The following is a 56,969-nucleotide window of genomic DNA, read 5'->3' on the forward strand; positions in this document are numbered from 1 at the left end:
GCCACCGACCACTCCCTCCTGCCCAAAAACCCGGCAAACCCCAATCTCCGAAAACCACCCAACCAGCTTGACAAAGAACATAGGGACACCCCCCCTACGCCACCGATCCTACTGGGCCGCGCCCCCGGCGCCGGTGAGTGACTGAATCGGTGCCGGGCGTCCGCAGGCAGAACGGTTCGAGGAAGTAGTTGTTGTGGCAGGAAAATTGGGCATCCGGTAAAAGACTCACTGACATCGAGGACGGGTCAATGGAGGTCTCTGGTTACAGGTGATTAGGCATATGAGAGATATGCAGAGTTCGTCGTCGCTTATTCGCTTTGTGCGTGGGACCTGGACTCTCCTAGCCATGGCACCGGCATTTGCGATAGGAATTTTGGTGGCGCCGCCGGTGCTGTTGGGGGCGGTGCGGCCCTCGCGGCTAAAGCATTGACTGCCTCGGCGCCGGTCGGCAGGGTGGCGGCTGCTTTTGGTGCCACTAGGGTCGGTACCGCAGTATCGAGCGTCGGTTCGCGTGTCGGGTCTGCCGTGACTTCGGGGATCTCCCGCGTCTGTGCGGGGGCCGGGAGCTATGTGTCGGGGTTGCCGGCTCTTCGTGGTTGGTGGGGAATTGAGTTCGTGTCGTTGAAGACAAAGGGGCCCGTGGCCCTGTTGGGATGAGTGTGTCTAAGCATTCAACCTGGAACAGGACCACGAGCCTTGAACGAGCCTACCGGGGTGGCAGCCGACGCTGCCACCATCCTCTTCAACCTGCCCGACTACCGAGTCATTTCCACCACCATGGCCGCTGGCCGGCGGCAGGTCGTTGTCGAGACTGACGAGCTGCCTGGCTGTCCGAGCTGCGGGGTCATCGCGTTGCGGCGGAAGGAACGCCGCTACCAGCGGCTCCGCGACATCCCGGTTGCCGGGCCGGTGGACGTGCTCTGGTCCAAGTACCGCTGGTATTGCGACGAGCCGGCGTGCGAGAGGTTGTCGTTCTTCGAATCCACGGCCCAGGTTCCGCGCCGTGCCCGCTCCACGAGCAGGCTCCGGGATCAGCTCGTGGACGCCGTCATCCGCTCGGGCAGGGCCGTCTCTGAGACAGCTGCCGGTTTCGCTGTGTCTTGGTGGATGGTCCGGGCCTCCGTGACGGAGGCCTGCCTGCTGCGGCTGCCGGACGTGGACGAGCTCAGGCCCCGGATGCTCGGCATCGATGAGCACCGGTTCCGGTCCGTGCGCTACTTCCAGGACCCGTCAACGAAGTCCTGGACACGGTTCGAGCCGTGGATGACCACGATCGTGGATCTGGACACCGGACAGGTCTTGGGCGTCGTGGACGGCCGGGACCACAAGGGCGTCGGGGACTGGCTCTTCGCCCGCCCGCTCGACTGGCGCCTCGGCGTGCAGGTCGTCGCGATCGATCCGTCCGCGGCGTTCCGCAAGGCGTTGCGGATGTGGCTTCCCCGTACCGCTGTCGCGGTCGATCACTTCCACCTGATCTCGTTGGCGAACCAGGCCATGACGGAGACCCGGCAGAACCTCTCCCAGCAGGTCAAGGGCAGACGCGGCCGGGCCGTGGACAAGGCCTGGGCCCACCGCATGCTGCTTCTGCGCGCCGGCGACACGCTCAGCTGCAGGGCCGCCCACCGACTCGAGGAAGTCTTCGCTGTTGATGATCCGACCGGCACCCTCCAGACGGTCTGGAAGGTCAAGGAACAGCTCAGGGCCCTGCTTCGCACCGGCTCGCTGCAGGACGCCGAGGCGGCGAAGGAGGTACTCGAGGACCTGGTCAAGGCGGCCGGACGGCCGGAGACCAACAGGCTCTACCGCACCGTCTGCCGGTGGTGGAAAGAGATCGAGGTGTTGATCATTACCGGCGCGACAACGGGAAAGGTCGAGGCCAACAACACTTCGATCAAGAACATCAAACGCGCCGCCCGCGGGTACCGCAACGCCGCTAACTACAAATCGGTTATTCTCTTGAGAAGTGCCGTCCGGACGGCGGCATGACACTCATCTCAGGGAACTATTTCCCCACGAACCGTGAAGAGCCGGGTTGCCGGGGCAACAGATGGTCAGGGCTGCAGTCACCAACGGAATATCCGGCAGTGCGGGGAACACTGGAATGTACTTTGTGACGAATCCTCAAAAAGACTGGTCGTTGCGGGGCATCGGCGGGGCTAATGCAAATGGTTTCGTCAGCGGCGTGGTGGGATCCCAATCTGGACACCTAGCCGGGACTGGCTATTTCTCGAAGGCGATTCAGTACACAGTAGGCGCAGGAGGCTCGGTGGCTGGAGGGTCAGGGGACAATCTCATAAGTGGGGAAGAATACGGCGTTCCCGAGATGATCTTCGATGGTGCCGGCGGCGCTGCTCTTACCCGTTTTTCAGGGAAGACCGCCGTGAAGTCTATACGTGCTCTCTGCGCGGTCGGATTCGTGGTCTGTGTCGGAATTGCCATATTTGTGTTTATGAATGTTCCTTGGGGCACTCGGATGCCGTATGACGGAAAGTACAACCGGAGCGGGAACAGAATTCCTATGCAGATCGCAATGCTCTCCTGTCTGGTAGTCCTCTTCGGATTCTGGCGTGGAGGAAAAAAGTCTGATGCGCATCAGATGCGAAAGGGGTCGCGCGTTGGGTTGTATATCCTCGGAACCGGAATTGTTTTGGCTGCTGTCGTTGGCCAGTGGATCATGGGGCAATCAATTCTGGTTTCTGGCGGGTATCCTGCCGGCTAGTTCTTACCAAAGAAAGCTGAGCACCCGGTAAGGGATGCCTTCATTCTTAGTGGCGTGTTATTGGGCCCTTCGCGGATGAGCGTGGTTAGGGCGGTCTGATAGTGCCGCCGCGGCGTCGGCCGTTTTCGGTGCGGCGTGATGCAGGGGAAAGAGGTCAGGGCCTCTTTGAATTGGTAGCGACCAAGCAACCAATACCCAGAAGAGACCCTGACATGAATAACTCTCTGTCTTGTTCCGGTAGCCGCTGGTGCACACGCGCCGATACTCTGCTCGGTGTCGAGGGCATCGACATCAGCTCCGTCACGGCAACCGAGAACGGCCGGTTTCTACGCGTCGAAACCGGCGAAACCCTCAGCGGCTGCCCGGAGTGGGGCGTCATCGCGATCGGCCACGGCCGCCGTCAATATGAACCGGATCTGGAAAGATGCAGCTATTGGTGCTGTCGGTGGTGGGCTTGGTGGCACCGCGGGGGGATTTCTGGCGCGGGGGGCGAACGCTGCCCGCGTGGCGACTTCGGCGGGTTCAACCTCACGCGTGGTGACCACGAGCAACGCTGTATTGCTTAGCTCCGTGGTCCGGTCCTCCCTGGCCGCAGGCACGGGCGGTTCAGGCAGCAATGTGGTGTCTTACGCTTTGGACGATAATGAAGTCCAGACGATCAATGGGTATTTCGCCACGGCCGGCACCGGTTTCGTGACCGCAGCTGGCGGCTCTGCTGTGTTCAGTAAGCTTGGAACATCATTCGGAAACAATGTTGCCAACCGCCTTCCGGGGTGGACGGGTCCAGTCTCAAGCGGTCAGCCCGCTGGGGCACCCTATAACTGGGGATCAATTTTGACGGAGGACCTAACGAATCGGTTAGGTGGGTCTGTCGTTGGTGCGGTCAATACGGGACTGCAGCCAAGTGATGCTAGGCGCGAGGATTTGTTAAACGGCGCGGTCCAGGGGTTTGCCAACGGTTCCGCTGGGCCCGGGAGTGGATGTCGTGCGAGTGGCTGGTGATCGGAATGGGAGATGGAATGGTTAAGACGGACGACGATTCGGGGCGTATACCCAAGCGGCCGACGTTGAAGTGGTATTGGAACGTGCTGGGAGTCTTAGTTCTCGGGTTCGGTGCTTTTGTTTTGCTGCTTTCCGTATGGGATTCGATCGGTGTCGAGACTATCCGTTGCGAAATACTCACCGCGAAACCGGAAACGAGTTCTGGCGGATCTAGGGGTTCGGCATCGACGGCGGGGGTTTTCGTTGAGACGGCGAACTGCGGAAGTATCTATGTGTCTCCGAGGGTGACTTTTGACAATCAAGACGAGGTTGCTGCGTCTTTCAAGCCTGGCAGTGAATACGATTTTGATATTGGCTGGTTCTCGCGAGTAGTGACTAAGGGAATCCGGAGTGAAACCCCATCTGTGCAGGATTATCGGATGGTGAAATGAGAGCCGTTTTTTAGCGACTGACGGTCGAGAAGCGAGTGCCCATGATGTCATGTCGGGCATTTGAATGACGCGGGGGAGCGTACCCGGCGGGGCCGGTCTGAGTGTGTTGTCCGGGCTGGCGGGTGTGTTGCTGGCCGGGATCACCCTGACCGGCAACGGCGGCCTTGACGTCGTGGGTCTGGAAAGCTCGGGGCGCGGGCGTTTGACCCAGTACGACGGCTCCTTCCGGGGAGCGTTCGCTGCGGCCGGTCACTGAATGGACCAGCAGGCATATCTCGTCGTCGGGGTAACCGGCACGACTCTTGATTTCAGGAATTCCCGGATGTATCGTTGACTATCGTTATATATCGTTCACGATGTCCCGAGGAGAGCATGATGCGCAATTCATACCCGGCAGGCGGATTCCGCGGCAACAATGTCGACAGCATGTGGCAGGCCGTCGAAGAGCTGCGTTCAAGGTTCGAGAAGCGGACAGGTTCCCGGGCGGGGCGGGGCGAGGTGCGCTCGGCCGTGCTGGCGCTGCTTGCGGAACGGCCGATGCACGGCTACCAGATCATTCGTGAAATCGAGGAGCGCAGCGGCGGAAGCTGGAAGCCCAGCGCCGGGTCCGTCTATCCCACGTTGCAGCTTCTGGCCGACGAGGGGTTCATCCGTGCCGAGGAATCCAACGGCCGCAAGATCTATTCCTTGACCGACGCCGGCCGCGAAGAGGTGGCCGGCGCCGGTACCTCGGCGCCGTGGGAGGCATCGGGTCCGGCGTCCGGCAGCGGGTTCGCGGCCCTGCCCAAGGCGGGCGTCGAGCTCGCGCAGGCCGCGTCGCAGGTGGGCCGCACCGGCACTCCCGAGCAGGTGCAGGAGGCCGTGGCGGTGCTCGACGACGCCCGCCGCCGGCTGTACGCAATTCTCGCCCAGGGCTGACGGGGGTGACGTCGGTTCGCCGGGACCGCGTAGATCCGGTCTCCGGCGCTGGGGACACCCGTGCCCGTTACCGCCGTATCCTGCGCTTCGCCGCCTGGAATCTGGCGGTGACCTGGTGGTTCGAGCTGTTCCTCCCGCGCCTTGGAATGGGCTGGATTGCCGAGCGGACGAGGGCCAAGAGGATGCTGCGGTTCGCTCAGCGTTTTCACGTACTTGCGGTGGAGCTGGGCGGCCTCATGATCAAGGTGGGTCAGTTCCTGTCCTCCAGGCTCGACGTGCTGCCGCCCGAGATCACCAAGGAACTGGAGGGACTGCAGGACGAAGTCCCGCCGGTGGCGTTCTCCGCCATCCGCAAGCTCGCCGAGGCGGAGCTGGGCGCCCCACTGGAACAGCTGTTCGCCTCGGTCGAAGAGATCCCCATCGCAGCAGCGTCCCTGGGGCAGGCGCACCGGGCACGGCTCCTTCCCCGCGATGCGGCCGACACCGGACTTGAAGGTGTTGTGCTGAAAGTGCAGCGCCCGGGCATCGACGCCATCGTCGACGTCGACCTGGCCGCCCTGCGCAAAGTCGGCGGCTGGCTCAGCCACGTCCGCCTGATCTCCAATCGGGCCGACATGCCCGCGCTGGTGGAGGAGTTTGCACAGACCAGCCTGGAGGAGATCGACTACCTGCACGAGGGGGCAAACTCCGAGCGGTTCGCCGTCGAGTTTGCCGATGACCGCCGGGTGGACGTACCCGCAGTCGTATGGGAGCGCAGCACCCGCCGAGTGCTGACCCTCGAAGATGTCACGGCGATCAAGATTACGGACGCGGAGGCGTTGCTGGCAGCCGGCATTGATCCGGCGCAGGTCGCTCCGGTATTCGCCTCGGTCATGTTCGACCAGATGTTTACAACCGGCTTCTTCCACGCCGATCCACACCCGGGCAACATCTTTGTCACTCCGGTAGCCGATCCCGCCGCGCCGCACCCCTGGAAGCTGACCTTCATCGACTTCGGCATGATGGGCGAGGTTCCCACAAACACGCGCAGTGGCTTGCGGAAGCTGCTCCTGGCGGCCGCCTCGCGTGACGGAAAGGGGTTGGTGGCCGCGATCCGGAACGTGGGTGTCCTGCTGCCCTCGGCGGACACGGTCGAGCTCGAGCGGGCGATGACGCACCTCTTCGCCCGGTTCGGTGGCATGGGCTTCGCTGAGCTCCGCGAAGTGGACCCCCGGGAGTTCCGGGACTTTGCGGTGGAGTTCGGCGACGTCGTCCGCTCGCTGCCGTTCCAGTTGCCGGAAAACTTCCTGCTCATCATCAGGGCGATGTCATTGACCTCGGGGGTGTGCAGTTCCCTGGACGCAAGGTTCAACCTGTGGGACTCGGTCGAACCCTACGCGGCGCAACTGCTGCGCGACGAACGCGGAAACATCGTGCAGGACGTGGCCCAGCAGGCACTCGACGCCGCCGGACTGGCTCTGGGCCTGCCCAAACGGCTGGACGGGCTGCTGACCCGGGCGGAGGACGGGTCGCTGGCCGTGGCCAATCCGCGCCTCGAGCAACAGGTGAAACGGCTTGACCGCACGGCCCGGCGAACGGCATCGGTACTGGTTTTTGGCGCGCTTCTCATCGCAGGTTCCGTGGTCCGCGCGGACGACACGGCATTCGGCAACGCCCTGATGATCGTGTCCGTGCTTCCCCTGCTGCACGGACTGTGGGCGGGACGCAGCGGCCTCTGAGCCCGCAGGCCCGTCTTTCGCCGCCCCCACCGCAGACGGTCCCCAACTGAACGGGCCGCGAATCAAAAGAAATATGCGGTGGCGTGGCGTCCGTCGTCCCGTTCCTGTGCCAAGGTGGACTCGGCGCCCGCCTGGGCATGTCTTGGAACGGGCCAGATGTCCCGGATACGGAGGAACTTTGCGGAGCAACCATCCCCTCGATACCGCCCGGGTGCGCCTGCGTCGAGGTGCCGCATCTGTTGCTGTGACCGCCGCGGCCTTGACCGGTTTGCTGGCCGTCTCGGGCTGCGCCGGCCCGGCGCCTTTCGCCGCTGACCGGGCCGTCGAGGCCGCGCCGGCTGCGACCGGGTGGTTGCACACCGACGGTGGGGTCATCAGGGATTCCAACAACAACCCGTACACCATCAAGGCCACGTCCTGGTTCGGGCTCGAGACCCCGGACTGTGTCCCGCACGGTCTCTGGGGGACACTCACCATCGACGAGGCCCTGGCCAACATCAAGTCGATGGGCTTCAACACTGTCCGCCTGCCTTTCTCCAATGAGTGCCTGGCAGCGACTTCGATCAAGGGCAGCGTCAACTACTGGGCGAACCGCGCCTACAACCTTGAGGGCAAACGACCGCTGGACGTTATGGACACGGTCATCGCCCGCGCCAAGGCCAACGGGTTAAAGATCATCCTGGACCGCCACCGCCCCAGCTCCGCTGACCAGTCGCCGCTGTGGTACACGTCCGCCGTTCCGGAGACCAAGTGGATTGCCGACTGGAAAATGCTCGCCACCCGCTACAAGGCCGACCCCACCGTTATCGGGGCCGACCTGCACAACGAACCCGCCGGCGCGGCAACCTGGGGCCGTGGCACTGCCGCCACCGATTGGCAGGCAGCCGCCACCCGGGGAGGCAACGCCGTGCTGGCCTCCAACCCCAACCTTTTGATCATCGTCGAAGGAATCGAGAACCAAGGCAACGGAACTGCCACCTGGTGGGGCGGCGGCCTCGCCGACGTCGGCGCCAAGCCCGTCGTGCTCAACACGCCCCACCGCGTGGTTTACTCCCCGCATGACTACCCGGCATCGCTGTACGCGCAGAAATGGTTCAGTGACCCGGCCTACCCGGCCAACCTGCCGTCCGTCTGGGACAAAAACTGGGGCTACATCCAGAAGCAGGGCATCGCCCCCGTGCTGCTGGGTGAATTTGGCTCAGCGCTGGCCACTGAATCGGACAAGCAGTGGATGGCGTCGATCGTCTCCTACCTCGCCACCAACAAGATGAGCTACGCCTACTGGTCCTTCAACCCCAATTCCGGCGTCACCGGCGGGCTCGTGAAGGCCGACTGGCGGACGCAGGAAACCGCGAAGCTCGCCGCCCTGGCACCGATCCTCACCCCGGGGCCGGCCGGCACCGTTCCGGTACCGTTACCTTCCCCGACCGCTAGCGTGACCGCCGCGCCGTCGCCTACCGCTCCCGCCAGTCCCAAACCCACGGCCACAACAAGTCCCAAACCCACGTCCACGCCGTCGCCCACGGCTGCGTCCGGCGGGGCGTCCATCAGCGCGACCTGGAAGGCCACCAGCTCATGGAAGGGCGGGTACGTTGCCACTATCGAGGCCACCGGCCGGCGGATAGCGGCCAGCTGGTCCGTTTCCTGGCGAGATCCCAACGTCACCAAAGTCGTCAACTCCTGGGGCGTGAACTGCACCATCGTTCCGAGGGTTTCCGTGACCTGCACGGGCTCCGACTGGGCGGCCACCATCCTTCCGGGGCTCAAACGGACCGCCGGCGTGCAGCTGGAGTCGCTGAAGGCACCGGTCAACCCGGTCCTCACGGCCAAGTAGTTCGGCAGAACACCGCGACGGGCCGGGACGGGCCCGCCCGGTATTCTGTCCAGTGACACGAGGAGAATCATGACCACCCTGAAAGAACGCCTGCACGCTGACGTCGTCGGGCATATGAAGGACCGCAACAAGGTCGCACTCACCACGGTGCGCAACGTCCTGGGCGAAATCGAGACCCGCGAGAAGTCCGGCAAGACCCCGATCGTGCTGGACGATGCCCAGGTGACGTCGCTTCTTCAGAAGGAAGCCGCCAAGCGCCGCGACACGGCTCGGATCTACACCGAGGCAGGGGAGTCCAGCCGGGCGGCCGCGGAAATCGCCGAGGCGGAAATCATCGAGGCCTACCTGCCGAAGGCACTCACGGCAGCCGAAGTGGAGGCGATCGTGGACGAGGTCGTGGGCTCCCTCACCGCCGATGGCACCGCACTGACCATGCGCCAGTTGGGCGCCGTCATGAAGCCGGTGACCGCCGAGGTCGCCGGACGCTTTGACGGGAAAGCCGTCAGCGAAATCGTCCGGAGCCGCATGGCCCCGTGACCGGGTCTGCCGGCGCCGGCCCTGCCTGCGGGGTTCTGGGGCGGGCGCCGTGTGGAGGGTTTGGGCGGAGCGCTGCGGGCAGAGGCTGCCCTGTATCCTGAGAGGTACAGTCTCCGATCCGCCCCCGGACGCTGGGATGGGAACACTTATCGCAACCGCCCTGCCAGGCCGCCCTCAATCATCCCCGACGCCGGCCTGCGTGCCGCTGCCGGCGCCAGCAGTGAATGACCCCGCTTTCGTGAGCTGGACCGACGCCGGCCAGGTCCGGACGGCGCGCTGGCGTTCAGCCAATGGCAGGCCTGCGCCCGCACGCGTTGAGGTGGTGACCGACTCCCTGACGGCTGACCAGGCGAACCGGATGGCGTCCCAGGGCACCGCCATGCTGTGGCACGGAGACTTCCACAACGCGCGGCAAATCCTCAACGCCTTGGACCGGCGGCTGGCTTCCGGGAAAAAGAAGTCCGCCGACACTCCGGCCGACGAGTTCTACCGCCACCGCCAGTCCCGCTCGCACCGGGCACGCATCCTGGGGCTGCTGTTGATTCCGCTTCACCCGGGCCCGGTGGTGCCGCTTCGGCGCTCTCCGGACATCCGGGCCGCTGCCGAAGAAGCCTACGGGGGCATCAGCGAACCCTCGGTGGTCTCGCTCCATGAGCTCGTCGGGGCGATCGGTGCCCACGAGTGGCGCCGGAACGGGGTCTACGTTGATGCCCTGCAGGGCCGCATCCATCCGCACTACGGCACGTTTTTCCCGACCCGCAGCGAGTATGTGGATCTGGTAGGCACCGCACCGCTTCCCTCCGACGCGTTGGCGTTCGACGTCGGAACCGGCACCGGGGTGCTGGCAGCCGTGCTCGCCCGCCGCGGCGTCCGCCGCGTACTGGCGACGGACAATGAACCCCGCGCGATTGCCTGCGCCGCGGAGAACTTCCGGAACCTCGGCGTGGAGGCCCGTGCCGAGGCGGTCCTGGGCGATATGTTCCCGCCCGGCCGTGCGCCGCTGATCGTGTGCAACCCGCCGTGGATTCCGGCCACACCGCACTCCTCCCTGGACAATGCCGTCTACGACCCCGGCAGCCGCATGCTGTTGCGTTTCCTGAAAGAACTTCCCCGCCATTTGGAGCCGGGCGGGGAGGGCTGGCTCGTCCTGTCGGACCTGGCCGAACACCTGGGCCTGCGGTCCCGGAGCGCGTTGCTGGACGCCATCGAGGCGGCCGGGCTGCAGGTGGTAGAGCGTCTGGACACCCGGCCCACCCACGCCAAGGCGTCCGATCCCACCGACCGCTTGTTCGCCGCCCGCTCGGCCGAGGTCACCTCGTTGTGGCGGCTCGCCGTCCGTTAGCAGCCGTCCCGCCGCGCCATCAGCCGTTTACGAACCCTTCCCCGAAAGAGAACTACCCATGAGCCTGATCCGGCTGCAAGATGTCAGCGTGCGCTTCGACAATACCCAGATTCTGCGGGAAGCGTTCTTCCGCCTCGAGGCCGGAGACCGGGTGGGTCTGATCGGCAAGAACGGCTCCGGCAAGACGACCATCCTCAAACTGGTCCTCGACCAGGTACAGCCGGATACCGGCGTGGTCACAGTGGAGCTGGGCACCAAGGTGGGCTATTTCTCGCAGTTCTCCGAACTTAACGGGGACGCCACAATCCTCGAGGTGCTCGATGCCCTGTTCTCCGGGATCAAGGCGGTGGAAGCCGAACTGGCCGCCATCGACGTATCCATTGCAGCCGGTCCCGCCGACGCCGAACTCGACCGCCTCATCAGCCGGCAGGCCGAGTTGTTCGAGGACATGGAACGGCTCGACGGCTGGGATTACCCGCGCCGCATCGACACCGTCCTCACCACCCTGGGCTTCGACGAAGCACACCGCCGGTGCGCGATTGATGAGTTGTCCGGCGGTTGGCGCAACCGTGCCGCCCTGGCCAAGATCCTGCTCGAAGGCCTCGACGTGCTTCTCCTCGACGAGCCCACCAACTTCCTGGACGTCGCCGGCGTCGAATGGCTGGAAAGCTGGTTCCGGGACTTCAAAGGCGCAGCCATCATCGTCTCGCACGACCGGAAATTCCTCGACGCCGTCGTCACGCGGATCCTCGAGGTGGAGAACTTCCACCTGCACGAATACCCGGGCAACTTCGGCGAATACGTCGTCCAGAAACAATTCCGCCTCAAGACCCTTGAGCAGCAGTTCGTGCATGAGTCCGAACTGCTCGCCTTTGAAGCCGAAGGAATCGCCGACCGCCGGGAGGCGGCGAAAGCGGCCAGCCGCGGGCTCGGTAGCCAGCTCGCCAAGATCAAAAAGTCCCGCACACCGCGGCCGGTGGATCAGATTGTCACCGAGATCTACGGCGGGCTGCACGTCAAGGACATCCTCTGCCGGGTGGACGGGCTGGGGAAGTCCTACGGGGATAAGACACTGTTCGATGACCTGAGCTTTGAGATCCGCAAGGGAAACCGGATCGTGGTCCTTGGGTCCAACGGCAGCGGCAAGTCCACCCTGCTGCGGGTCCTGACCGGCGAAGAGCAACCCGACGCCGGGCAGGTGACCTGGGCCAAGGGGCCGGGCTTCGTCTCCTACAACCAGATGCTTGATGACCTCGACGACGCCGATACCGTCTCCCACGCGGTCAACGCGCTGCCTGAGAGCCTGGCCTTCAGCGCCACGAAGAAATCGGTCAACCGGTTCCTGGCGATGTTCCAGTTCTCCGAGGCCGACCTCAAACAGAAAATCGGAAACCTCTCCGGCGGCCAGAAAGCCCGCGTCGCCATGGCACAGTGCCTCCTGTCCGGCGCCTCGGTGCTGCTGCTGGACGAACCGACCAACCACCTGGACATGTCAAGTACCCAGGTCATGGAACGGGCACTCGTGCATTTCCCCGGAGCGGTCGTGGTGGTCAGCCACGACCGTTTCTTCAGCGAAAAAATCGCCAACCGCCTCCTGGTGTTCGGTGCCGACGGTGCCGTCCCCGGCCAAATCGACGTCCGCGTCGCCTAAGGGCGATCAGGCCTGTGCGGGATAATGGACCAATGGCCGCACAGGAGCACGACCACGACCCCTGGGATGAGTTCGACCGGCTCAAACCGGCAGGACAGGACCGGGTGGAGGGCTACCCCGGTGGTGAGCCCGTGGGCTTCGGGTTCCGGACGGGAGTCCGCAGCGCAAAAGTCGCCCTCGGCTTTGCCGTCTATGCCCTGTGTCTGGGGACCGTCCTGGTGGTGGTCGGAGCCGTCGTCTTCATCGGCCAACGCCAGTGGCTGCTGCTCGGACTCATGGTGCTGATCGAGGCCATATTCATCCTCGCGTTCAGCCGGCTCGTCGCGCTGGCGCGGCACCGCCGCTGAGAGTTCAGGTCCAGTTCCGCCGGGCCGGGCCGCCGGTCAGAGCCAGCCCTTCTTCTTGAAGATGCCGTACATCAGGGTTGCGGTGGCCACCATCAGCCCGATCGCCATGGGGTAGCCAAACGTCCAATGCAGTTCGGGCATCTGGTCAAAGTTCATCCCGTAGATTCCGGCAACAATGGACGGGGCGAAGAAGATGGCCGCCCAGGACGAGATTTTCTTGACCTGCTCGTTCTGCTCTGCGCTCGCCTCGTTCATCCGGTTGGCCGTCAGAGTGCCGTCAAGGGTGAGGGCATTTTGCAGAAGGTCCCGGAAGGAATCAGCCCGGGAGACCAGCCGCTCCACGTGGTCTTCGACGTCGCGGAGGTTGTGCTGGAGTTCGGTTTTGACATCATACTTTTCGAACCCGCGCCGCAACAGCTGCATCATGGCAGGCAGGGGATGGATGGCCCGCTGGAACTGGATGACCTCCCGGGCCAGCTCGTAGATCCGCCGGGAGACGGCGGAGTCGCCGGCAAACAGCTGGTCCTCGATCTCGTCGATGTCGTTCTCCAGCCCCGCCACCACGGGCACATAGTCATCCACCACCTGGTCCATCAAGGCGTAAAGCACCGCCTCCGGGCCGTGGGCCAGCAGCTCCGGGCGTTGCTCCAGTTTTCGCCGCACCTCCGCCACTCCGCCGGTTTCGGCATGTCGGACGGTGACCACGAAGTTCCTGCCGGTGAACACGTGCAGCTCGCCGAACTCGACAGTCTCTGTCGCGTCCAGGTACCGCGCCGGCCGCAACACGGTGAAGAGGTTGTCGTCGTAGCGTTCCAGCTTGGGACGCTGATGGGCCGAAATCGCATCCTCAACGGCCAGCCGGTGCAGCCCAAACTCAGCCGCGACGGCGGCCATTTCCTCGGCAGTGGGCCGGTATAGGCCGATCCACGCCATCCCGCCGTGGCGGCTCAGGTTGTCGAAAGTCTGCTCGAGGCTCTGCGGCTCGGCGCTGCGGACACCGTCCACATAGACGGCGTTATCGATAATAGTCACGGCGTAATTATGCCGTCTTTTGCGCCCGCGGAGCTGCGGGCGCCAGCGAGCTGCCCTGCGCCAGCCGGCTGATCAGCGGCTCGGTGCGGTACTGGATGTGGGTATGCAGGGCAAGGACCGTTTCGGTCCGGATGACTCCCTTGATCCGGAGGATGGAGCGCAGGGCTACCTGCAGGTTGTGGGTGTCGGTGGCCACCACCCGGCACCAGACATCGCCGCGGCCGGAAATCTCGTGGACTTCCAGGACCTGCGCGATCAGGCGCAACGCACCCACCACGCCGTCCAGCTCCCGGTGCGTGACCTCGATGGTGACGAAGGCGACGACGTCGTAACCCACCGCCTCCAGATCGATCTCGCGGCCGCCCTCGTGCAGCAGGCCGGACCGCTGCATGCGGCGCACACGGGACTGAGCCGTGTTGCGTGCGATGCCGAGGGTCTCGCTCAGGTCGCCGATCTGGATCCGGGGATCCCGGATCAATTCCAGCAGGATCTTCAGGTCAGTGGGGTCCAGGCTGTTCAAATCATCACTCCGGTTCATGCTGGCGTTGATCGCTTGACTGTTTTGATCAATTTTGGCATGAAAACAGTCGGGACAATCAGCCATGACGCATTCTTGAGGTGCACATCATTTCGGGCTGGCGGTGCCTTGTTCCATGGAACCCGCCGGCCGCTTCTTTCCAAGGTCAGGGCTATGACGGTTTTCAACGAGCTTCGAATGCGCCCCGCTGCAGCATCACGCTGGGGTTGGGATGCCTCCACCACGGCACGGCTGGTGATGGCCGGCGTCGTTATTTTTACGCTGCTGGTCGGTGCGAACCTGGCCACCCCGATCTATCCGTTGCTGCAGGCCAAGCTCGGCATCACCGCGGTCGATGTCACGGTTGCCTTTTCCGCCTACGTCCTGGCGCTGGTAGCCACCCTGATCCTGGCCGGCCACTGGTCCGACCATATCGGCCGCCGGGCAGCCCTGGTGCTCGCGGTGCTCGTGGGTCTCGCCGGCGGTGCGGTTTTTGCCACGGCGGACAGCCTGTTCGCGCTCTGCGCCGGGCGGGCCCTGCAGGGGGTGGCCGTGGCGCTCGCCACCGGAGCCAGTTCGGCCGCCCTGCGGGAGTTGCTGCCGAGCCGTCCCGAGTGGGCGTCAAGGTTCACGCTGCTGGCGTCGGCAGGCGGTGTTGCGGCGGGGCCGGCAATCGGGGGAGTGCTCTCGCTGCTGCCCGGTCCCACCTCAACGCCCTACTACCTTCATTCGCTGGTTCTGGCGGCGCTGTTAATCCCGCTGTACCTGCTTAAGGCCCGTCCGGCCATCACCTCGGTCGCGGGTCCGCAGCCGCTGCGCGTGCTCGCACCCCGCAGGCCTTCGGTATCCAGCGAGGCGCGCGGCGCCTTCTGGCTGGCGTCCTCGGTGGGTTTCCTCAGTTTTGCCGTCTTTGGTTTCTGCCTGTCCCTCGCGCCTGGCTACTTCGCCCAGATCGTCCACGCCGACTCGCGGCCCCTCATCGGCCTGCTGGCGGGACTCACTCTTGGATCGTCCGCACTGAGCCAGCTTCTCGCCGTGCGGGGACGCTTTGTGGTGCCGGCGGGACTGGGCATGCTTGCCGTATCTGTGCTGCTGATTGCTGCGGCCGCTGCCTGGAGCAGCCCCTGGCTGCTGATCCTCGCAAGTATCACGGCCGGGGTGGGGCAGGGCGTGTCCTTCCGGACGGTCTTTAACGATGTTGCCGGGAAGGTTGAGGCTTCACGCCATGCGCAGATCATCAGCACCGTCTACGTCATCACTTACCTCGGCAGTGCGTTCCCCGTCATCGGGCTGGGCCTGGCAGCCGGCGTCGTGGGGCTGCAGGCAGCGGTGGCTGGCTTCGTTGTGCTGTGTTCGATCGCGGCAGTCACTCTCGCAGGAGTCACCCTGCGCGGGGCCCTTCGCCGCGGCTAATCCGGCAACGGGCCCAGGTTGCCCTGAATGTGGTCGAACACGAGCGTGGTTTCGGTGTGGCCCACCACGGGGTCGGTGGCCAGGTTGTCCAGCACCCAGTCCCGGAGGTCCTCGGTGGTGGCAACGGCAATGTGCAGCAGGTAGTCCACCGAACCCGAGGTGTGGAAGGTTGAAAGTACGGCCGGGAGCTTCGGGACCCGGGCCGTGAAGCGGTCGATCTGTTCGCGGTCATGGGCGCGCAGACGGACAGCGATCAGGGCCTGCACCGAACGGCCGATTGCGGAGAGGCTCAGCTTCGCCTCGAATCCCTCGATGATTCCCCGCTCGGAGAGCGCCCTGGTGCGCATCAGGGCAGTGGACGGCGCAATGCCAACCAGCTCGGCCAGCTGCTTGTTGGAAATCCGGGCATCGGCGACGAGGGCAGCCAGCAGGCGCTCGTCGATGGCGTCCAGCGGTTCGCCGCCTACGACCGGCCGAAGATTCTTCGCACTGCTACCCATGGGTCCTCCTAGACTTGTTGTCTGTTCATCCTAAACGGGCCATTTCGGCAAATGCATTCGCCGGCCCTTCGAAACTCCGAATTATTGCCAAATACTTGCGGTATTCAACGGTGAATATTCATAAGGAGTAACGGTGCTTTCACAGGATTCGTTGGCAGTCCATGCTGGCCGGACCGGCCTCACAGATCTGGGCGTCCATGCGGTGCCCATCGATCTCTCCACCACGGCCCCGCTTCCCTCCGTGCAGGACGGCGGCCTCGCCTACGAACACCTTGCCACCGGCGGGTCCCGCGAGGAGGGCCAGAGCACCGTCTACCAGCGGCTCTGGAACCCGACCGTTGCCCGCTTCGAGGAGGGCGTCGCCGTCCTCGAGGACACCCCCGAGGCGGTGGCGTTTGCCACGGGTATGGCCGCGCTCAGCGCGGTGCTGCTCGCCGTCGTTTCCACCGGAAAGAAGCATGTCGTGGCGGTGCGGCCGCTCTACGGCGGAAGTGACCATCTGCTGGCCGCGGGGTTGCTCGGCAACGAGGTCACGTTCACCACGCCGGCGGGCGTCCATGCTGCGCTCCGGCCCGACACCGGACTGGTGATTCTTGAGACACCGGCCAATCCGAGCCTGGAACTGGTCGACATCGCCGGCGTTGTTGCGGCGGCGGACGGCGTGCCGCTCCTGGTGGACAACACCTTCGCCAGCCCAATCCTTCAGCAGCCGTTCCGGCACGGCGCCGCCATGGTGCTGCATAGTGCCACCAAGTTCCTCGGCGGACACGGGGACGCCATGGGCGGGGTGGTGGCTGCAGCCCCCGAGTGGACCACACGGCTGCGCCAGATCCGGGCTGTCACCGGCGGCATCCTTACCCCCTGGCCGGCCTACCTGCTCCACCGCGGCTTGGCCACTCTGCCGGTCCGGGCGCGCGCCCAGCAAGCCAGTGCCCAAAAGGTGGCTTTCGCCCTGGCCGGGCACGGGCTGGTGCGGCGCGTCTTCTACCCGGGACTGCCGGAATGCGATCCGCACGGGCTGGTCGGAACCCAGATGGCCGGTCCCGGCTCCCTCATCGCCTTCGAACTGGGCAGCGCAGAGCATGCCGAGCGGGCTCCCGGGGCCGTCGGCATGATCACGCATGCGGTCTCCCTCGGTGGCATCGACACCCTGATCCAGCACCCGGCGGGGCTGACCCACCGGCCGGTGGCTGCCGGCGCCAAACCGCACGCCGGCCTGCTGCGGGTGTCGGTGGGCCTGGAAGACCCGGCTGACATCGTGGCCGACCTCGTCCAAGCCATCGAGGCTACCCGCTAACGGGGCCTTGCGCCCCCGGCAGCCGCGATAGCCATCGTCCGGGGCGGATGAACGACGGCGGTGATCACCGCCGTCGTTCCCGCAAGCCCGATCACGGTCAGGGCCAGAGCCGTCCAGCCCAGTGACTGGAACACCAGTCCGCCAGCCCAGCCAATGACGCTGGAACCGAGGTAGTACGCGAGATTGTAGAGCGAGGCCGCCTGCGCCCGGCCGGACGTTGCGATTCCGCCGGTCCAGCCGGCGCCGATGCTGTGCGCCGCGAAAAAACCGCCGGTGAACAGCAGCAGGCCCAGCAGGATGAGCACCAGCAAGTGGGTCAGCGTCAGCGCCAGTCCGGCCACCATCAGCAGTGTTCCTGCAATCGACACCGTCCGCCGCCCGAACCGTGCCGTCAGGCCGCCGGCCCAGCGCGAGGTGACCGTTCCGGAGAGATATGCCAGGAAAATCAGGCTAATCGCGGTGGCCGGCAGGTTGAAGGGTTCCCCAGCGAGCCGGAAGCCCAGATAGTTGTACACCGCCACGAAGCCGCCCATCAGCAGGAACGCCTGGATATAGAGGGCCAGCAACCGGGGGTTCCGGCTGTGGCCCGCCAGCGTCCGGAGCGCGCCGCGGAATCCGCTGGCCACCGCCGCCGTGAAACCCCTGGCCGGAGGAACCAGGAGCAGGAACAGGACGGCTGCTGCCGCGGCCAGAACCGAGACGGCCAGGGTCGCGGCCCGCCACCCCCAGAGTTCGCCCACGAAGCCGGCCACCAGCCGCCCAGCGAGTCCGCCCAGGGTGGTGCCGGCGACGTAGGTTCCGGCCGCCAGCGCGGCGTGGGCCTTGTTGACCTCCTCGTTGAGGTACGCGATGGCAATGGCCGGAATGCCGCCCAGGGCCATGCCCTCAAGCATCCGCAGGCCCAGCAGCATTGGGAAGCTCGCGGCGAGCGGCACCAGCAAGCCCAGGACCGTCGCGGCCGAGATGCCCCACATCATGGCCCGGACACGGCCGATGCGGTCAGCCAGGAAGGACCACGGAAGCACAGTCGCGGCAAGGCCCACGGTGGCCAGCGAAATGGTCAGCGCCGCCTCCGCCGCGCTCACCTGCAGTTCAACCGCCATCATCGGCAGGACAGCCTGGGTGGAATACAACTGGGCGAAGGTGGCGACGCCGGCAAACGCCAGGCCGGCGAGAATCTTCCGGTAGGCAGCAGAGCCCTTGGTGTGCCCGGGCCAGACAGCCGCTTCCCGGGCCGTGCCGGGCACGGCGGCAGGATCTGCGCCGGTCCGGGCGGGGGCGCGGAGCTGGCGTTGCGGGAGACGGGTCATTCCCCCAGAGTAGGCTTCCATCAGACATGCTTCCAATGCATGATTCTCATAGGATTAATGGCAAATATGGAACGATACGGAGGGCGGGGCCATGGAGGCGGAACATAAGCAGCTCGTCCAGTTGCTGCCGCTGCTGCCCCTCCTGGCCGAGCTGGGACGCACCCCGCACATCACCGAAACTGCCGCGGTGCTGGGGCTGCCCCAATCGACGGTCAGCCGGGGAATCGCCAGGGCCAGCAGCATCCTCGGAACGGAACTGCTTCTTCGCGACGGCCGCGGCGTACGCCTGACGCCCGCGGCCAAGACGCTCTTGCCGCACATCGAAGCCGCCCTGGCGGAATTCCAGTACGGGCTGGACCTGGTCCGGCACGAATCCGAGGTGGTGCGGGGCCGGATCTCCGTGTCCTTTCAGCACACGTTCGGTGAGGCTATGCTGCCGCTGCTGATCAGCGCGTTCCGCCGCCGGCATCCGCAGCCGGCCTTCCACCTCAGCCAGGGTGCCCGGGACGGCTGCCTCGCAGAACTCGCCGCCGGGGACGCGGACCTGGCCCTGACAGCACCCGTGGCGGCGTCAAGCCGGTTGATCTGCGCAGCGGCCCTGTACCGGGAGCCGCTGCGGCTGGTGGTCCACCACCGGCATCCGCTTGCCAAGCACCGCCGGGCCAGCCTTACGCAGATCCGGCACGAGCCGTTCGTGGCCATGGGCTCCGGCTACGGCATGCGCTCGCTGACCGACGCCTTGTTCCGGGAAGCAGGCTTCCGGCCCCGCATTGCGTTCGAAAGCCAGGATTCGCACACGGCCCGGGGACTCGTCTCGGCAGGACTCGGCGTGAGCATCCTTCCGCCCGGCGGTTCGGCTCCCGGCCGCCACACGCCGGGGGACTCCGGGGACCTTGGGTGGGTGGAACTCGCCCTGGATTCAGCCCTGGCGTTCCGGGAGATCGGCCTGGCCTGGCGGGAACGGCGTGGGGGAGTCGACGCCGAACCGCCCCCCGTGCGGCTGTTTCGGGAGCTGGTGCTCAGCGAGGGCCCAGACCTGCTTGCCGGGTTTGTCCGCGGCCGTTCAGGCATTTGAAACCGCGTATCGGTCCGTCAGTCCAGCAGTTCCGCCAGGACTTCCGCGACGGATCCGGCCCGCGCCCGCTGCCAGCCCGTTCCGGCCCAGAGGTTCAGCCGCTCCGCATCCCCGGCAGCGGCCGCGGCGGCGCGCAGCGGGGCGGTGAGGTGGTGCACGGCGGGGTACGACTCCGGCGCGTCGGGGTGGTCCCGGACAAACTCGTTAACCAGTGCACGGGCCTGGCGCCCGGTGAAGGCAGGGGTCAGGGCCGTCCGGGTGAAGCGTGGACTGGCGAGGGCATCCTTGTGCAGCTGCCGGGCCCCACTCTCGGAAGTACGCAGGAACGCGGTGCCCAGCTGGGCTGCCTGGGCGCCTGCGGCCAGCACCTCTTCCACCCCGGCCCGGTCCATCACTCCACCGGCGGCCACCAGCGGGAGCCCGACGGCGGATCGCACCGCCGCGACCAGCTCCGCCGTCGAGAGCGGCCGGCTGCCCTCGTGGCCCGGACCGTGGCCGGACCCGGAACTGCTGCCGTGCCCCGTTGTCGCCGGCAGGAAGGCCGCGCTGTGGCCGCCGGCGCTGTCATGCTGGACCACCAGCGCATCCACTCCCTGCCCGGCAGCCGCCAGCGCCTCGGCTACCGTCGTCACAGTGGCCAGCACTACCGAACCAGCCCGCTGCAGCGCACGCACGCCATCGGCGCCTGGCAGCCCGAAGGTAAAACTGACCAGTTCCACCGGGTCAGCCAGCAGTGCCGTCATCTTGCCCGACCACTGGTCGTCGTCGTCGAGGCGCAGCGGCGGCACGTCTACCTGCAGTCGCAGGGCATCCCGGCTCAGCTGCCTCCGGTAGGTCTCCAGCCGCGCCACCGTGGCGGCAGGCGGCGGCAGTTGGGCGGGATCGGGAACGAAGACATTCACGCCAAAACGCGCCCCGGAAGCGCGGACGCCCCGGATTTCCGCCGCCATGGCCTCCACGCTCTTGTAGCCGGCGGCCAGGAAGCCCAGGCCGCGGGCGTCCGACACGGCCCGGACGAAGGCCGGAGTGGACGTGCCGCCGGCCATGGGCGCGGCGATGATGCGGGTGCCGAAGAGATCATGCGACATGGCTCGCTCCTGGTGGTAATTCAGTAGGCTGGTCCGGTGACTCATTCTGACATTCCGGCGGCGGACCCCGTTTCCCCGCCCGCACCCCCCGCCGGGCCGGTCATCGGCCTCGACATCGGCGGAACCAAGACGCGTGGCGTCCGCTTCGAAGACGGCCACGCCGTGGCCGACGAAACCGTCGGCAGCTCCAACGTCCAGAACGTCAGCCGCGAGGACGCGGCCCGGAACCTCGCAGAGCTCTTCGCCCGGATCGGCGGCGGAGAGATCTCGCGGGTCTACGCGGGCGCCGGAGGCATCGATACAGCCGAGGACGCCGCAGCACTGGCCGCGCTGATCGCGCCGCACGTTCCAGGCGCCCGGATCACCGTGGTCCACGACTCGCGGCTCCTGCTGGCTGCCGGTGGCGCCAGCACCGGCGTCGCTGTCATCGGCGGAACGGGATCGGCGGCGTGGGGCAGGAACAGCCTGGGCGGGGAGGCCCGTGCCGGCGGCTGGGGTTACCTGCTGGGCGATGAAGGCAGCGGGTACTGGCTGGGCCGCGAAGCTGTCCGCCACAGCCTGCGCCGGATGAACCAGGGGTTGGAACCGGACGAACTCACCTCGGCGTTGCTGGCTTCCTGCGGTGTCGATGACCCCAACAAGCTGATCGCGTTGTTCCATTCCCCGAAGACCGGGCGGCGGTACTGGGCTGAGCGGGCGCGGCTCGTGGTCGACGCGGCCTCCGCCGGCCACGGCGCCAGCCAGGAGCTCGTGGACCAGGCCGGTCGGGACCTGGCAGCCCTGGCGGAGCAGACGGTCCGGCAGCTCGGCATCGACGGGCCGGTGATTCTGGGTAGCGGCCTGGGCATGAACGTTCCCCGCCTGCAGGAATCCTTCCGCGCCGCACTGGCGGCCGCGGGAATCACCGACGTCCGCGTCCTGGAGCAGGACCCGGTCTTCGGGGTTCTCCAACTCGTGGCCGAGCAGGACTGACCCGGGCAGGCGGCCCCCCAAACCGGCGGCCACTAAGCCGGTCCGCGGCCAGTACGCTGGAGCCATGAGCCTGAACTTCGACACCCGCCCCGCTGCCTACGCGGTCATCATCCGCGACGGCGCCATCCTCCTGGCGTACTGGAAGCAGGGCGCGAAGGAAGGCTGGACCCTGCCGGGCGGCGGGCTTGACCTCGCCGAGCACCCGGTGGACGGCTGCATCCGGGAGGTCTATGAGGAGACCGGGTATACGGCGGAGGTCGGCGCGATGCTGGGGATCGACGTCGGGCACTGGCCGGCGGAAATCCGGATCGACGGTGGTGAACGGGATTTCCAGTCCCTCCGTCTGGTCTACGAGGGGACCATCACGGGCGGGGAGTTGCGGCATGAAGTGGACGGCAGCACCACCCACGCGGCCTGGATCCCGCTGGCCGACGTGGCCGGGCTGAACAAGGTCTCGCTCGTCGACGCCGCGCTAAGGCTGCACCGGGAGCGGCCACGTAACGGCAAACTTTCCTGACGGTTTCCTAGGCAGGCCGGGGGAGTCCGGGTATTCTGGGACCGGCAACACAACCGAAGGTACGGCCGGTAACGAAAAACGGGGAGGTGGAAACGATGACTGCAACAGTCCTGTGCGCCTTGCGCGCCGCCACTAAAGCGTCCATTATTCCTGCCCCGGCCAGCAGCACCCACTAGTCCGTCCCGCTGCGAGGTTCCAGAGAACCCGCAGCCCGGCACGTGTACCGGGGCCCATCAAAGGGTTTTCGTTGATTCCTTCATCTGCATATCCGGGCGCCGAGGGTGCCCCCCACCCCTCCACTCAAAACGTTCCCGCGGGTCCCACGGCCTACGGCTATTCCCCCGCCGTGGCCGCACGGTTCGCGGCGCATCCTGATCCGGCCGGCACCGGCGCGGGCCGGGTGGTCCGTGTGGACCGCAACCTGGTCCTCGTTGCCGGTCACGACGCCACCCTCCATGTGTCCTACCCCGCCTCCGGGGAGGTGCCCGCCACCGGAGACTGGGTCTGGCTGGGCTCCAACGCCGCAGGGGAGCCAGCCGTGACGGGGATTCTGCCGCGGCATTCGGAGCTGAGCCGCAAACGTGCGTTCGAGGCTTCATCGGAGGCCCAGGTACTCGGCGCCAACATCGACGTCGTCGGCGTTGTGGTACCCGTGGACCGTCCGCTGACCCACAACCGCCTCGAACGCACACTCGTTGCGGCATGGGAGTCGGGAGCCACGCCGCTGGTCATCATCACGAAAGCGGACCTGGCCGGCGCCGCGGACGACGTCGTCGGCAAGGTCATCCTGCAGGCCGCGGGCGTCCGGGTGGTCACCACCTCCGCGGAGCAGCGCGACGGCCTCGACGAGCTGCTGGGGCACGTCCCGTCCGCTGGCACCCTGGTGCTGCTGGGCCCCTCGGGGGCCGGCAAATCCACCCTCATCAACGCCCTCGCCGGCGTGGAGGTCCAGGAAACCGGAGCAGTCCGGTCCGGCGACGGCAAGGGCAAGCACACCACCACCTCACGCGAACTGGTGGCCCTGCCCGGCGGAGCCGTCCTGATGGACACCCCGGGGGTGCGCGGCTTCGGGCTCTTCGACGCCGACGGCGGGATGGCGGAGATGTTTGGTGATCTGGAGGATCTCTTCGGGCGGTGCCGGTTCTCGAACTGCGCCCATGGCAGCGAACCCGGTTGCGCCGTGCAGGCCGCCCTCTCGGCTGGATCCCTCGATGACCGGCGATGGTCCAGCTACCTTAAGCTCCAGCGTGAGCTCGCCGCCGTGGCCCGCCGGCACGACGCTGCCGCCAGCCGCGCCCATGCCCGGCAGTGGCAGCAACAAATTTCGGCCGCCGGAAAGAGCCAGCGGGCGGCAGAAAGGGACAGCCATGAGAAGGCTGAACGGAAAGGAGCGAAGGGCGGCGGCACACGCCGGACCCGCTGACCCGTGCGGAGTCCCAACGCGGCGGCATTTGCGGCGCGCCCCTCCCGATGGAAGGGGTGCAATATGACCCGGCGGTGCATGCTGGGCATCGCCGCAAGGGTTGGATGGGTGCTGAAAGGAAAAATTCCCGTGCCGCACCCATCCAAAACCGTCCTTCCTACGAATGACTAAGTCAGCCGCGGCGCCGATGACTATGTCACTGACTTTGTCGTCGGCGCTGGCTACGCTGGGTGCTACCCGCTTTACAGCCAAAAATCAGGATGCATATGATCAGTTGGCTGGACCGTCCGATGTTGCCGCCAACAGAATAGGTAAGCCCGGAAATGGCTGAAGCCATGATCGAGTTCCAGAACGTCACCAAGCAGTACCAGGGCGGCCAGGCCGCCGTCGACGACCTCACCATGTCCATCGACAAGGGGGCCATCACGGTTTTCGTCGGCCCCTCCGGGTGTGGCAAGACCACCTCCCTGCGGATGATCAACCGCATGGTCGAGCCGACGTCCGGGGCCATCACCGTGGACGGCCAGGACGTCACCTCGGTGCCCGCCGCGAAATTGCGGCGTTCCATGGGCTATGTGATGCAGTCCTCCGGACTGATGCCGCACCGCTCCGTTCTGGACAACATTGCCACGGTGCCGCGGCTCAACGGGGTGTCCAAAGCCGATGCGCGGAAGCGGGCGCAGGAACTGCTCGACGTCGTCGGACTGGCCTCCGCGCTGGGGAAACGGTATCCCTCGCAGCTGTCCGGTGGCCAACAGCAGCGGGTCGGGGTGGCCCGGGCGCTCGCCGCGGATCCGCCTGTGCTGCTCATGGACGAACCCTTCAGTGCCGTGGATCCCGTGGTCCGTGATGAACTGCAACAGGAACTCCTCCGGCTCCAGCGGGACCTCGCCAAGACCATCGTCTTTGTCACCCATGACATCGATGAGGCCACGGTGCTCGGGGACAAGGTGGCAGTGTTCGGCGTCGGCGGCCGGCTGGCGCAGTACGCCGCCCCCGAAGAAATCCTGCGGGCCCCGGCCAGCGACTTCGTGGCATCCTTCGTGGGCCGGGACCGCGGTTTCCGGCACCTCGCGTTCAGCCCGTCCGACGGCGTCACGGTGCACCCGGCCCGGACCACCACCCCCGGTGAACTCCAGCAGGGCGGCAATGTCTCCGGCGAATGGCAGCTTGTGGTCGATGACGCCATGCGTCCGCTCGGCTGGTCCGGTCCGGGTGATGGCTCCGGGACGGTTCCCGGCGGATCCCTGTTCCGTAAGGGCGACACGCTCCGCCGGGCCCTCGATGCGGCCCTGTCGTCGCCATCGGGCCTGGGCGTGGCCGTGGACGCCGACGGCCAGGTGGCGGGTGTTATCACCGCCGAGGAAGTCCTCGCTGTCATCGCATCGGACCGCCACGTCCGCCAGGGCGTTTAGATGGAATGGTTTCTGGCCAACAGCGCGCGGGTCTTCAGCCTCGCCGGCCAACACCTCGTCCTGGCCATCCTGCCGATGGTGTTCGGGGTGCTGATCGCCGTACCCCTGGCCCAGTTCGCCCGGCAGAACCGCGGCCTCCGCTCGGTAGTCCTGACAGCGTCCTCGCTGCTCTACACCATCCCGTCCCTTGCGCTCTTCATCATCCTGCCGACCGTCCTGGGAACCCGGATCCTCGACCCGGCTAATGTGGTGGTTGCCCTGACTATCTACGCCGTTGCCCTCCTGGTGCGGGCAACCCTCGATGCCTTTGATTCTGTGGATGAAGACCTCCGCCAGGCCGCCGTTGCCATGGGATTTAAGCCTTTCGCCCGCTTCCTGCAGATTGATCTTCCGCTCTCACTGCCGGTGCTTTTCGCCGGGCTGCGGGTGGTGTCCGTCAGCAACATCTCGTTGGTCAGTGTCGCGGCCCTGCTCGGCATCGGCAACCTGGGGATGCTGTTCACCTCGGGCCTGCAGCGCGACTTCGTCACCGAAGTGATGGTGGGCATCATTGCCATCCTCATCCTCGCTCTCCTGATGGACGCCGTACTGGTGCTCCTGGAGCGGGTGCTGACACCCTGGACCCGCGCCACGGCCGCCCGCGGCACAGGACCGGTCACAGCCAGTGATGCCGGCGCAGGCGCCGGCGCTGATACCGATGGCCACGGCACGCAGGGAACAGCTGCCGCCGCGGTGAGGCTTGCGCCGCCCAAGACCGGAGGGGGCAACGCATGAGCAACGTCGTCACCGACACCTTCGCCTGGCTGGGGGATCCGGAGCACTGGTCCGGCAGCGCCGGAATCCCCGAGCGGATCGCCGAGCACCTGCTTTACACCGGCCTCGTCATGCTGATCGCCACCGCCATTGCCGTTCCCATCGGCCTGTTCGTGGGACACACCGGCCGCGGCCGGGTGGCCGTCGTGGCCCTTGCGGGCGCCCTCCGGGCACTGCCGACCCTTGGCCTGCTGACGCTCTTCGTCCTCCTGGCCGGCATTGGTCTCATGCCGCCGATCTGGGCCCTGGTGATCCTGACCGTCCCGCCGCTGCTGGCCGGCACCTACGCCGGCATTTCCAGCGTGGACCGGAACGTCGTCGACGCCGCCCGGGCCATGGGCATGACCGAACTCCAGGTGCTCTTCCGCGCCGAGTTCCCCAACGCGTTGCCCGTCATGTACGGCGGTTTCCGGACCGGCGTGCTCCAGGCGATCGCCACGGTCTCCGTGGTGGCATACATCAATCTAGGCGGCCTCGGCAGGTACCTGTTCGACGGGCTCGTGCTGTCTGACTTCCCCCAGATGCTGGGCGGGTCCCTGCTCATCGCCGCACTGGCGATCGCAGTTGACTTAGCCCTGGTCCTCATCCAGAGGCTCTTCCGTTCCCGGGGGGCCTCTTCCCAGCCAAACCGGAGCCACCAGGCTGCGGTCGATCTCACAGACCCCATTCCCGCGGGGACTGTTGTTCAAGGAGGTACATCATGAAGGAATCCCGCCCTCAAGCACTCGGCAGGCGCGCATTCGGCGGCCTGGCAGCCGGTGTGGGCCTGGCCATGGCATTGTCCGCCTGCGGCGGCTCGTCCGACCCGCTCTCAACGGCCCCGGCCTCGGGCGGTTCCACGTCCGGTTCCGGCTCAGCCCTCGTCATCGGATCCGCAGACTTCCCCGAGAGCCAGATCATCGCGGAAGTCTATGCCGGTGCCCTGAACGGGGCCGGTGTCACGGCGAGCACCAAGCCGAACATTGGTTCCCGCGAGGTCTACTTCAAGGCAGTCCAGGACGGCTCCGTTGACATCATTCCCGACTACAGCGGCAACTTGCTGCTGCACGTCAGCAAGGACGCCACGGAGGTCTCGGCGGAGGACATCTCCAAGGCCCTGCCGGGCAAGCTGCCCGAGGGGCTTGCTGTGCTGGATGCCGCCAAGGCCGAGGACAAAGATGCCATGGTGGTCACTAAAGCCACAGCGGAGAAGTACCAGCTGAAGTCGCTCGAGGACCTCGCCAAAGTCTGCAGCGAGATCGTGGTGGGCGCCCCGGCGACCTTCGCGGAGCGCGCCTACGGCCTGCCCGGCCTGGAAAAGAACTACAACTGTGTACCCAAGAAGCTGGAACCGTTCAGCGACGGTGGCGGCGCTGTCACGCTGAAAGCGCTCCTCTCGGACCAGGTCCAGGTGGCCGACATTTACACCACCACCCCGTCCATCGCGGACAACGACCTCGTCGTGCTGGAGGACCCGAAGAACAACTTCATCGCCCAGCAGGTCCTCCCGCTGTACAACAAGGCCAAGATGACGGACAAGGCGAAGGAAGCCCTGAACGCCGTCTCCAAGATCCTCACCACCGAGGACCTGATCAACCTCAACCGGGCAGTCAGCGGCAGCCAGAAACAGAACCCCAAGGACGCTGCGGCGGCCTGGCTGAAGGACAAGGGAATCGTCAAGTAACAGCACCCACCGGTTCGTTGTGACCAACGACGGCGGCGGCCGGCTCCTGGCATTCCACCGGAGTCCGGCAGCCGCCGTCGTTCGTTGTGCCGCCTGTGACACCGGAAACACCCCTGTGAGTCGGGTTTCGCCGGCAGAACATAATCCATATGGCATATTTGATGAATGGCAGAATTCAAGCAGTCCACCAAGCTTCATAATGTCCTCTACGACATCCGTGGACCGATTCTTCAGGCCGCCCAGCAGATGGAGGCAGAGGGTCACCGCATCCTCAAACTGAACATCGGGAACCCGGCCCCTTTCGGGTTTGAAGCGCCGGACGCGATTCTGGTGGACATGATCCGCCATCTGCCGCACGCACAGGGGTACAGCGACTCCCGCGGCATCTTCTCGGCCCGGACGGCCGTCTCGCAGTACTACCAGACCCGTGGAATCCAGAACATCCACGTCGATGACATCTATCTGGGTAACGGCGTCAGCGAGCTGATCACCATGTCGCTGATGGCGTTGCTGGACGATGGCGACGAGGTCCTGATTCCCACGCCCGATTACCCGCTGTGGACGGCCTCCGTTGCCTTGGCAAGCGGGCGCCCCGTGCACTACTTGTGCGACGAAGAATCCGGTTGGCAACCGGACCTTGAGGACCTGGAAGCCAAGATCACGCCGCGCACCAAGGGCATCGTGGTGATCAACCCGAACAACCCCACCGGCGCGGTGTACCCGGAAGAGACCCTCAAGAAGATCGTGGCTTTGGCCGAAAAGCACGGACTGGTTCTGTTCGCCGACGAAATTTACGAGAAGATCCTCTACGAGGACGCGGTGCACGTGAACATGGCGAGCCTGACGGGCGACGACGTCCTGTGCCTGACATTCAGCGGGCTGTCCAAGGCCTACCGTGTCTGCGGCTACCGGGCCGGGTGGATGGCTATATCCGGGCCGAAGAAGGACGCCGCGGACTATCTCGAGGGCATCAGCCTGCTGGCGAACATGCGCCTGTGCGCGAATGTTCCGGCGCAGCACGCCATCCAGACGGCGCTCGGCGGGTACCAAAGCATTAACGACCTGATCCTCCCCGGGGGACGCCTGCTCGAGCAGCGGAACAAGGCCTACGACATGCTCAACGCCATTCCCGGGGTCAGCACCCAGCAGGCAAGGGGCGCGATGTACCTCTTCCCCAAACTGGACCCCGAGGTGTACCGCATCCGCGACGACGAAAAGTTTGTCCTGGATCTGCTGCGCGAACAGAAAATCCTGGTTTCCCATGGACGGGCGTTCAACTGGGTCCGCCCGGACCACTTCCGGATGGTCACCCTGCCTTTGGTGAAGGACCTCGAAGAAGCGATCAACCGCATGGCGGACTTCCTGAGCCGGTACAAGGGGAACTAGCCTGAGCTCAGCAGCGCGGCGCGGGCACCCGTCCGGTGGACCGCACGGAGGCTGCCCGAACCGGAAAGAGGCCTGCAATGGCAGACGTCGTGAGATTCAAGAAGCACCCCGCCGAAATCCTGAAGGTGGGAAAGGGCTTTGACTTGTTGGCCGTGGACCCGGATTCCACCCCGGGTTACCCGGGGGACAAGAACGACGGCGAGGTTCTCCTCGCCGATCTGGATGACAACCTCGCCGAGCTGCAGGAACAGCTTTTCGCCGAATCCCGTTTCGGCGGCACCAAACGCATTCTGCTGATTCTGCAGGCCATGGACACCGCCGGCAAAGGCGGGATTGTCACGCACGTCATGGGCGCGATGAACCCGCACGGCGTCCAGATGAAATCGTTCAAGGCACCCACCCAGGAAGAGAAGTCCTATGACTTCCTCTGGCGAATCGAGAAGGAAGTGCCGGCTGCCGGCATGGTCGGCGTCTTCGACCGGTCCCATTACGAGGACGTCCTGATTCACCGTGTCCACCGCTGGGCCGACCCGAAAGAACTTGAACGCCGGTACACGGCAATCAACGAATTTGAGGCCAGGCAAACGGCCGCCGGCACCAAAATCGTCAAAGTCATGCTCCACATCAGCCGGGACGAGCAGAAAGAACGACTGCTCGCGCGGCTGGACGAGCCGGCAAAATTGTGGAAATACAGCAGCAACGATCTCAAGGAACGCGCATTCTGGGGCGACTACATGGCTGCCTACCAGAAGGCCTTCGAGAAGACCGGCACCGACGTCGCGCCATGGCACGTGGTCCCGGCCAACAAGAAGTGGTACGCCCGGATCGCGGTCCAGCAGCTCCTTCTCGATGCGCTGGAAGGGCTCAAGCTGGAGTGGCCGGTTCCGGACCTCGACGTGGCGATGGAGCGGGAACTGGTCGAGCGTTCCTGACGGCCGTGGAGCGTTCCTGCCGGGCCGGCGCCGATCACCCCTCCGGTGTGGCTTGCCCCCGCGCCGCGGATAGGCGCTTGCGGGCTCCCTCCAGCCACTCTTCGCAGCGCTTGGCCAGCTCCTCCCCGCGTTCCCACAGTGCCAGCGACTCTTCGAGGCTAGCCCCGCCGGCCTCGAGTTTGCTGACGACGCCGACGAGCTGTTCGCGGGCGTCCTCGTAGTTGAGTTCCTCAATGTCGGCGTTGGGCGTGGTTTCTGCTGCCATGGCGTGGTGCTCCTTGCTGTGTCCCCGGCGGGAAGACCGGTCGGGTGGAATTCTCTATTAGTTGTCGGTGGGTTCCAGGCCACCGGTCGATTCGGCGTTGAACCGGCCGCCGGCAACGCGGACCGCCAGGGGAGTGCCCGGCGGGGCCTGGTCCGGGCGCCGCACCACGTCCCGGCGGGTGCCGGGAGCCGCGGCGCCGTCGGCCAGCTGGACCACCGCGTACCCCCGGTCAAGGGTCTTCTGCGGCGAAAGTGCACGGACCTGGGCCTTCAAGTGCGCCAATTGGTCGGTCGCGCGGACGACGGCGGTGGTGACCGCGGCCCGGGACCGGCCCTTGAGCCGTTCGACGTCGTCGTGCCGGGTGCTGACCATGACCTCGGGGGAGGCCAGCACGGGGCGGGAGCGCAGCGCGGCCAGGCGGTCCGCCTCGCGCTCCACCAGCCGGGTGGCGCCGCGCCGGAGTTGATCCCGGGCCTGGCGCACGCGGGCCAGCTCTTCGACGACGTCCGGAACGATCCGTTTTGCGGCGTCGGTCGGGGTGGAGGCGCGCAGATCCGCGACGTCGTCAAGGATGGGCCTGTCCGCCTCGTGACCGATGGCACTGACCACCGGAGTGGCAGCGGCCGATACCGCCCGGATGAGTTCCTCGCTGCTGAACGGCAGCAAGTCCTCGAGGGCTCCGCCGCCGCGGGCGATAACGATCACATCCACCACCGGGTGGGCGTCCAGTTCGCGCAGCGCAGCAACAACCTGTGCCGCGGCGGTGTTGCCCTGGACGGCCACCTCCCGGATTTCAAACTCGACGGCGGGCCAGCGCAGGGCAGCGTTGCGGAGCACATCCTTTTTCGCGTCCGAGTCGCGGCCGGTGATCAGGCCGATTCGGTGCGGCAGCAACGGCAAGGGCTTCTTGCGGGCCTCGGAGAACAGGCCCTCCGCGGCCAGGGCGTGCCGCAGCCGCTCGATTCTGGCGAGGAGGTCCCCGAGGCCCACCGGCCGGATGTCCTTCACGGACATGTTCAGCCGGCCTGTCTTCAGCCAGAATTCGGTCTTGAGCAGCGCCACCACGCGGGAGCCGCGTTCCAACGGAATCTCCTGCCGGTCCAGCACCTTGGTCCAGACGGAGGCTGGAAGGGAGATCTCCGCGTCGACGTCGCGCAACGTCAGGTAGGCGTTGGTGCCCCGCCGGTTCAGTTCAATGACCTGCCCCTCGACCCATGCCGACGGTGCACGGTCGATGTGCACCTTGAGTTTTTGGGACAGCAGTTGCAGCGGCCAGGGATTCTCCGGGCTGGTTTCCGCGGCGGTTGCGGGAAGAGTGGTGGCCGCCGCGACGTCCTCAGACATGGCGGGACACCGGGGCGGAGATGGCCTTGTGCATGTGGGTGGTGTCCTTTGCCGGGCGGTGCTGGCGGCGGGCCCCCTCCCCGGCGATGACGCGCAGGGGAGGGCGGCCGGCAGGCAGCTCGAACTTGTCGCTTTCAACTCTATCCATAGCTCTACCATCGGGCCCCGACTTTACGGATCGCCGGGCTGCCACGTTCCCGTTTCCCCGCCCCGGTCTTACCGATCCGCGTCTTTATCGATTCGCGGGGACCACCGTAGGATGGCACTAACTGTCTACCTGCTAGGACTCTTGTGCGCACTTTCGTATCGGCCGTAGCGGTCCTTGTTGGGCTTTTCCTGTCGGCCGTCGCAATGCCCGCACTATGGGTGGACCGAAACATCGTTCAGGAGGACGGCTTCGTGGCATTCACCGCGCCGCTGGGCAAAGACCCGGTGTTTCAGCAGCGGCTGGCTGCCGCCGCCGTCGGCAGCCTCGGCGCTGACCGCATCCCGGAAGCGCTCAGCGGACTGTTCACGCCCGTCCTGGAAAGCGCAGCCCGGTCCCTGACAAACATGCCCGGGTACCCTGACGCATGGACCGAAACGCTGCGCAAGAGCCACCGCCTCAATGTCGCTGACCCCGGTGCCGAACCGGCCGGGACCGACACCGCCTCCACCCTGACCCTGGACCTGGCACCCCTGGTCGCCCTGGTGGCGAAGCAGGTGGCGGAGGCTACAACTTTGCCGCTGGAAGCGCCGGACCAACTGCTGATCACCATTGGGCAGCCCGAGCACCGGCAGGTCCTCGACCGGGTGGCGGCCTTTGCACCGCTGGGCTCTGCGCTGGCCATCGGTGCACTCATCGCCTTCGCCCTGGCCTTTGTGGCGGCCCGGCGGCGGGGGACGGTCCTCGCCGGCGCCGGCCTGGGTACGCTCCTGCTGGCCTGGGCCTGGAAACTGTCGGCCGACGCCGCCGCAACCGCCGTGCTGGGAACCAGCAGCGGAAACGACGTCGCAGAGATCTTCAAAACCGAGTTCGTCTCAGCGGCAGCATCAAGCCTCGGGCAGTGCATCGTGACGGCCGCCGTGGCGGGCGGCGTCCTGCTGGCAGCCGGACTCGTGCTGCGCACCGTTGCCGGACGCCGTGTCCAGCAGCAGCCCAGCCAACACCGGTAGCATTGGGGGCATGACCTCCACCGCTGTTTCGATTCCGATGCCAACCGTTCCGCGCCGGCGGCGCACGCCGGAGGAAGTTTTGGCGGCAGCTCCCGTCGACGGCCCTAAAAGGGTGCTGCTCGCAGCCCCCCGCGGCTACTGCGCCGGCGTCGACCGCGCGGTCATCGCGGTGGAGAAAGCACTTGAGCACTACGGCCCGCCGGTGTACGTGCGCAAACAGATCGTCCATAACGTGCATGTGGTCAGCTCCCTCGAGGAAAAGGGCGCGATCTTCGTGGACGAAACTGACGAGGTCCCCGAGGGTGCGCTGGTGATCTTCTCCGCCCATGGCGTCTCGCCCGCCGTCGTGCAGTCCGCCGAGGACCGCGGGCTGCGGACCATTGACGCCACCTGCCCCCTGGTGACCAAGGTGCATAAAGAGGCTGTGCGCTTCGCGAAAGACGACTTCGACATCTTGCTCATCGGTCATGACGGCCACGAGGAAGTCGAAGGAACCGCCGGGGAGGCCCCCGAACACATCCAGATCATTAACGGCCCGCACGAGGTGGACAAGGTCACTGTGCGGGACCCGGAAAAAGTCATTTGGCTGTCCCAAACCACCCTCAGCGTGGATGAAACTATGGAAACCGTCAGGCTGCTCAAGGATCGGTTTCCCACCCTGCAGGATCCGCCCAGCGATGACATCTGCTACGCGACCACCAACCGCCAAGTGGCCATCAAGAAAATTTCACCGCAGGCGGAGCTTGTCATTGTGGTCGGATCGGCCAACTCGTCAAACTCCGTGCGGCTGGTGGAAGTGGCACTCGAATACGGTGCCAAGGCCTCCTACCGGGTGGATTTTGCCAATGAAGTGGACGAATCGTGGTTCGAGGGCGTGGCCACCGTCGGTGTGACCTCAGGGGCGTCGGTGCCGGAGGTCCTCGTGAAGGACGTCCTGCGCCTGTTGGCCGACTACGGCTACGGATCCGTCGAGGAAGTCGTCACGGCCGAGGAGGATCTACTCTTCTCTCTGCCGAAGGAACTCCGCGCCACCCTGAAGCAGGCAGGCGATGTCACCCGCGCCCTCGGAGGCCGCGGCGCCCGCGCCGCACGCACCGCCTAGGCTGCAGACTCCCGGTCTTCCCCTGCCGTGCTTCCGGGCTGGAGTTCCGGGGCGGCGACAGACCGCGGTGTCACCTCGACCGCTGGAGGGGTGGCCAGCCCGGCCGCATCCAGGGCGTTAAGCTTCCGTGCCGTGGGCAGTACCCGTGCCTCCAGGGTTCCCACCATCGAGTTATAGCGGTCCACGGACGTTTTCAGCGACGATCCAAGTTTGGTGACGTTCTCGCCGAGTGTTCCCATCCGCTCATACAGCTGATGCGCGAGTTCGAAGAGCTCGCGTGCGCTGTCCGTGAGGACGTCCTGGCGCCAGGTGAAGGCGACCGACTTCAGAACGGCCAGAAGCGTGGAAGGCGAGGCCAGCACCACATTCCTGGACAGGGCGTAATCCAACAGGGCCGGGTCGGCCGAGAGCGCCGCGGCCAGGATCGACTCGGCCGGCAGGAAACAGACCACAAGCTCGGGGGAGTTGCCGGGAATGTCCCAGTACTTTTTGCCGCTCAGCGCATCCACGTGGGCTTTAAGGGCCTTCGCATGCGCCAGCAGGTGGGCCTGCTGGCCGCCCAGGAGCTGCGCATGCTGCTGCCCCGAGGCGGAAGCCCCCAGCTCCTGCGCCGCCAGATAGGACGAAAGGGGCACCTTCGCATCGACCACCAGCTGCTTCTGGCCGGGCAGCTGCACCACGAGGTCAGGCCGGACCGAGGGCTCCGTGGCGGCCCCGTGTTGCGGCCCGCTATGCACCTGCTCGTGGAAGTCCACGTGACGCAGCATCCCGGCCGCTTCCACTACCCGGCGCAACTGCACCTCGCCCCACTGGCCGCGGGCGCTGTTGGAGCGCAGGGCCGACTCAAGGGCATGCGTCGAGCGCAGCAGCTGTTCGTCAGACAGCCGGGCCTCCTGCAGTTGCTGGGCCAGCTGGCCGTACTGCTCCAGACGGTCGCGTTCCAACAGCGACACCTGCTGCTGCACAGCGGACAGCTTCTCCGCCACCGGCGCCAAAGCCCGGAGCACGCTGCCGTCCTGGTTCCGGGACTCGCCGAGCTCGCGGTTCTGCGCCGTCAGCAGCCGCCGTTCGGCGTCGGCTGCAGCGAACTGCGCACTCACCTCGGAAAGCCGTCCCGATACGGCATCGAAGTCCTGCTCGAGCGCGTGTGTGCGGCGCCGCAGCAGCAGGTAGACCGCCGCGGCGCCGGCGACTGCGCCGATAAGAAGCATGAGGAGGGAGAGAATCAGTGCAAAAGCGTCCATGCCTTCACTTTGGCATGCCCCGGTGACAGTTTCCGGCTGCCGCCCTGCAACGGGCTGCCCGGGGGCCCGGCTCCTGCGCCGCAGCGGGTAGAATCAGTACTCGTGGCTCTAACTATTGGCATCGTCGGACTGCCCAACGTCGGCAAATCAACTCTTTTCAACGCACTGACCCGCAACCAGGTGCTCGCAGCGAACTACCCGTTCGCGACGATCGAGCCGAACGTCGGCGTGGTCAGCCTGCCGGACCCGCGCTTGGCCAAGCTGGCTGAGATCTTCGGGTCCCAGCGACTGCTGCCCGCGCCAGTGTCCTTCGTCGACATCGCCGGCATCGTCAAGGGCGCCTCGGAGGGTGAAGGCCTGGGCAACAAGTTCCTCGCCAACATCCGTGAGGCCGAGGCCATTGTCCAAGTAGTCCGCGTGTTCGATGACCCTGACGTCATCCACGTCGACGGCAAGGTGGATCCCCGCTCGGACATGGAAACAATCAACACCGAATTGATCCTGGCCGATCTTCAGACCATCGAAAACGCCATTCCGCGGATCGAAAAAGAAGTGAAGATCAAGAAACGCGAAGCCGCCGAGCTCGCTGCCATCAAGGCGGCGCAGACCGTCCTGGAACGCGGTGATACGATCTTCGCCTCGGTCAAGAGCGACAAGCTGGAGATGGAGCACCTGAAGGAGCTCAGCCTTCTGACCGCCAAACCGTTCATTTACGTCTTCAATGCGGATGAAGGCATTTTGGGCAGCCCTGAAAAGCAGGAAGAACTCCGGGCCATTGTGACCCCGGCCGACGCCATCTTCCTCGATGCCAAGCTCGAATCGGACCTCGTGGAGCTCGACGAGGAAGAGGCCCGCGAGATGCTGGAAATGAACGGCCAGGACGAGTCCGGCCTTGACCAGCTGGCCCGCGTGGGCTTCCACACCCTGGGACTGCAGACCTACCTGACGGCAGGACCAAAGGAAACCCGTGCCTGGACCATCCACCAGGGCGACACGGCCCCGCAGGCGGCCGGCGTGATCCACTCCGATTTCCAGCGTGGTTTCATCAAGGCCGAAGTGGTGTCGTTCGACGACCTCATCGATGCTGGGTCCATGGCGGAGGCCAAGTCCCGGGGCAAGGTACGGATCGAAGGCAAGGAATATGTCATGGCCGACGGCGACGTGGTGGAATTTAGATTTAATGTATAAATTCTTCGCTTAAGTAAGTAGGAATGCCGCCCTCCGTGAAACGTATGAGGGCGGCATTTCTTGTAGCAGATTAGATAGCCGTGTCGTTACCAGCCCTCGTGGATATCGCGCGAGACCACCCTTGGGCCTCTGAGGGGAATGGAGATGAAACGTGTCGTAATAGTTCCTACTTTGCAGTGGGAGAGGGGCCGGGGTTCGAAGGAAGTCCGAAATTTTCGGGATACAGCTCTTTGTATATTGCGGTTTGGTCCCCGGCGATGCAGACGCTGTTCGTGTCCAGTACGGCACCTTGCGGGTAGACATAGAATTTCAAGACGATTTTGCCTTTTTCGGTTGCGTGCAAAAGCGCGAGTTCCTGCGATTGAGACGGGGTGCCGACTCCGACGGTGAAGCCACTGGATTCCCAGAACGCTCCCACCGCCGTTACCGCGTCCTCTTGAGCCAACGAATCTTTGGTCGGCATAATCACCCTGTATTGGACGCCGCCCTCCCCGTCCCGAGTCTTGCATCCACCATTAACAGGGTTTTTGTCCATTGCCCATTCTTGGTTCCCGATAGCCTTTTGGGTTTCGGTTTGGAAAGCCTCGAGGTCTGTGAAGGCTTGTTTGAGTTGTTCGACCTGGGCTTTGACCGTTGCGGGATCGCTGGGACTACTTGAGCCAGTCATGGTGTTCTCCGTAGTGATAGGTGTGCAGGCGCTCAAGAAAAGCGCCACGCAAAACAATGCGGCAAGAATGCGGAGGACCTTTAGCCGGGGTCTCGGTCCATAGGACATGCGGTTCACTCTTCCTGAGCTACTCAACGGCCTGCAACTGCAGCCCGAGGCGATACAGGCCGCTCGGCTGGCAGGATACGGTCTCCGTTGCCGGTTGTTGTGAGGGCAGCCTCATACAGGGCGGTGGTGTTCTTATCCAGGTACCCGTAGCCGTCACCCCTTTTTCTGTGCACCAGCGAGTTGCGTTCGGTAGTGCCTTGACGATGGGTCCCGTCGATCGTGGCCGCTTCGGAGGAGAACACCTTTGCGTCAACGGCTTCCATACGAGGATCCTGGCGCTGGAAGCGACCCCAGCCGGCCAGGCCGTCAGCTTCCGCTTCGCTGGCATAGACCTGCCCAGCAGGCACGTGAAGCCCTCCGGTGTTCTGGATCTCTTTTTCTATGTCGGCGGAGCCGAGCACCGTGAAGGAGGCGACACGCAGCTGACCTCCTAGCGGAATTTCCCCTCCGGGTCCAGCGCGCATCGAGTGTTGCCGCCGAGCGTAGTTCCGAAGCTGCTTGTTCCAAATTGCATGGAGAACTTGCCATAACCGAAGCCAGTGGTCGTCTGGTCACGATTTGCCCCTGAAGGTTGAGTTTGAACGACTCTTAATCCTTGGGTCTCAAACAGTTCCTTTACCGTCTTATGTACTTCCGCCGCCTGCTCCTGTGGAATCGAACCACGCGTGCTGTCGTAGTTGACTTGGGTGCCCTTTGTCCCGTCAGGGAGGGGGCAAACCATTCCTGGTTTGTCTGGTGTGACTTTTGTCCAGTCGCCCCGGGGCGAGGGCTTGGATTTGGGTGAAGAGGTCGAGGTACTCTTTGCGGGCTTGTTCTGATCCCATGGTCTGCTCCACTGTGTTGGTGGGAGGATTTGAGCCAGGGGCGCTCCCGCACCCTGACAGGCTGAGCAGAATGACGGCTACGGCGGGAAGGACACGCCTGTATCGGTGGCGAGATTTGGTGGTCATCGTTTCGCATTCGTGAGTTGATCGTCCAGGCCGAGAACACGGCTAAGTTCAAGGCGTCACCCGGAAAACCGCCTTTTGGAACGGAGGACCTGCACCGCGGAATCGGCTCTGGTCAGAGAGAACGTGCTGTAACGGCTCTATTTTGCAGTCTCAGTGGGGCTGGGGTTGGGAGGGACCCCGTAAATTTCGGGATACAGCTCCTTGTAGATTGCGGTTTGGTCTCCGGCCATGCAGACGCTGTCCATCTCCAGGCCGGAGCCTTCGATGTTTGCGTAGTAGGACAGAAGGTGTCCGCCGTTCTCGTCAGCGTAGAGGCGGATGAGGCCTGGGTCCCGGGGGTTGCTTTCGGTGCGGGTGGTGAAGCCTTGGATTCCCAGAACGTTTTGACGACGTTTATTGATGCTTCCAAATCGACTGGGTCGGAGGTTTGGCTCAGGATGCTGTAGTTCACGCCGTCTTGTCCGTCGGATGTGATGCAGGCACCGTTGACAGGGTTGTCTGTATCCGCCCATTTCTGGGGGCCGATGACTTTTTGGGTTTCGGTTTTGAAGGCGTGGAGGTCCGCGAGGGCTTCTTTGAGTTCTTCGACCTGGGCTTTGACGGTTGCGGGATCGCTGGGATTGTTTGAGCCGGTCATGGGGTTCTCCGTGGTGGTGGGTGTGCAGGCGCTCAGGAAAGCTGCTACGCAGAACAATGCGACAGGAATGCGGGGGACCTTTAGTCGGGCCTTGGGTCCATAGGACATGCGGTTCGACTTCCTCATCTGATCACCGTCCTGCAACTCCAACACCGGTTGATACGGCCCGTCCGGTTAAGCAGAGCAGCCCGCCGCAACGATGCTACTTGGTGCTCGCGGAGGGATCGGAGCTTGCTTCCTGCCCGTCCAGTTCCGCGTAGATTTCGTGTTGATTTCCGGCGATGCAAACGCTGTCCATCCCCAGGCTGGAGCCCAGGACGTTCGCGGTGAAGGACACCAAGTGTCCGCCATTCTTATCAGCGTAGAGGTCGATGAGGCCGGGGTCCTGTGGGTTTGTTTCGATGCGTGTAGATTCGATGCGTGTAGAAAAGCCCTTGAATTCCCAGAACGTCTTGACAACTTCTACGGACGCCTCCAGATCGACGGGGTCGGCAGTTTGGGTCAGGACGCGGTAGTTCACACCGTCTTTGCCGTCATCGGTGGTGCAGGAACTGTTTCGGATGACTTTGTCCTCCCATTTCTGGGGCCCGATGACCTGTTGGGTTTCGACCTTGAAAGCATGGAGATCTGCGAGGGCTTGTTTGAGCTGTTCGACCTGGGCTATGACGGCTGCAGGGTCACTCGGGCTGCTTGAGCTGGTCATGGTGTTCTCCGGGGTGATGGGTGCGCAGGCAGTCAGTGCTATGCTCGCGCAAAACAACGCGACACGGATGCGGCGGACCCTTAGTCGGGCCTTGGGTTCATGGGACATGCGGTTTACTCTTCCTGGGCTACTTATTTGCCGCAACTCCGACGAGAGGCGGTGCAGGTCTTTCGCCTGGGAGGATCCGGTCTCCGTGGCCTGTTGATGTGAGGGCCGCCTCGTACAGAGCGGTGGTGTCCTTGTCCAGGTACCCGTAAGCGTCGCTGGCTGTTCTATGCACCAGTGAATTGTGTTCCGTAGTGCCGTGATAGTGGGTCCCGTCGATTGTTGCATCCTCGGAAGAGAACACCTTTGCAGCAAAGGCTTCCAGGCGCGGATCCTGGCGTTGGAAGCGACCCATTTGGGCCAGGCCGTCACCGCTCGCTTCGCTGGCGTAGACCTGACCGGGGGGCACGTGGAGTTCTCCGGTGTTTCGGATCTCTTTTTCTATCCCGGCGGAGCCGAGCATCGTGAAGGAGGCGACGTTCAATTCCGCCGCGGCAAGGGCGTTGGACGTCACCGTTGTGCCGTAGTAATTGGCCAGTACGTTGGGGGTCTCGGGGGTCCTGTTGCCCATACTCTCTCTGACGGCGTTGAACCCCTGAAGGTCTGCGACGAACCGTTCGGCACCGGCCCGGGCGGCATCGCCGCTGTTCACGGTCGGAACCGTGGGCGGGTCGTAGTTGATCCACGCCACCACCGCAAAGGACTCACCCGGGAAAAGCAGCTGTTGTTGCCGCTTCAGGTTGTTGGCGTTGGTTGCCCAGTCGTTGAATCCGCTTTGGGGTGTGATGTCCATGCCGGACACGGCGTAGGTAACGTTGTGGGCCGTGTCCGGGTTACCCGCAGAGACCTGTGCCTTCGGGGAGCCGTGGGTGAGGTCGAATCCGAGCAGGACAGCATTGCCCGATGCTCCGGCGTTGACAAGAGCCCCACGGATACCGTTAAGGGCTTGCTGCTGGGTTTGCAGCCGTATGCAGTGAGGGTTTGGAATGGACCTTCCCGGTCCGGCGGGCAGGAATTCCGTTGTTTTGGCGAGTTCGGCGTTGATGCGCTCCTGTTCGGTTATGAGGCGATTCCGATTTGCGATGTTGCGGGCGGTCGCGGTGACACCGTTCAGGTTCCCGATGACCCCCGGGAGGGCTTCGATCAGGGGCTTCTGACTTTCGCCGCTTCCGATTGTTCCGTTTTTGGCGATGGTGTGGCCGAGACCGGCCCACCACTTGGCTGTCACGACAGGGTCCAGCCCCGGTTGGCTGAGGAGCTCCTGGAGCCGGGTCGTGTTGCCGGCACTACCGAGCCAGGCTTTCAGCTGCGCGGCGTTCAGGGGCCCTATGTCATTCAAACTCACCTGCCCGGGTGATGCGTACTGTATGAGGGCGCTGTTGAGCATGCTGTCGGCCAGGGAACCGCTGCCGGCTGTTTCGAATGCCGTAGCGATCTGCTCAAGCCAAGCCGCGTCAGCGGCGTTCTCAGCCAGCAGCTGCTCGAAGCCGGACACGAACGTGGCAATGCCGCTGTTCACCCAGGAACACCCCGCGGTGAACCCGCTCCACGCGTTCCGGATTCTTCCCAGCTCGGTGTCCAGGATGTTCGCGAAGGCGCGGGACTGGGACGCGAACCCGCGCAGCTTTCCAGGATCGGCCGAGCTAGTTCTGCCTCCCGATCCACCGGCGAACCGGGCCCGGTCACGCGCGGAAAACACCGCTGAAATCGTCGGTGGCGCAACGCGCGTTTCCTCGGGCTTCGGATCATTTACGATGCTCAGCAGGGCCGCGGACTGGCGGGCTGGATCGAGGGACGCCAGGTCCTGGTCGCGGGCATCGGCGCGTTGCCGCCAGGCGGTGAGTTTCTTTAGCCGGGACTTCTCCTGCTGGGCCCGCAGTTTCGCTTCCCGGATGTCCTCAGCCTGATCCGCGAGAACACCGGCAAGCCTGCCGCGATCCTCAGCCCTGGCGGTACACGCCTCTGTGAACAGCCGCGAGTACCCACCCGAGAAGTCCTCCATGGCCAGATCGACAGCACCGCCCAGGAACCGCCCTCTGTACGTAGAGCCCGCTCTGCCGAATCAGCAGCACTGATCAAAGCGTCGGCAGGGCCGTCATCAAAGGCGATCCCAATGCCCGTCCCCTTCTGATTATCACCCACGCGAAAACAGGGGATTGATTCGTTCCTGAGCGGTCGAATATGTCCTGGGCATTGTCGAGCGCTGCCTTCACTTGCTCAACCGACAACACCAACGACACAGGACACCACCCGCACTCTTATCCGTTCCCGCTATAAGGAAACCCCTCGGTGTCGTGACATCCGATGCTATCAATCGTCACATCATTAGTCCAACGAATGGCCAAACCATCCGCGACGGCCCAACGTGGTCGCCTCCCATGCCCGATGCGGCGCGGAAAGCGCAGCGGGCGCGGTAACGCGTCCCTTCTGCAGCGTGGACATCGACGGGCGGGATCTCGGATGAGCCGACGGCGCTTAGCAAAGTTCAGGGCGTCGCCGGTGCCATCGCCGGTACCGCGGGCCTGGCGACGGCCGGTTCGGGCTTCAAATTATCCACATATCGCAGGCAATTGGCCTGCTCAGCGAAGTGCTGCCTCAGAATCGCCGTGTGGGAACCAGGTACTACGCTTACGCGTTCGACAGCGATCAGACAGGGAAAGCACTGGCTGACCCTTTCACCGTGATCAGATCGGACCCCTACGCGGATGCGTGCGGTTTCGAACCGGGCTTCACGCTGGGCGTAACAGGCTTTCGGCAATCCCTGCCGGAGCGCGACTTTCTCTACCTCGACAAGGCATGGCGTTATTTGCAGCAGCTCACTTCTCCGTGCTCTCAGGACGACGGAGCCAGAGCGGCCCACCGAATGTTTGAAGGAGAGGTGACATTCATCGACGACGGCTTCACCTGGCGCCCGTGGGTGCGTGCACTCCCGCCTCATGAGGTCGCACAGATCGCCGGGATTTGGGAACGATACGCGACCACGACGTCGAAGGGTGCCCTAGCGACTTCGGCGGCTCGGCTCGCCAGCTGGTGAAGTCCGAGCTCACGTACGCTGCCCATTACCTTCACGGGCAAGCATCTTCGTTGCCGCGCTGGCCTCGGATGGTCGCGGATGCGCATACCTGATCGGCTGAATGCCGGGCAACTTATCGATGCGTATCGCGGTGGTACCATAATCCCGTACCATACTTTTTGGAAGGGGAGCCATCATGTCGATCAGTGCCAGTGAGGCGAGGAAGACGTTGTTCCCGCTCATCGAGCGCATAAACGACGATCACGAGGCTGTTGAGATTGTCTCCCGAAGGGGTAACGCTGTCCTCATGCCTGCCGCCGAATATGCCGCATGGCAGGAAACCGCGTACTTGTTCCGTTCCCCTGCCAACGCCCGCCGGCTGCTCGACGCCTACGAACGTGCACGCGGAGGCCAGACCGAGGTCCACGAGCTCGACCAAGAGGACTGAATGCGCTTGGTCTGGGACCCGTCCGCCTGGGAGGACTACACATACTGGCAGGCGGTGGACTGGCGGATCCTCAAGCGAATCAACACGCTCATAGACGCATGCCTGCGTGATCCGTTCGACGGCATCGGGAAACCCGAGCAACTCAAATACGGTGCCCAGGGTTCATGGTCGCGGCGCATTACCGACGAGCATCGCCTGGTCTACCTCGTCGAAGGTGACGACCTCGTGATCCTCCAGACGCGCTATCACTACTGAGCGCCTCGTCCTATTTATTTTGGTGTGCGCTCCCATCTTCATGCCGGCAACGTCGAGCGACAGTTCAGTCAATCGCCGGCATTCTCCGGCACCCCGGTAACGCTGAACAGCGCTACCTTGACTCACACCTCTCGTATCAGCGGGCATGCCTCCAAGCCATCGACTACTTGACGAAGTTTGGCTACAGCCCGGGGCAGGCCCACGTCATCCTCGGGGCTGTCCCCATTGAGGGGCGCCTCTCTGGCGTGGTGGACATCCCGCTGCCGGCCCCCACCGGATGGATCCAGGGATGGGAGTGCCAAAAGCCAGTAACCGATAGCCCCTGAAGCCTGCCTCGTTGTATGGGGAATACCGCAGACGTCCAACCCCCAGCAAACCGATTCGCGCTGGGCTACCTGCCGCACGTGATTTAGGATCTACCCATGACGACTCTTCAGGGTGCGGTTGTTCTGGTAGTCGGCGCCACCGGCGGGCTCGGCTCGCGGATCGCCGCTCAGCTGGAGAGTAACGGCGCCATCGTTGCCCGGTCGTCAAAGTCCGCTGGGCACGATCTGCGCACACCCTCTGTGATCCGGGAGGTGCTGGATGCCACGAACGTGCAACACGGACGTCTCGACGGGCTAGTGGTTGCGTCCGGGGTCGTCGCCTTCGGCGCCGCATCAGACCTTGAACCTGCCACGGTGGACGAACTGTTCGCTGTGAACACGACCAGTGCGATCCATCTCATTACCCAGAGCCAGACCTACCTCGCGGCCTCGGCACGTGACGGCCGGGAGCCCTTCGTGGTAACTCTGAGCGGCGTTGTCGCTGAGACACCCGTCGCCGGTCTGGCAGCATACTCGGCGTCGAAAGCTGGGCTCGCGGCCTTCGTTGTAGCAGCGGCGCGCGAGTATCGTCGCGCGGGCATCCGAATCGTGGACGCCCGCCCGGGCCACACTGGCACCGCGCTGTCCGAGCATCCGATCGCCGGGTCAGCGCCGCGATTCGGAGCGGCGCTGGATCCAGACCTGGTTGCAGCGCGGATCATCACCGCGATCGTCGACGGCGAGAAGGATCTTCCCAGCACTGCCTTCTAGGCTCGGCCGAGACGATGCGACTGAGAGCTAAGGAGTCTACTGAATTCCGAAGTGGGTTCATTCTGACGGCCTGGGCCCCGAAGCCACCATGCTCGAGCTCGGAACCGACCTGAAGCGTCAGACGTTCGTTTGCATGCCGCGTGGGCATCAGCCACAGTGCTTGAGTAGATCGTGTTGTCAGCGGAGTTCAGGTCGACCGTGGACACCGCCCCGCAACGCTGTTGCACCGTCCCGGACTTCGTCAAGAACACCAGGTTCTAACCCATGGTCGACATAACGAAGCTGAGTGGCGCCCGCGGACGGCGCGCCTATTCGGCTACGGAATGTGGTGGTGGAGTTCCGCTCCAACGTCCAATCGCTGACAGAATCTTCGCGTACCCACCCATTGATGTTGTTGTCCCACTAGATTGGTGAAATGACTCCGGAAGAACATCGATTCAACGCGCTCGTCCTGATTTTTGCCAATCTTCAGCGCCTCATGGTTTTTCATAATGCTGTCGCGCTCATCGAGGGTAAAGAGCTGGATCCGGATCTGCGTGAGCAGCTCACGTCCAAGCTGGACCTGCTCAACGAGGTCGTGGCGCGCTCCAGTCAGGTCAGGGCGGTGAATGAGGCCGACGTTGACGCTGTGCGCCCGGTGGCCTTGTACCTCGAACGAGAGATACGCGCGTACTACAACACTGAGTTGGAGAGCAACCTGGGCGTGCAAGCCGCGTTTGGTGCTGCAGCGGTGTTCGCGGCGTCATACCTTGGAGAAGGCACCATGCATATGGGGCGGGTCTTCGGGCACGACGACTGGGTTGATCGCGAAATGCAGGACAAACCCACCTTCATTCACCTGCTTAACCAAGCCAACGGCACTGTGGGGTCAGCGGCCAAGTCGGAATTCCCGCCTCAGATTCGCGGATACATCGACCACCATGTTCGTGTTGCGCTCGGCGATCGTGACCTTGTGATGGCTCAGGTGGACGGACTGACGACCATGCTGGACGGGCTGGTTTCGCGGCGGCATTTCAAGACGACGTAGCGGTTCGCTTCACCGTCTGATTCACTGCGACTTGCAGCACACGCGACAATCGACGAACCCCTCCTCCTCTTGGCTCCTTGGGAGGAGTTTTCTCACCTCGCCCGTAGACGGCGGCATGCAATGACACCTGCCTGCGGTCGAAGTCGCCAACGCTTCGGCGTCAGCTGTTATTCAGTGTCGGAACGGGTGGAGTTCCGCTCCAACGCGTGACGGCATGGCGCCCAAGGCGTCCCCTCTATCGTTAGGGTATGAATTCCGGCCCGCGTGTGCGCCTCGTCCTGCCGCATCAGCTCTTCGATCAGCATCTTGAAGCGGCCGGCGACACCGTGTTCGTGCTCATCGAACATGACCTGCTCTTTCGCCAGTACGCGTTCCATTCCCACAAGCTGGTCCTGCACCGCGCCTCCATAGCCCGCTTCGCCCGACGCCTCGGCGAGCACGGGTACGAGGTAGAAGTCCTCAGAAGCGCTGCCGGCAATAGCTCCCACGACCAGCTCGCCGAGTTCGTCCGCAAGCGCGGCCCTGCGCAGGTGACCTGGTATGACGTAGTGGATGACTGGCTCGAGCAGGATCTATTCGCGGCGCTCGCAGGCGGCGGCTATCAGATGCGCCGGGGAGATGTGCTGGAGACACCGAACTTCCTCACAGACCGTGAGCAGATCGACAACTGGTTTTCGCACAACGACTCCCGTATGCAGGATTTCTACGTGTGGCAACGCCGCCGGCTGAATATCCTTATCGACGACGGGGAACCCCTGGGCGGCAAGTGGTCCTTCGATACCGAAAACCGGAAGAAGCTTCCCCGTGGGCACACTCCCCGCGTGGTCGGCCGGTTCGCACGCCATCCCGTCCTCCGGCGTGAGGGTACCTTCGATATCGAGGCGCTGATGAGGGACCCAGACGGGGATCGGGATGAAGTGCCGGACGAGGTCGACCTCGCCATTGCATGGGTCAGTGCGGAGTTCCCGGACGCGCCGGGTGACCCCCACCTCTTCGCCTGGCCGACGAGCGGCGATGAAGCCCGTCAGCATTTGCAGGAGTTCGTCCGCGAACGCCTGCACGAGTTTGGGCCCTACGAGGACGCGATCTCCACTGCGCATCCATTCATCGCCCACAGCCTGCTGACCGCCGCGCTGAATATCGGGCTCCTCGACCCGCGGGAGGTTTTGCGGACGGTACTCAATGGTGCAGATCACAACACTCCGCTCGCTTCCGTCGAGGGGTTTGTCCGGCAGGTGATCGGCTGGCGGGAGTACATGCGAGCCACCTACCGAACAGACGGCCGCCAGATGCGTACCTCCAACCGGCTCGACCACCAGAACGCCCTGGGGGAGGGCTGGTGGGACGCCACCACCGGATTAGCGCCCGTAGACATGGTCATCTCGCGCGTGCTCGCCACCGGGTATGCTCACCACATCGAGCGGCTGATGGTGCTCGGCAACGCTATGTCCTTGCTGCGGATCCACCCCGACCGGGTATACGAATGGTTCATGGAGCTGTTCATCGACGCGTACGACTGGGTGATGGTCCCCAATGTCTACGCGATGAGCCAGTTCGCTGCGGGGGAGAAGATCACCACCAAACCCTACGTGTCGGGCAGCAATTACCTGCGGAAGATGTCCGACGTTCCAACGGGTCAGTGGATGCCGTCCTGGGATGGCTTGTACTGGACGTTCATCGAGGATCACCGCGCGGTCCTGGCGGCAAACCCGCGCATGCGAATGGTCATCTCCCAGCTTGAAAACATGGCCCCGGCCACGCGGGACGAACACCGACGCCACGCTGAGGCGCTTCTCGACGGCGGCCTCGAAACGTCGTTGCTAAGAACGCCGCCGAAGCGCGGAGGGACCCGTAACGCGTGAATGTTCCGGGATGGTCACGTGGTGAGTCCCGCTTCACCACGTGACGGGTAGGTGAATTCATCAAGTAATGCAGGATTAACTCGAGAAGCTCCGGTTTGAATGATGGGGCTTTTCTCGTGTCCGGGTTAGCGGTGCGGAGCAGCTAAATCGTCAGTCCCCGCCGCGTAATTCAGGCGGTGGTCCGCTGCCGAATGTTGCAGCTCGGTAACGAACATAACGGCCGGTCAACTTTTCTTATGTACTCCTGATCTTCGGGTTTACGCTCATCCCATGTGAGACAGCCCACACTGCCGCTGGGGGAGTGTGTACGTCTGCCGGCGCCTACGGTCCCGGTCCAAACCACACCAGAGAAACTAGGAGGCGGAATGCGATTCAGTCGTATTTCCAAAGCAGTGGGCGTGGCAGCAGCAGCTGCCCTGGCCCTCAGCGCCTGTGCGGGCACCAGCGGCGGGTCAACCACCACCACTGCAGCTGCCGGCGGCCAGGAGGGCGGCTCAGTCGCCGTCGCTGAAACGAACGGTTTCAGCAGCTTCAATCCCGGGACGGCAGATGGCAACTCGGACGTTAACGGGCACGTCGGTTACGCCACCCACTCAAGCTTCATCTACATCGACGACAAACTAAACATCGTCAGGAACGAGAAGTTCGGCAAGTATGAGAAACTCTCCGACGATCCTCTGACAGTCAAATACACCGTCAACGAAGGCGTCAAATGGTCGGACGGGACGCAGGTAAGCGCTGCTGACCTGCTGCTTTCCTGGGCATCAGGCTCCGGATATTACGACGACGCTGACGCCGAGGCCAAGACCGGCACTACCTACTTCAAGACCGCCGCAGACACCTCGGGCCTGAATCTGACCGACTTCCCCGAGCTGGGTGCCGATGGCCGGAGCCTGACGCTGAAGTATTCCAAGCCGTTCGCTGATTGGGAACTGGCATACAGCTTCCCCGGAAACGGTGGCGTTGACATCCCCGCCCACGTGGTGGCGAAGCAGGCCGGCTTGAACGACGCACAGGCACTGGTGGATCTCCTCAAGGGACTCAAGCGCGGCGACAGCACGTCACCGGCGCCCGTCAACGAGGGCCTGAAGGCCGTCGCTGATTTCTGGAGCACCGGGTTTGAGTCGAAGACACTGCCCAGCGATCCGAGCATGTACCTCTCCAACGGTCCGTACATCATCAAGTCCGTGGTGCCGGAGCAGTCCGTCACTCTGGTGCGCAACAAGGACTACAACTGGGGCCCGGCCCCGAAGCTGGACGAGATCGTGGTCCGGACCATCGGTGCGGCCCCCGCGCAGGTCCAGGCCCTCAAGAACGGCGAAGTGGACATCATCAACCCGCAGGCGTCGGCGGATACCGTGGAACAGCTTAAGGCGCTCAGCGGCGTCAACCTGCTCCTGGGCAACCAGCTCTCCTACGACCACCTGGACTTGAACTTCTCCGGTCCGCTGGCCGAGAAGAACGTCCGGGAGGCTTTCCTGAAGACGGTTCCGCGCAAGGACATCGTGGACAAGATCATCAAGAAGATCGATCCCGAGGCGAAGCCCCTCGATTCCCAGATCTTCGTGCCGGCCCAAGCTGCGTACGCTGACTCTGCGGCAAAGAACGGATCCTCGCTTTACCAGGAAGTTGACATCGACGGGGCCAAGAAGCTCCTCAACGGTGCCACCCCGGAGATCCGCATCATGTACAACAAGGACAACCCCAACCGGGTCGATGCGTACTCGCTGATCCGTGAGTCCGCCACCAAGGCCGGCTTCAAGATCGTCGACGGCGGACTGGGCAAAGCGGACTGGAGCTCGAGCCTAGGCGACGGATCCTACGATGCGACCATTTTCGGCTGGATCAACTCCGGTGTCGGGGTCTCGGGTACTCCCCAGATCTTCAAGACCGGCGGTGGATCGAACTACAACGGCTTCTCTGATGCGGAGGCAGACAAGGCAATGGATGAGCTGATCGTCACCACCGACAAGGCCAAGCAGGATGAACTCCAGACCAAGATCGACGCCGACATCTGGGGCTCCGCCTACGGCGTCCCACTGTTCCAGTCACCGGATGTCAAGGCATCCTCTGACCAAATCACCGGAGTGACCTCAATGCCGAACCAGACCGGCGTCTGGTGGAATGTCTGGGACTGGTCCCGGAAGTAATCCGACGTTGAGCGAGCACATCGCCTAGCGGGCGCCGGGGCCGAGTTTCACGGCCCCGGCGCCTTCTGGCTACCCGCCGGTACCAGCCGGCTCCACCGGTATCTGCACGACGGCGGAGCGGCGCGATTCTGCGATTGGCCCGGACCGACCCGGACCTGGATCCTGAGGCTTATACAAAATGGTGACCTACATTGTCAGGCGGCTCATCACGGCCGCCCTGATTCTTCTGGGAGCGTCCTTTCTCGTCTATCTCCTGACAGCGTCCTCGGGTGACCCGCTGGCCGATCTGCGGGCCAGCAACGCTCCCAACAAACAGCAGCTGATGAACGCCCGCACGGAGCTGCTGGACCTCGACACTCCCGCCCCCGCACGATACTTCAAGTGGCTTGCCGGGGCCGCCCAGTGCCTCGTTCCCTTCGCCGGGACCTGCGACCTTGGCAAGAGCGTTTCAGGGCAACCCATCACCGAGGCGCTGGGAATAGCCCTCGTCCAGACGCTGACCCTCGTCACCGGAGCGACGATCCTGGCCATCCTCATTGGCATCACGCTGGGCATCATCACAGCCCTCCGGCAGTACAGCGCACTCGACTACGGCGTAACCTTCATGGCCTTCTTGTTCTTCTCCCTGCCGATCTTCTGGGTCGCGGTGCTCCTGAAGGAATACGGTGCCATCGGCTTCAACGACTTCCTGCGGAACCCCGAAATACCCCTTCCCACAGCCCTGGGTGTCGGTGCTGCCGCCGGGCTGCTCGTCGGCGTCGCCGTGGGAGGGGAACTGCGGCGGCGGCTCCTGACGGGCGGCACTGTGTTCGCCGCCGTGACGCTCATCCTGATCTACTTTTCCGCCACCGCGTGGTTCAAGACACCAGGCCTGGGGCCTGTCGTGATTGCGATCGCCGGTGCCGGAATCGCCGTCGCCGTTACGGTGCTCGTCGCCGGCCTGCGGAACCGCCGGGCCCTGCGGGCAGCGCTGCTTGTGGTGGGCCTGGGCGTCATCTCCTACTTCGCCGTGCAACCGCTGCTCGACCAGGCAACAGCGCTGATGATCGCCCTTCTGGCTCTCGCCACCGTCCTGGTCGGCACCGCCGTCGGGTACTTCATGGGCGGATACGACCGCGGACAGTCTATGCGGGCGGCGGGTATCACAGCGTTCCTCGTCGGCGGCCTGGTGGTGATGGACCGCTTCATGCAAGCCTGGCCCTCGTACTTCAGCAACAGCCGCGTCCGGGGGCGTCCGATTGCAACCATCGGCGCCGGAACCCCAAATATCGAGGGTGACTTCTGGATACTCAGCATCGACACCTTCACCCACCTGATTCTGCCGACGGTGGCGCTGATCCTCGTCTCGCTGGCCAGCTACACGCGGTTCACCCGGTCATCGATGCTGGAAATCATGAATATGGATTACATCCGCACGGCCCGGGCGAAGGGTCTGTCTGAACGCTCGGTCATCATGGGCCATGCCTTCCGCAACGCGTTGATACCGATCGCCACCATCGTGGCCTTCGACATCGGCGCCCTGATCGGCGGCGCCGTCATTACCGAGAGCGTGTTCTCCGTCCGGGGAATGGGCTTCCTGTTTCTGGACGGCATCACCCACATCGACCCGAACCCGGTCATGGGCGTCTTCCTCTGCGTCGCCGTCACCGCCATGGTCTTCAACTTGATAGCGGACCTGGCGTATTCCGCCCTCGATCCGCGCGTAAGGATAAAAGCATGAGCCAGCCAACCCAAGAGGAGGAAATCCTGGCGCAGCAGGCCCTGCGCGGCCGGGGAGAGACGCCGTCGGAGCCCGGGGCATCAGGGCTCAGCCAGGGGCAGATTGTCCGGAAACGCTTCTTCGGCCACACCGGCGCACTCGTGGGCCTGGCCGTGTTCGCGCTGATCTTTATCCTGGCGTTCACTTCTGTCGGCGTGGCAGGTGTCCCCGGCTGGTGGAAGTACAACCACCTGGACGTCTCCCCGCTGGTGGGCGACGGGGCGCCGACCGCGGGGCTGGTGCCGCCCGCCTGGGGCGAGCATCCCTTCGGCCAGGACCGGATCGGCCGCGACCTGTTTGCGATGACCATGCGCGGGGCGCAGCAGTCCATCGTCATCATGATCCTGATCGGTTCCATCGCAGGGATCCTGGGCGCTGTCATCGGCGGGTTGTCCGGCTACTTCCGAGGGTGGGTGGAAGCGGTGCTGATGCGGATCACCGATGTCATCATCATCATCCCCGTCCTGCTGCTGGCCGCCGTGGTTGCCCAAATCGCCGGACGCCGGGACGAAGGCAGCATGTTTGCGTCCTTCGCGAACTCCAACGGGATCCTGGTGCTCGGAGTCTTCCTGGGGCTGGTGAGTTGGGTCGGCTTGGCCCGGCTGGTCCGTGGTGAGTTCCTGACTTTGCGCGAGCGGGAGTTCGTCGACGCGGCGCGGATTTCAGGTGCCAGCAACGCGCGGATCATCTTCAAGCACATTCTGCCGAACGCCGTCGGCGTCCTGATCGTCAACGTCACGTTGACGATGTCGGCGGCCATCCTGCTGGAAACGGCCCTGAGCTACCTCGGCGTCGGCGTCAAATCGCCGGACACCTCCCTTGGGCTGCTCATCTCGCAAAACCAGGAAGCTTTTGCCACCAGGCCATGGCTGTTCTGGTTCCCCGGCCTGTTCATCGTCCTGATCTGCCTGAGCATCAACTTCATCGGCGACGGCCTGCGCGATGCCTTTGACCCGCGGCAGAAAAAGTTCAACGCCAGGAAGGCCGCGGACCCGGGGACGCCACCCGCGGAAAGTCCCGCCGGGTCGGCCCCTCGCGCAACGACGGAGCACTGAATGCCGGCCCCCTGCTCCGCTCAGGTCCCCGCTGCCGCAGCGCCGGCGCTACCGGGCCGTGACGGTCCAGCAGCTGGCGGCCAGAAGCAGCACGACGGCGCTGGCCGCCACCCAGCGGTAGGTTACCTGCACGGCTGTGGTGGCGGCGTCGCCAACGGCAAGTTGGCCGCTTTCCGCCAGATCCTCCCAGCGGACGCGGACCAACAGGGCAGCCTGCCCCGAATCGGTGGACTTCAAATCGCCCGGACGGACAGATTTTCCGGGGCCGTAACTGGTGGCCGGAAGGCCGCGCAGGTCTCCCGGGCGGGCATTGCGGCCGCCCCAGATTCCCGGCGCCGGCGCGGCCCACGAGGTGTAGCTCTTCCCGGCCGTGACCAGGGTGAGGGCAAACCGGGTATCGACCTGGACCAGTGCCGCCCACGGAACCAGCACCGACCGGAACGGGTTCTCCAGCGTGACCCCGCCGTCGTGGACCACAACGGCGGGCATCCAGAACAGTTGCCAGCCGAGGAACGCGATCAGCAGCAGCGGGGCAGCGCCGACGAGTGCGGCGGGACCGGCCGTCACGGCCGTGGCAACGACGCCGAGGCAGGCCACAGCCCAGGACAGCCCTGCGATCCATTTATTCGTTACGGCCTTGAAGATTTCGACGTGACCGGTGTGCGGCGCGGATCCCATGCCCCCCATATTTCAGTATTCCGAGCCGCAGCACTAATTTCCGGAGCACCGGCGGCCCGGGTGGAAGGAAAGCCCCATCATGACTGACTTCATCGCCCTCGACCCGGTTGTTCCGCCCCCGGCCGGCAAAGAGGAGCCTGTACTTGAGGTCCGCAATCTCAGCGTCGACTTCGGCGTGGACCGCAAGTGGGTTCCCGCCGCGATCGGCTTGAATTATGAGGTGCACGCCGGCGAGGTGCTCGCCATCGTGGGCGAGTCGGGCTCCGGGAAGAGCGCCAGCTCCATGGCTTTGCTGGGCCTGTTGCCCAGTAACAGCCGCGTGAGCGGAAGCGTGAAACTCGGCGGCAAGGAATTGCTCGGCGTCAACGAGGCCAACATCCGGGCCGTCCGCGGCAAGGACGTCGCGGTGATATTTCAGGAGCCGATGACGGCCCTGAACCCCGTGTATACCGTCGGCGCCCAAATCGTGGAAACCGTCCGCCTCCACAGTGAAGTCTCGCCCGCGGAAGCGAAGCAGCGTGCTTTGCGCATGCTTGAACTGGTGGAACTGCCGGACCCGGAGAAAGCGTTCAGGTCCTACCCGCACCAGCTCTCCGGCGGCCAGCGACAGCGCGCCATGATCGCGCAGTCACTTTCGTGCGACCCGAAGTTGCTCATCGCCGACGAGCCGACCACGGCCCTCGATGTCACCGTCCAGGCCGAAATCCTGGACCTCATGCGGAACCTGCGGAACAAGCTGGACAGCGCGATCGTGCTGATCACCCACGACATGGGTGTTGTGGCGGACCTTGCAGACCGGATCGCCGTCATGCGCCGCGGTGTGATCGTCGAAAGCGGCAATGCAGCGGAGATCTTCCACGACCCGCAGCACGAATACACCAGGGCCCTGCTCGCGGCCGTTCCCCACCTGGGCCAGGGCGGCACGGAATCCGTAGCGGAGGTCGACGTCACAGCTGCCCTTGCCGCCGCCACGCACGCTGAAATCGTCTCCATTCCGGAAGAGGAATTACTCCGCCGCGAGCAGGTTAACGCGAAAGCACTTGCCGCTGCCCGGGCTCCGTCACCGGAGGGTGTTCCCGTCCTGGAGCTGACGGGGGTGGCCATCGAATACCCCAAGCAGGGCCGGGTGCCTGCCTTCCGCGCCGTGGAAGACGCCAACTTGGTGATTTATCCGGGCCAGGTTGTCGGGCTGGTGGGGGAGTCCGGTTCGGGCAAGACGACGATCGGCCGTGCCGCCGTCGGCCTTCTGCCCGTGGCGGCCGGCACCATGAAGGTGGTGGGGCAGGACATCTCCGCGGCTAAGAGCAACGGCCGGCAGTTGCATGAGATGCGCCGCCATGTAGGCATGGTGTTCCAGGACCCCTCGTCCTCGCTGAACCCCCGGCTGCCCATCGGTGAAAGCATCGGCGAGCCGATGTTCCTGGCGAAGGTGGCGAAGGGGGCGGATCTGCAGAAGCGGATCGAGGCGCTGCTGGATCAGGTGGAGCTCCCGCGGGAGTACCGCAACCGCTACCCGCACGAACTCTCCGGCGGCCAGAAGCAGCGCGTGGGCATCGCCCGGGCCCTCGCCCTGAAGCCCAAGCTCATGGTCGCCGATGAACCAACCTCCGCCCTCGACGTGTCAGTTCAGGCCAAGGTGCTCGACCTGTTCCAGAACCTGCAAAGGGAGCTCGGCTTCGCCTGCCTTTTTGTCACCCATGATCTTGCCGTGGTGGACGTGCTGGCGGACCGGATCTGCGTGATGCAGCGCGGACGCATCGTGGAACAGGGCACCCGGGACCAGATTCTGCGCAATCCGCAGGAGCCGTACACCCAGCGGCTGCTGGCTGCGGTGCCGCTTCCTGATCCGGAAAAACAGCGGGAACGCCGCGAATTGCGGGCGCAATTGCTGGCGGCCGGGGAGAGTTAACCGCGGCTAACGCAGCTTGCCCGCCGGCGAATAGTACCAGCCAGTAGGGTGTGACTTGAAATACATTGAACGTGACGGTAAGGGTCACGAATTTGTCGGGTCACGGTTTGGCAACAGAGTTCCAGCATTCGGACTTCAACGGGTTAGGCTACTTCTATATGTAGGCCACGTCACAGGGGATACCTCTGTGCCTGCCTGCGTGAAGGCATAAGTCTTCCCTCTCGAACTCCCACAACTCATAGGAGGCGGAATGCGTTTTTCGCGCACTTCCAAAGCACTGGGCATGGTGGCCATCGCCGCTCTCGCCCTGACCGGATGCGGCGCCGGTGGCGGCACCACGTCCGGTAGCGGCAGCACCGGCGGCGACACCAGCAAGGTGATTCTCGCCGACGGTTCCGAGCCCCAGCGTCCGCTGATGCCGGCCGACACGAACGAGGTCGGTGGCGGCAAGGTCATCGACATGATCTTCGCGGGCCTGGTCAGCTATGACCCCAGCGGCAAGCCCGTTAACGAACTCGCCGAGTCCATTGAGGGCAAGGACGGCCAGAACTTCACGATCAAGATCAAGAAGGACCAGAAGTTTACGAATGGCGAGGCCATCACGGCGAAATCGTTCGTCGATTCCTGGAACTTCGGCGCTGCCGCCAAGAACGCCCAGCTCAGCGGCGCGTTCTTCGAAAGCATCAAGGGTTACGACGAAGCGAGCGCGGAAGGCTCGACCGTTGAAACCATGTCCGGCCTGAAGGTCGTCGACGATCAGACCTTCACTGTCGAACTGAAGCAGCCCGAATCCGACTGGCCGCTGCGCCTCGGCTACACGGCGTTCGTTCCGGTCCCGTCCGGCGCCCTCGCGGACCCCAAGGGTTTCGGCGAAAAGCCGGTCGGCAACGGCCCCTACAAGCTGGCTGACGGCGGCTGGCAGCACAACGTGCAGATCCAGCTCGTTCCGAACCCGGAATACAACGGCCCGCGCAAGGCCAAGAACGCCGGCGTGACGTTCAAGATCTTCCAGAACGACGACGCCGCGTACCAGGACCTGCTGTCCAACAACCTGGACATCCTGCAGACCATCCCCACGAGCGCCTTGAAGAACTTCAAGTCCGACCTGGGTGAGCGCACCATCAACAAGCCGTACGCAGGCAACCAGACCATCGCGATCCCGGAATACCTGCCGGAGTGGAGCGGCGAAGCCGGCAAGCTCCGCCGCCAGGCCCTCTCGATGGCCATCAACCGCGACGAGATCACCAAGGTCATCTTCAGCGGCGCGCGCCAGCCCGCCAAGGAATTCACCGCCCCCGTCCTGGACGGTTACAGCGACTCGATCCCGGGTTCGGAGAACCTGAAGTTCGATGCTGCCAAGGCCAAGGAAACCTGGGCGAAGGCAGACGCGATCCAGAAGTGGGACGCGGAGAAGACCTTCACCATCGCCTACAACGCCGACAAGGGCGGACACAAGGCATGGGTCGAAGCTGTCGTGAACCAGCTGAAGAACACCCTCGGCATCAAGGTTGAAGGCAAGCCGTACGCCACCTTCAAGGAAGCCCGCAACGATGCAACCGCCAAGACGCTGACCGGTGCCATCCGCGCCGGCTGGCAGGCCGACTACCCGTCGCTGTACAACTTCCTGGGACCGATCTACAAGACCGGTGCCGGCTCGAACGACGCTGACTACGCCAACCCGACGTTCGACAAGGCCGTCTCCGACGGCCTCGCCGCCTCCTCGGTCGCCGAAGGCAACAAGGCCATGAACAAGGCCCAGGAGATCCTGCTGACGGATCTTCCGGCCATCCCCCTGTGGTACCAGGTTGCCCAGGGCGGCTGGAGCGACAAGGTCTCCAACGTTGACTATGGCTGGGACGGCGTTCCGCTGTACTACAACATCACCGGCAAGTAACAACACAACGACGGCGGGGGCTGCCCAGACTGGGGTCTCCGCCGTCGTCGTGTTTCCAGCATCTCTTGATGGCCCGGCTTTCCGGGCGAACTTTTCGCGGGCCGACCACCGTGAGTAACCCGGCGTCGTCCCGCATCTATAGTGAAAAGGTTCTTTGATGAACAACTCCACCGCATCCTTGGACAGGATGCATGCTCGCGGGGGTGTGGTGCGCTGATGGCGACCTACATCCTCAAGCGTTTCCTGCAGCTGATCCCCGTCTTCCTCGGCGCGACACTGCTGGTCTATTTCCTGGTCTTCAGCCTCCCCGGCGACCCCATCGTGGCTCTCTTCGGCGACAAGCCGGTCAACGAGGCCGTGGCGTCGCAGCTCCGCGCCCAGTACCACCTGGACCAGCCGTTCTGGATCCAATACCTGCTCTACCTCAAGAGCATCTTTACCTTCGACCTCGGCCTGGACTTCTCCGGCCGCCCCATCGCAGCGGTCCTTGGCGAAGTGTTCCCCGTGACGGCGCGGCTGGCCGTCATGGCCCTCATTTTTGAAGCCTTCTTCGGCATCATCTTTGGCCTCATCGCCGGCCTGC

54 protein-coding genes (1 of these 54 running past the window's edge) are annotated in these 56,969 nt (G+C 64.5%); 41 read left to right on the forward strand and 13 right to left on the reverse strand.

What is annotated here, in order from left to right:
* Positions 1-696: 696 nt before the first annotated feature.
* The 12 genes from RCH15_RS14185 to RCH15_RS14240 all read left to right on the forward strand — a co-directional run bounded on the left by RCH15_RS14185 (position 697) and on the right by RCH15_RS14240 (position 12,499).
* Positions 697-1,986: an ISL3 family transposase gene (locus RCH15_RS14185; RefSeq protein WP_326961312.1), complete on the forward strand. Its 1,290-nt coding sequence runs from the start codon at positions 697-699 to the stop codon at positions 1,984-1,986.
* Positions 1,987-2,101: 115 nt separating this feature from the next.
* A complete protein-coding gene (locus RCH15_RS14190) occupies positions 2,102-2,719 on the forward strand; it encodes a hypothetical protein (RefSeq protein WP_326961313.1) in 618 nt (205 codons plus the stop codon).
* Between the two features lie 212 nt (positions 2,720-2,931).
* On the forward strand, positions 2,932-3,285 hold the full coding sequence (locus RCH15_RS14195; protein ID WP_326961314.1) for a hypothetical protein: 354 nt from the start codon (positions 2,932-2,934) through the stop codon (positions 3,283-3,285).
* Between the two features lie 453 nt (positions 3,286-3,738).
* On the forward strand, positions 3,739-4,152 hold the full coding sequence (locus RCH15_RS14200) for a hypothetical protein (RefSeq protein ID WP_326961315.1): 414 nt from the start codon (positions 3,739-3,741) through the stop codon (positions 4,150-4,152).
* 64 nt (positions 4,153-4,216) lie between these two features.
* Positions 4,217-4,408, forward strand: coding sequence for a hypothetical protein (locus RCH15_RS14205; protein ID WP_326961316.1), 192 nt, complete (start codon positions 4,217-4,219; stop codon positions 4,406-4,408).
* A gap of 119 nt (positions 4,409-4,527) precedes the next feature.
* A complete protein-coding gene (locus RCH15_RS14210) occupies positions 4,528-5,070 on the forward strand; it encodes a PadR family transcriptional regulator (RefSeq protein ID WP_326961378.1) in 543 nt (180 codons plus the stop codon).
* Positions 5,071-5,075: 5 nt separating this feature from the next.
* Entirely contained in the window at positions 5,076-6,788 is a 1,713-nt protein-coding gene (locus RCH15_RS14215) for an ABC1 kinase family protein (protein ID WP_326961317.1), read from the forward strand.
* A 178-nt stretch (positions 6,789-6,966) separates the two neighbouring features.
* Positions 6,967-8,622 (forward strand): cellulase family glycosylhydrolase, encoded by a 1,656-nt coding sequence (locus tag RCH15_RS14220; protein ID WP_326961318.1) that lies wholly within the window; start codon positions 6,967-6,969, stop codon positions 8,620-8,622.
* Positions 8,623-8,691: 69 nt separating this feature from the next.
* Positions 8,692-9,159, forward strand: coding sequence for a GatB/YqeY domain-containing protein (locus RCH15_RS14225; RefSeq protein WP_326961319.1), 468 nt, complete (start codon positions 8,692-8,694; stop codon positions 9,157-9,159).
* 238 nt (positions 9,160-9,397) lie between these two features.
* Positions 9,398-10,501, forward strand: a complete 1,104-nt coding sequence (locus RCH15_RS14230) for a class I SAM-dependent methyltransferase (RefSeq protein ID WP_326961320.1) — start codon at positions 9,398-9,400, stop codon at positions 10,499-10,501.
* 58 nt (positions 10,502-10,559) lie between these two features.
* Positions 10,560-12,152 (forward strand): ABC-F family ATP-binding cassette domain-containing protein, encoded by a 1,593-nt coding sequence (locus RCH15_RS14235; protein ID WP_326961321.1) that lies wholly within the window; start codon positions 10,560-10,562, stop codon positions 12,150-12,152.
* A gap of 32 nt (positions 12,153-12,184) precedes the next feature.
* The gene (locus RCH15_RS14240; protein WP_326961322.1) at positions 12,185-12,499 is read left to right on the forward strand and encodes a hypothetical protein; all 315 of its coding nucleotides are present in this window, start codon (positions 12,185-12,187) and stop codon (positions 12,497-12,499) included.
* 36 nt (positions 12,500-12,535) lie between these two features.
* Here RCH15_RS14240 and corA read toward each other — a convergent pair whose 3' ends face one another.
* Positions 12,536-13,531, reverse strand: a complete 996-nt coding sequence (gene corA, locus RCH15_RS14245) for a magnesium/cobalt transporter CorA (RefSeq protein ID WP_326961323.1) — start codon at positions 13,529-13,531, stop codon at positions 12,536-12,538.
* 7 nt (positions 13,532-13,538) lie between these two features.
* Positions 13,539-14,069 carry an Lrp/AsnC family transcriptional regulator gene (locus tag RCH15_RS14250; protein WP_326961324.1) on the reverse strand — a complete coding sequence of 177 codons (531 nt, stop codon included), beginning with the start codon at positions 14,067-14,069 and terminating at the stop codon, positions 13,539-13,541.
* A gap of 153 nt (positions 14,070-14,222) precedes the next feature.
* Between RCH15_RS14250 and RCH15_RS14255 the strand changes: the two genes are divergently transcribed.
* On the forward strand, positions 14,223-15,461 hold the full coding sequence (locus RCH15_RS14255) for an MFS transporter (RefSeq protein ID WP_326961325.1): 1,239 nt from the start codon (positions 14,223-14,225) through the stop codon (positions 15,459-15,461).
* Here RCH15_RS14255 and RCH15_RS14260 read toward each other — a convergent pair.
* A complete protein-coding gene (locus RCH15_RS14260) occupies positions 15,458-15,961 on the reverse strand; it encodes an Lrp/AsnC family transcriptional regulator (protein WP_326961326.1) in 504 nt (167 codons plus the stop codon). The two genes, RCH15_RS14255 and RCH15_RS14260, sit on opposite strands and share 4 nt — an antisense overlap.
* A gap of 133 nt (positions 15,962-16,094) precedes the next feature.
* Between RCH15_RS14260 and RCH15_RS14265 the strand changes: the two genes are divergently transcribed.
* A complete protein-coding gene (locus RCH15_RS14265) occupies positions 16,095-17,258 on the forward strand; it encodes a trans-sulfuration enzyme family protein (protein WP_326961327.1) in 1,164 nt (387 codons plus the stop codon).
* Here the strand turns inward: RCH15_RS14265 and RCH15_RS14270 are convergent.
* Positions 17,255-18,568, reverse strand: a complete 1,314-nt coding sequence (locus tag RCH15_RS14270) for an MFS transporter (protein ID WP_326961328.1) — start codon at positions 18,566-18,568, stop codon at positions 17,255-17,257. The two genes, RCH15_RS14265 and RCH15_RS14270, sit on opposite strands and share 4 nt — an antisense overlap.
* Positions 18,569-18,659: 91 nt before the next feature.
* Here RCH15_RS14270 and RCH15_RS14275 point away from each other — a divergent pair, with 91 nt between their 5' ends.
* A complete protein-coding gene (locus tag RCH15_RS14275) occupies positions 18,660-19,643 on the forward strand; it encodes a LysR family transcriptional regulator (protein ID WP_326961329.1) in 984 nt (327 codons plus the stop codon).
* Positions 19,644-19,660: 17 nt separating this feature from the next.
* On the opposite strand, the gene RCH15_RS14280 is transcribed toward RCH15_RS14275, so the two are convergent.
* Positions 19,661-20,731, reverse strand: coding sequence for a nitronate monooxygenase (locus tag RCH15_RS14280; protein ID WP_326961330.1), 1,071 nt, complete (start codon positions 20,729-20,731; stop codon positions 19,661-19,663).
* A gap of 36 nt (positions 20,732-20,767) precedes the next feature.
* On the opposite strand from RCH15_RS14280, the gene RCH15_RS14285 reads away from it, so the two are divergent.
* The 9 genes from RCH15_RS14285 to RCH15_RS14325 all read left to right on the forward strand — a co-directional run bounded on the left by RCH15_RS14285 (position 20,768) and on the right by RCH15_RS14325 (position 29,852).
* A complete protein-coding gene (locus tag RCH15_RS14285; protein ID WP_409017441.1) occupies positions 20,768-21,703 on the forward strand; it encodes an N-acetylglucosamine kinase in 936 nt (311 codons plus the stop codon).
* A gap of 64 nt (positions 21,704-21,767) precedes the next feature.
* Positions 21,768-22,220, forward strand: coding sequence for an NUDIX hydrolase (locus tag RCH15_RS14290; RefSeq protein ID WP_326961331.1), 453 nt, complete (start codon positions 21,768-21,770; stop codon positions 22,218-22,220).
* Positions 22,221-22,470: 250 nt separating this feature from the next.
* Positions 22,471-23,643 (forward strand): ribosome small subunit-dependent GTPase A, encoded by a 1,173-nt coding sequence (rsgA, locus tag RCH15_RS14295; RefSeq protein ID WP_409017454.1) that lies wholly within the window; start codon positions 22,471-22,473, stop codon positions 23,641-23,643.
* 323 nt (positions 23,644-23,966) lie between these two features.
* Entirely contained in the window at positions 23,967-25,058 is a 1,092-nt protein-coding gene (locus RCH15_RS14300) for an ABC transporter ATP-binding protein (RefSeq protein WP_326961332.1), read from the forward strand.
* Positions 25,059-25,832, forward strand: a complete 774-nt coding sequence (locus RCH15_RS14305) for an ABC transporter permease (protein ID WP_326961333.1) — start codon at positions 25,059-25,061, stop codon at positions 25,830-25,832.
* On the forward strand, positions 25,829-26,575 hold the full coding sequence (locus RCH15_RS14310) for an ABC transporter permease (protein ID WP_326961334.1): 747 nt from the start codon (positions 25,829-25,831) through the stop codon (positions 26,573-26,575). Before RCH15_RS14305 ends, RCH15_RS14310 begins: the two co-directional genes overlap by 4 nt.
* Positions 26,572-27,534 (forward strand): ABC transporter substrate-binding protein, encoded by a 963-nt coding sequence (locus tag RCH15_RS14315; protein WP_326961335.1) that lies wholly within the window; start codon positions 26,572-26,574, stop codon positions 27,532-27,534. The genes RCH15_RS14310 and RCH15_RS14315 overlap by 4 nt, the downstream gene beginning before the upstream one ends.
* A 165-nt stretch (positions 27,535-27,699) precedes the next feature.
* Positions 27,700-28,920 (forward strand): pyridoxal phosphate-dependent aminotransferase, encoded by a 1,221-nt coding sequence (locus RCH15_RS14320; RefSeq protein ID WP_326961336.1) that lies wholly within the window; start codon positions 27,700-27,702, stop codon positions 28,918-28,920.
* A gap of 77 nt (positions 28,921-28,997) precedes the next feature.
* On the forward strand, positions 28,998-29,852 hold the full coding sequence (locus RCH15_RS14325; RefSeq protein ID WP_326961337.1) for a PPK2 family polyphosphate kinase: 855 nt from the start codon (positions 28,998-29,000) through the stop codon (positions 29,850-29,852).
* Between the two features lie 34 nt (positions 29,853-29,886).
* Here the strand turns inward: RCH15_RS14325 and RCH15_RS14330 are convergent, their stop codons facing one another.
* The 3 genes from RCH15_RS14330 to RCH15_RS14340 are packed head-to-tail and all read right to left on the reverse strand — an operon-like array spanning position 29,887 to position 31,609.
* Positions 29,887-30,117, reverse strand: coding sequence for an exodeoxyribonuclease VII small subunit (locus RCH15_RS14330; protein WP_326961338.1), 231 nt, complete (start codon positions 30,115-30,117; stop codon positions 29,887-29,889).
* Between the two features lie 57 nt (positions 30,118-30,174).
* Positions 30,175-31,461 (reverse strand): exodeoxyribonuclease VII large subunit, encoded by a 1,287-nt coding sequence (gene xseA / locus RCH15_RS14335; RefSeq protein WP_326961339.1) that lies wholly within the window; start codon positions 31,459-31,461, stop codon positions 30,175-30,177.
* Complete coding sequence (locus tag RCH15_RS14340; protein WP_326961340.1) at positions 31,454-31,609, reverse strand: hypothetical protein; 156 nt, start codon at positions 31,607-31,609, stop codon at positions 31,454-31,456. Before RCH15_RS14340 ends, xseA begins: the two co-directional genes overlap by 8 nt.
* A gap of 143 nt (positions 31,610-31,752) precedes the next feature.
* Between RCH15_RS14340 and RCH15_RS14345 the strand changes: the two genes are divergently transcribed.
* Both RCH15_RS14345 and RCH15_RS14350 read left to right on the forward strand, forming a co-directional pair.
* Complete coding sequence (locus RCH15_RS14345) at positions 31,753-32,616, forward strand: hypothetical protein (protein WP_326961341.1); 864 nt, start codon at positions 31,753-31,755, stop codon at positions 32,614-32,616.
* A 10-nt stretch (positions 32,617-32,626) separates the two neighbouring features.
* A complete protein-coding gene (locus RCH15_RS14350) occupies positions 32,627-33,718 on the forward strand; it encodes a 4-hydroxy-3-methylbut-2-enyl diphosphate reductase (RefSeq protein ID WP_326961342.1) in 1,092 nt (363 codons plus the stop codon).
* Here the strand turns inward: RCH15_RS14350 and rmuC are convergent.
* Positions 33,715-34,962: a DNA recombination protein RmuC gene (rmuC, locus tag RCH15_RS14355; RefSeq protein ID WP_326961343.1), complete on the reverse strand. Its 1,248-nt coding sequence runs from the start codon at positions 34,960-34,962 to the stop codon at positions 33,715-33,717. The two genes, RCH15_RS14350 and rmuC, sit on opposite strands and share 4 nt — an antisense overlap.
* A gap of 102 nt (positions 34,963-35,064) precedes the next feature.
* Here rmuC and ychF point away from each other — a divergent pair, with 102 nt between their 5' ends.
* Positions 35,065-36,150 carry a redox-regulated ATPase YchF gene (gene ychF / locus RCH15_RS14360; protein ID WP_326961344.1) on the forward strand — a complete coding sequence of 362 codons (1,086 nt, stop codon included), beginning with the start codon at positions 35,065-35,067 and terminating at the stop codon, positions 36,148-36,150.
* Positions 36,151-36,316: 166 nt separating this feature from the next.
* Here the strand turns inward: ychF and RCH15_RS14365 are convergent, their stop codons facing one another.
* Complete coding sequence (locus tag RCH15_RS14365) at positions 36,317-36,817, reverse strand: hypothetical protein (RefSeq protein WP_326961345.1); 501 nt, start codon at positions 36,815-36,817, stop codon at positions 36,317-36,319.
* A 311-nt stretch (positions 36,818-37,128) separates the two neighbouring features.
* Between RCH15_RS14365 and RCH15_RS14370 the strand changes: the two genes are divergently transcribed.
* Complete coding sequence (locus RCH15_RS14370) at positions 37,129-37,359, forward strand: hypothetical protein (RefSeq protein ID WP_326961346.1); 231 nt, start codon at positions 37,129-37,131, stop codon at positions 37,357-37,359.
* Positions 37,360-38,714: 1,355 nt separating this feature from the next.
* Here the strand turns inward: RCH15_RS14370 and RCH15_RS14375 are convergent.
* Both RCH15_RS14375 and RCH15_RS14380 read right to left on the reverse strand, forming a co-directional pair.
* Positions 38,715-39,323 carry a hypothetical protein gene (locus tag RCH15_RS14375; protein ID WP_326961347.1) on the reverse strand — a complete coding sequence of 203 codons (609 nt, stop codon included), beginning with the start codon at positions 39,321-39,323 and terminating at the stop codon, positions 38,715-38,717.
* Positions 39,324-39,342: 19 nt separating this feature from the next.
* The gene (locus RCH15_RS14380) at positions 39,343-41,262 is read right to left on the reverse strand and encodes an alpha/beta hydrolase (protein WP_326961348.1); all 1,920 of its coding nucleotides are present in this window, start codon (positions 41,260-41,262) and stop codon (positions 39,343-39,345) included.
* Positions 41,263-41,868: 606 nt separating this feature from the next.
* Here RCH15_RS14380 and RCH15_RS14385 point away from each other — a divergent pair.
* From RCH15_RS14385 to RCH15_RS14430, 10 genes are all read left to right on the forward strand, one after another.
* Positions 41,869-42,294, forward strand: coding sequence for a hypothetical protein (locus RCH15_RS14385; RefSeq protein WP_326961349.1), 426 nt, complete (start codon positions 41,869-41,871; stop codon positions 42,292-42,294).
* A 175-nt stretch (positions 42,295-42,469) separates the two neighbouring features.
* The gene (locus tag RCH15_RS14390) at positions 42,470-42,721 is read left to right on the forward strand and encodes a type II toxin-antitoxin system Phd/YefM family antitoxin (RefSeq protein WP_326961350.1); all 252 of its coding nucleotides are present in this window, start codon (positions 42,470-42,472) and stop codon (positions 42,719-42,721) included.
* Positions 42,722-42,976 carry a Txe/YoeB family addiction module toxin gene (locus tag RCH15_RS14395; RefSeq protein ID WP_326961351.1) on the forward strand — a complete coding sequence of 85 codons (255 nt, stop codon included), beginning with the start codon at positions 42,722-42,724 and terminating at the stop codon, positions 42,974-42,976. It begins immediately after the preceding gene.
* A gap of 158 nt (positions 42,977-43,134) precedes the next feature.
* A complete protein-coding gene (locus RCH15_RS19110; protein WP_442784522.1) occupies positions 43,135-43,302 on the forward strand; it encodes an acetamidase/formamidase family protein in 168 nt (55 codons plus the stop codon).
* A gap of 96 nt (positions 43,303-43,398) precedes the next feature.
* Entirely contained in the window at positions 43,399-44,052 is a 654-nt protein-coding gene (locus RCH15_RS14405; protein ID WP_326961352.1) for an SDR family NAD(P)-dependent oxidoreductase, read from the forward strand.
* A gap of 415 nt (positions 44,053-44,467) precedes the next feature.
* Positions 44,468-45,079 (forward strand): hypothetical protein, encoded by a 612-nt coding sequence (locus RCH15_RS14410; protein WP_326961353.1) that lies wholly within the window; start codon positions 44,468-44,470, stop codon positions 45,077-45,079.
* Positions 45,080-45,327: 248 nt separating this feature from the next.
* Positions 45,328-46,941, forward strand: a complete 1,614-nt coding sequence (locus RCH15_RS14415) for a cryptochrome/photolyase family protein (protein ID WP_326961354.1) — start codon at positions 45,328-45,330, stop codon at positions 46,939-46,941.
* A 365-nt stretch (positions 46,942-47,306) separates the two neighbouring features.
* Positions 47,307-49,091, forward strand: a complete 1,785-nt coding sequence (locus RCH15_RS14420; protein ID WP_442784520.1) for an ABC transporter family substrate-binding protein — start codon at positions 47,307-47,309, stop codon at positions 49,089-49,091.
* A 178-nt stretch (positions 49,092-49,269) separates the two neighbouring features.
* The gene (locus RCH15_RS14425; RefSeq protein WP_326961356.1) at positions 49,270-50,811 is read left to right on the forward strand and encodes an ABC transporter permease; all 1,542 of its coding nucleotides are present in this window, start codon (positions 49,270-49,272) and stop codon (positions 50,809-50,811) included.
* Positions 50,808-51,905, forward strand: a complete 1,098-nt coding sequence (locus tag RCH15_RS14430; RefSeq protein ID WP_326961357.1) for an ABC transporter permease — start codon at positions 50,808-50,810, stop codon at positions 51,903-51,905. Before RCH15_RS14425 ends, RCH15_RS14430 begins: the two co-directional genes overlap by 4 nt.
* Positions 51,906-51,953: 48 nt before the next feature.
* Here RCH15_RS14430 and RCH15_RS14435 read toward each other — a convergent pair whose 3' ends face one another.
* Positions 51,954-52,583 (reverse strand): PH domain-containing protein, encoded by a 630-nt coding sequence (locus RCH15_RS14435; protein WP_326961358.1) that lies wholly within the window; start codon positions 52,581-52,583, stop codon positions 51,954-51,956.
* A 79-nt stretch (positions 52,584-52,662) separates the two neighbouring features.
* Between RCH15_RS14435 and RCH15_RS14440 the strand changes: the two genes are divergently transcribed.
* From RCH15_RS14440 to RCH15_RS14450, 3 genes are all read left to right on the forward strand, one after another.
* Complete coding sequence (locus RCH15_RS14440; protein ID WP_326961359.1) at positions 52,663-54,492, forward strand: ABC transporter ATP-binding protein; 1,830 nt, start codon at positions 52,663-52,665, stop codon at positions 54,490-54,492.
* A gap of 250 nt (positions 54,493-54,742) precedes the next feature.
* Positions 54,743-56,386 (forward strand): peptide ABC transporter substrate-binding protein, encoded by a 1,644-nt coding sequence (locus tag RCH15_RS14445; RefSeq protein WP_326961360.1) that lies wholly within the window; start codon positions 54,743-54,745, stop codon positions 56,384-56,386.
* 216 nt (positions 56,387-56,602) lie between these two features.
* Positions 56,603-56,969, forward strand: the 5' portion of a protein-coding gene (locus RCH15_RS14450; RefSeq protein WP_326961361.1) for an ABC transporter permease. It continues 563 nt past the right edge of the window; only the first 367 of its 930 coding nucleotides appear in the window; the start codon lies at positions 56,603-56,605; its stop codon lies off the right edge, out of view.

The sequence above is a fragment of the Arthrobacter sp. MP_M4 genome, assembly GCF_035984855.1.
Taxonomy (GTDB): Bacteria; Actinomycetota; Actinomycetes; order Actinomycetales; family Micrococcaceae; genus Arthrobacter.

Bases quoted from the DNA above. Each gene is read 5' to 3' on its own strand.
- RCH15_RS14190 (WP_326961313.1), top strand. From the start codon at position 2,102: ATGTACTTTGTGACGAATCCTCAAAAAGACTGGTCGTTGCGGGGCATC.
- RCH15_RS14195 (WP_326961314.1), top strand. From the start codon at position 2,932: ATGAATAACTCTCTGTCTTGTTCCGGTAGCCGCTGGTGCACACGCGCC.
- RCH15_RS14200 (WP_326961315.1), top strand. From the start codon at position 3,739: ATGGTTAAGACGGACGACGATTCGGGGCGTATACCCAAGCGGCCGACG.
- RCH15_RS14205 (WP_326961316.1), top strand. From the start codon at position 4,217: ATGACGCGGGGGAGCGTACCCGGCGGGGCCGGTCTGAGTGTGTTGTCC.
- RCH15_RS14210 (WP_326961378.1), top strand. From the start codon at position 4,528: ATGCGCAATTCATACCCGGCAGGCGGATTCCGCGGCAACAATGTCGAC.
- RCH15_RS14225 (WP_326961319.1), top strand. From the start codon at position 8,692: ATGACCACCCTGAAAGAACGCCTGCACGCTGACGTCGTCGGGCATATG.
- RCH15_RS14235 (WP_326961321.1), top strand. From the start codon at position 10,560: ATGAGCCTGATCCGGCTGCAAGATGTCAGCGTGCGCTTCGACAATACC.
- RCH15_RS14240 (WP_326961322.1), top strand. From the start codon at position 12,185: ATGGCCGCACAGGAGCACGACCACGACCCCTGGGATGAGTTCGACCGG.
- RCH15_RS14250 (WP_326961324.1), bottom strand. From the start codon at position 14,069: ATGAACCGGAGTGATGATTTGAACAGCCTGGACCCCACTGACCTGAAG.
- RCH15_RS14255 (WP_326961325.1), top strand. From the start codon at position 14,223: ATGACGGTTTTCAACGAGCTTCGAATGCGCCCCGCTGCAGCATCACGC.
- RCH15_RS14260 (WP_326961326.1), bottom strand. From the start codon at position 15,961: ATGGGTAGCAGTGCGAAGAATCTTCGGCCGGTCGTAGGCGGCGAACCG.
- RCH15_RS14270 (WP_326961328.1), bottom strand. From the start codon at position 18,568: ATGACCCGTCTCCCGCAACGCCAGCTCCGCGCCCCCGCCCGGACCGGC.
- RCH15_RS14275 (WP_326961329.1), top strand. From the start codon at position 18,660: ATGGAGGCGGAACATAAGCAGCTCGTCCAGTTGCTGCCGCTGCTGCCC.
- RCH15_RS14280 (WP_326961330.1), bottom strand. From the start codon at position 20,731: ATGTCGCATGATCTCTTCGGCACCCGCATCATCGCCGCGCCCATGGCC.
- RCH15_RS14290 (WP_326961331.1), top strand. From the start codon at position 21,768: ATGAGCCTGAACTTCGACACCCGCCCCGCTGCCTACGCGGTCATCATC.
- RCH15_RS14300 (WP_326961332.1), top strand. From the start codon at position 23,967: ATGGCTGAAGCCATGATCGAGTTCCAGAACGTCACCAAGCAGTACCAG.
- RCH15_RS14305 (WP_326961333.1), top strand. From the start codon at position 25,059: ATGGAATGGTTTCTGGCCAACAGCGCGCGGGTCTTCAGCCTCGCCGGC.
- RCH15_RS14310 (WP_326961334.1), top strand. From the start codon at position 25,829: ATGAGCAACGTCGTCACCGACACCTTCGCCTGGCTGGGGGATCCGGAG.
- RCH15_RS14315 (WP_326961335.1), top strand. From the start codon at position 26,572: ATGAAGGAATCCCGCCCTCAAGCACTCGGCAGGCGCGCATTCGGCGGC.
- RCH15_RS14320 (WP_326961336.1), top strand. From the start codon at position 27,700: ATGGCAGAATTCAAGCAGTCCACCAAGCTTCATAATGTCCTCTACGAC.
- RCH15_RS14325 (WP_326961337.1), top strand. From the start codon at position 28,998: ATGGCAGACGTCGTGAGATTCAAGAAGCACCCCGCCGAAATCCTGAAG.
- RCH15_RS14330 (WP_326961338.1), bottom strand. From the start codon at position 30,117: ATGGCAGCAGAAACCACGCCCAACGCCGACATTGAGGAACTCAACTAC.
- xseA (WP_326961339.1), bottom strand. From the start codon at position 31,461: ATGTCTGAGGACGTCGCGGCGGCCACCACTCTTCCCGCAACCGCCGCG.
- RCH15_RS14340 (WP_326961340.1), bottom strand. From the start codon at position 31,609: ATGGATAGAGTTGAAAGCGACAAGTTCGAGCTGCCTGCCGGCCGCCCT.
- RCH15_RS14350 (WP_326961342.1), top strand. From the start codon at position 32,627: ATGACCTCCACCGCTGTTTCGATTCCGATGCCAACCGTTCCGCGCCGG.
- rmuC (WP_326961343.1), bottom strand. From the start codon at position 34,962: ATGGACGCTTTTGCACTGATTCTCTCCCTCCTCATGCTTCTTATCGGC.
- RCH15_RS14365 (WP_326961345.1), bottom strand. From the start codon at position 36,817: ATGACTGGCTCAAGTAGTCCCAGCGATCCCGCAACGGTCAAAGCCCAG.
- RCH15_RS14370 (WP_326961346.1), top strand. From the start codon at position 37,129: ATGGGTCCCGTCGATCGTGGCCGCTTCGGAGGAGAACACCTTTGCGTC.
- RCH15_RS14375 (WP_326961347.1), bottom strand. From the start codon at position 39,323: ATGTCCCATGAACCCAAGGCCCGACTAAGGGTCCGCCGCATCCGTGTC.
- RCH15_RS14380 (WP_326961348.1), bottom strand. From the start codon at position 41,262: ATGGAGGACTTCTCGGGTGGGTACTCGCGGCTGTTCACAGAGGCGTGT.
- RCH15_RS14390 (WP_326961350.1), top strand. From the start codon at position 42,470: ATGTCGATCAGTGCCAGTGAGGCGAGGAAGACGTTGTTCCCGCTCATC.
- RCH15_RS14395 (WP_326961351.1), top strand. From the start codon at position 42,722: ATGCGCTTGGTCTGGGACCCGTCCGCCTGGGAGGACTACACATACTGG.
- RCH15_RS14405 (WP_326961352.1), top strand. From the start codon at position 43,399: ATGACGACTCTTCAGGGTGCGGTTGTTCTGGTAGTCGGCGCCACCGGC.
- RCH15_RS14410 (WP_326961353.1), top strand. From the start codon at position 44,468: ATGACTCCGGAAGAACATCGATTCAACGCGCTCGTCCTGATTTTTGCC.
- RCH15_RS14415 (WP_326961354.1), top strand. From the start codon at position 45,328: ATGAATTCCGGCCCGCGTGTGCGCCTCGTCCTGCCGCATCAGCTCTTC.
- RCH15_RS14420 (WP_442784520.1), top strand. From the start codon at position 47,307: ATGCGATTCAGTCGTATTTCCAAAGCAGTGGGCGTGGCAGCAGCAGCT.
- RCH15_RS14425 (WP_326961356.1), top strand. From the start codon at position 49,270: ATGGTGACCTACATTGTCAGGCGGCTCATCACGGCCGCCCTGATTCTT.
- RCH15_RS14430 (WP_326961357.1), top strand. From the start codon at position 50,808: ATGAGCCAGCCAACCCAAGAGGAGGAAATCCTGGCGCAGCAGGCCCTG.
- RCH15_RS14435 (WP_326961358.1), bottom strand. From the start codon at position 52,583: ATGGGATCCGCGCCGCACACCGGTCACGTCGAAATCTTCAAGGCCGTA.
- RCH15_RS14440 (WP_326961359.1), top strand. From the start codon at position 52,663: ATGACTGACTTCATCGCCCTCGACCCGGTTGTTCCGCCCCCGGCCGGC.
- RCH15_RS14445 (WP_326961360.1), top strand. From the start codon at position 54,743: ATGCGTTTTTCGCGCACTTCCAAAGCACTGGGCATGGTGGCCATCGCC.